Source organism: Nocardia sp. NPDC055165 (assembly GCF_053606985.1).
In genome coordinates this window covers 173,015-229,533 of sequence record NZ_JBSGSS010000013.1, presented here as the reverse complement: position 1 = coordinate 229,533, position 56,519 = coordinate 173,015, and the positions used below count along the sequence as shown (strand labels likewise).

Below are 56,519 nucleotides of genomic sequence, written 5' to 3'. Positions count from 1 at the left end.
GTGGTGATGGTGTCGGCCATCGACGTCAGAATGATGCTCATAGCCTGCTCCCCTATCGCGTGACGCGAACTGCGTTCCAGCCCTGCCGTATTCGATCGTGGTCCAGGATACGGGCGCGAACCCCCTGCACACCAACAAAACCGATCGGTTCGATCGAGATGGGCGCCGACACGGTGACACATGACCGGATACCATCAGTGCAGAGTTCATCGTCGTCCCGTTCCTCCGAGATACCGAGTGAGACCCCATGCTCCTGGCCGCCGTCACCGATACCTTGGCGCAGATCGGCAATCCGACCCCCGAAGCACCGCCACTGGCGGACAAGATCATGCAGCTGGTCAGGTACCTGACCTGGTTCATCTTGTTGTCCGGCATCATCGCCATCACTGTCGCGGGCGGAAAGTTCGCCTGGGAGAAGTGGACAGGCAGCTCTATGGAGTCGCCGAAGATGGTCGCGGGCGCGATGATCGGCGGCGTCGTCGCCACCAGCGCGGGCACCATCATGAACGCGATGCTCTAGGTTCCTGCTCCGCTCGGGACGGTCCGGGATCAGCCCGGGCCGACTCGACCGGCTAGGAACACACCGACCCGAGTTCTGTTGGGGTTCAACAGAACTCGGGCTTACCGGATTATCGAGTGTCGGCGCACGGCATCTACCTCCTGTCGTTCGGCGGGTCGGGTCGGCTACGTGTAGAGCCGGTCCACGAAGGCGTTCAGGTTTTCCACCACGCGGTGGGCCTTCTCCTCCGGCGTCAGATCCTCGCGATACCGGCTGCCCATCGAAGGCCGCTTCTTGTTGCGCGCATACAGCGAGCAGGCCAGATCGGTGCACATGTAGCTACCGACCGTGTTGCCTTTACGCCCCGACTCGCCCGTCTTGCTCGCGGTCATCAGCGAAACGCCGCCGCCGGAGTGCGTGGTGAGGCAGATCGTGCACATCTGCGTCTTGCCCGACCCGCCGGTCTCGTGCCGCAACGCGACGCTGACCAGCCCGTCCGCCCGCGGCACCGAGATATAACAGCGCCCCGCGTACGAGGGGTCGGTCCAGCCGAGGAAGTCGAGATCCTCCCAGGGGCGTTCACCCAGGTCACGCGGCACATTCAAGCGCTTGGCGTCGCCCTTCGAACAGTTGACGAACGACGACCTGATGTCGCGTTCGGTAATGGGTTCCATGCGTTGATCCTTCCAGTCTGCGAACTGCAAACGGTAGACACGCTAACGATCCCCACCTGCGGAGACAACCTGTTTTCCGGCCACCGATGACGAGCATCCCCGCCGATGGACGACTGTCAGCGAAGGATCCCCGCGGCCCGCGCGGCGCGCAGCCAGTCGGGGAACTCACCGAGCAGCCTGCCGTACAGCTCCGCGTCGCTGATCCGGTCGATGTCGTCGAGGGCGAAGAAGCCCGCGTTGTCCACGACGCGGCCGTCGAGTTCGTCGAGGGTGCGCAGGACACCGAAGTTGGCTGTGCCGAGGCCGATGAACTGCCAGAAGGCGGGCAGGTGGGCGGCCTCGCGCATCAGGGCCGCGATCTCGCGCTTCTTCGCGAAGCCACCGTCGGTGAAGAACAGGACGAGGGTGGGCTCGGTGAGGGTGTCGATGACCGCGCGCATGATCGGTAGTTCGTCGTTGCGGCCGCCGATGGCGTTGTAGTCGACGCCCTGGTGCGTGCCCTTGAGATGGAGATAGGTGTGCGCCCACTGCTCCCCGCCCTCGACGGTGATATCGGGCAGTTTCACGTAGCTGAGCGCGTAGAGGTAGGCCTCGAGCACGCCGTCGTCATCGAGTTGCGTGGCGACCGGGATCATGCGCTCGACGACCCGATGCACCGTGCCGGCGCGATACATCTTCTCCATGCTGCCGGTCTTGTCGATCACCAGCACCACCCTCGCCCTGGCTCCGAACGCGCTCTTGTCGATCAGCACCTTCGCGACTTCGCGCTTGCGCATGTCCAGCTTCTGGCGCTTGTCGAACGACAGCGCCGCCTCGCCGGGAACCGTCCGAACTTCCGCGACCACTTCCGGCTCGTCGTCGACGCTCACCCCGTGATCGGTGACCAGGTCGGCGAATCCGCCCGCGTAGCCCTGTCCGACGGCACGGACTTTCCACTGGCCACCCCGGCGATACAGCTCGAGCGCGATCACCACCGACTCACGATCGAGGCCGTCGATCACATACTCGTGCAGCACATTTCCCGCGCTGTCGGCGACCGAGGCCACCGGCGACGTGGCGCCGCCGAACGTATCCCCTTCTGCCGCGACAGTGATCACGGCGCGAATCTGCGCGATCTCGACCGGCACAGCGCCGAGTGACACCTCGAGCGCGGCACCCTGGAGCCGAACACCCGGCGCCTGCGGCTGATTGAAGAAGACGAAATCCGCGTCCGAACGCACCTTCCCCGCGTCGGTCACCAGCAGTGCCGAAAGGTCGGCGGCCACACCACCCCGCACCGACAGCACCACCTCCCCCGAAGCCAAGCCCGCGTTCTGTCCTTTGACCAGCGCAGCAGCCATCGCCATCCCTCTCATCGCACCGTAACGCCCCACACCCTAGGCGAATACGAGCTAGATCCAGCCCTTCTCGCGCGCTTTGAGGGCGGCTTCGTAGCGATTGGACACCCCGAGCTTGGTCATCGCCGAGGACAGATAGTTGCGGGTGGTACCCGGGGACAGGTGTGCGCGTTTGGCGATGTCCTCCACGGAGGCGCCGTCGGCGGCGAATTCGAGGACGTCGGCCTCGCGGGCGGTGAGGACGGTGTCGCCCGCGCTGATGGCTTCGGCCGCGAGCTCGGGATCGACGTATCGGCCACCGTTGTGCACCGACCGGATCACCTCGGCCAGCGTCGCCGCGGAGGTCGTCTTGGGCAGGAAGCCGCGCACACCGGCCGCGAGTGCGCGCTTGAGATACCCGGGCCTGCCATGGCTGGTGACGATCAAAGTGCCGGCACCAGGGGTGATCCGGAGCAGTTCGACGGCGGTGTCGATGCCATCGATGCCCGGCATCTGCAGATCGATGACCGCGACGGCGCCCGGCTCGCCGTCCTCGGCCCTGCGGCGCCACGCGGCGACGAGTTCCGCACCGGAGCCGACGTGGGCCACGACCTCGAGATCGGGCTCCAGGCCGAGCATCGTCGCCATGGCAGCGCGGATGAGGGTCTCGTCGTCGGCGAGGAATACGGGAATCACTGCTTCTCCCAATGGATTTCGAGGGCGAATTCGTCGCCGGAGGTGGCGATGTCGAGGGTCGCGCCGACAGCGGCGAGTCGTTCGCCGAGGCCGCGCAGCCCGGATCGTTCACCGATCGCGCCCTGCGGGCGGTCGTTGCGCAGTGACATGCCGGACCCGCCGAGTGCGAGGGTCGCGGTGGTCGCGGCCGAGTGTTCGACGATATTGGTTGTGCCTTCCCGGACCACCCAGGCCGCGACTTCATGAAATGCCGCGGGCACCTTGGCCGCGTCACCCTCCACGACGAGTGCGCATCCCGCCGCCGACAGCAGTGATCGCGCCCCGGCCACCTCCCCGCGCAGGTCGATATTGCGGTAGCCGCGCACCAGGGTGCGCATCTGCCCCATCGATTCGACCGCCAGTGTTCTGACCTCGTCCATTTCCGCGGTCGCTCGATCGAGGTCGCCTGCCCGCGACAGTGCCGCCGCCAGTTCGCTTTTCACCGCGATGGCCGAGAAGCCGCGTCCGACGACATCGTGGAGGTCGCGCGAGAAGCGCAACCGTTCCTCGGCGACCTGCAGTTGCGCCTCGACACCTTTGGTTCGCTCCAACTCGTCGATGATTCCCAGCCCCCACACGGTGAGCCGTGTCAATACGATCGCGAAGACCCCGGTGAACAGGAAAGCCGCCGCACCCTGCAGGCCCGCGCCCAGTGGCGTACCGAAGACCACCAGCGGAGTGGCCACGCTGAGAACGACCAGAATCCACCACTTGTGGCGAGTGAACGGGATGACGGAGAAGATCGCCATGAACACCGCGGACACGCCCACCGTGCGCGCGCTGAGGACCGTCGCCTCGTCGGTGGCCAGGCGGGCGACGATCCCGCTGATCGCCCACAGCGCGACCAGCATCACGATGGCGACGGGCAACATCCGCGGCCGCGCCACCACACCGGGAACGGTGGCGAACGCGGGTTGTGCCTCCAACGCGAACCCGGCCGCGATGCCACCGGCGACGATCCCGAGCACCGATGGCACCGACTCGGCACTGATCGCCAGCACGACGACGAGCACGGCGATCACCGCCTGGAACGAGAGCCGGGTGTAGAGCCGGAACTTGGCGGCTCCCGACAGCTCGTGCCACCAGGCGGTCGCGCGCATCACCCGCGGTCGTCCCAGCGGAAGCTCTTGCGGGTCAGCACGAGCGCCAGCACGGTCCATAACGCCAGTGTCGCAAACGGCCGGCCGGATTCGGTGACGGTATCGGCGAAGCCGAGCGCGGCGTCGGATTCGGCGAACGCCGACAGCGTGCCCGACGTGCCGAGGGAGAGGAGGTCGGAGACGGCGGCGAAGGGGGTCCAGTCGGCCAGTTGCGCCAGCCGATCGGGCAGTACGCCGCGGATCGAGGACATGCCGAGCATCGCGATGATCATCACCGGCAGCGAGGTGATCTGCGCGGCCTCGGCGTTCTTGGTGTACGCGCTGGTGGCCAGGGCGAGCAGCGAGAACAGCACTGTTCCGCCGACGAGTGCTACCACGATCGCCAGTGGGTTGACGGGCGCGGGGGCGCCGGTGGCGTAGACCACCACGGCGATGACGGCGGTGCACGCGAGCGTCATGATGGCGCCCGGGATGGCCGGAGCGAGCTGGATCTGCCAGTCGGCGGCCTCGCCCGTGCGCAATCGTTTCAGGACGCCTTCGCTACGGCGGGTGGTCACCATCGACAGCACCGAGTAGTACTGCACGAACAGCAGGGCGAGCAGTGCCAGCAATTCGAAGGTCACCGCCGCCATCGCCGCTGTGGGCTCGGTGTCTTTGCGGGCGATGAAGTAGGTGGCCAACGGAATTCCGATCGGGAAGACCGTCGCCATGTAGACGAGAGTCTTGTTGCGCCGGAACTGCAGCCACTCCGCTGTGGCGAGCGCGGCGAGTGGTCGACGGCGAAATCCGCCGGCGGGCAGGGTGGTGGTCATCATGCTCCGATCAGGGTGGGAGTGGTTGCCTCGGCGATATCGAGAAAGACCGATTCGAGGGATGCGGCGCGCGCTTCGAGTCCGGTCAGGCGCACACCTGCTTCACCGGCCCAGCCGAGCAGTTCGAACAGGTGGCCTTGTAAGTCGCTGGTGCTGATGGTGACTCGCGCTTGCGCGTCGACGCGGGCGCCGCGGAACTGCGGCACGGGCAGGCCGGGATGATCGAAGGCGATCCGCGCCGGATGGTCGTCGACGATGTCGCGCAGCGTGCCCCTGCGGGCGATCGCGCCCTTGTGCATGATCGCGATCTGATCGGCGAGCGCTTCGGCCTCGTCCAGGTAATGCGTGGTGAGGACCATCGTCACCCCCGACGCTTTGAGGTCGGCGAGCAATTGCCATGTCCCACGCCGGCTTTCCGGATCGAGGCCGGTGGTCGGTTCGTCGAGGAACAGCAGGCGCGGCTGCCCGAGCAGGGCGCAGGCCAGGTCGACGCGGCGCTGCTCACCACCCGACAGTGAGCCGACCCGCACCCCGGATCGGTCGGTCAGGCCCACCTGCGCCAAGACTGCCTCGGCGGTGGTCGGTGCGGTGCACGTTCCACGCCACATGTCGAGCGTCTCGCCGACGGTCAGCTCGGCGGGCAACCCGCCCGACTGCAACATGATGCCGACCCGCGGACGGACCTGGTCGCGGTGCCGGAGCGGGTCCAGGCCGAAGACTTCGACCTCGCCTGCCGAGGGAGCGATGAGCCCCTCCAGCATGTCGAGGGTGGAAGTCTTTCCCGCGCCGTTGGTTCCGAGCAGGGCGAACACCTGCCCTTCGTGCACCTCCAGGTCCACGCCTTTGACGGCTTCGAACGCGTCGTCGCCGCGGCCGTAGGTTCGGCGCAGCCCGCGCGCGGTGATGACGTCTGTGTTTCTCATGCCTTCTACGGTGGTCGACGCGGGGCGTCGCCAGTAGTAAGCGCAGTCACCGATCCCCGATGGGATTCACATGGTCAAGCCATGACATAAGTCATCGGACTGCGGCTGTGCGCAGGAGCGCTACGCCGTAGGCGATGAACCAGGCCGACCACAGCAGCCAGCCGGACAGACCGATGAGACCGAGCGGACCATCGTGGTCGATGATCAGGGGCGTGAGGGTCGCCGCGGTGAATTGCAGTGCGGCGGCGAGGAATCCGATGGTCGCATGCCATGGCTTGACGAGCCCGCCGAGCCGGCCCGCGACCGTCAGGCCGACCAGTGCCGTCGCGAGGAAGGTGCCGTTCAGCGCGAGCAGGGCATCGTGCAGCGCCCACAGTGCGCCGCCTTCCCCGCTCGAAGCGCCGAGGGCATAACGAATTCCGACGATCACTGTGAAAGTCGCGTTCTGCAACAGCAATCCGGCGAAGCCGACCAGCGACCACCCGGTCCCCGCCGTCCGCTCGGCCGGTCGCAGGGCCGCCAGTGCACCGGCACCGAACAGCACGGCACAGAACCAGCCCAGCGGTACCGGCGCCATCGCCAGCGCCACGAGGTCGCGGTGGTCGACGAAGAACGCGACGGCTGTGCGCGAGTCGGTACCGGGCTTCGGCAACCCGGCGGGTGCCAAGATCAGATTGGCCCCCAGGATGACCAGCGCGAACCCGATACCGGCGATCCCCGCGACCCGCTGAAACCGTGCGCCGCTCGACAGATTAGATTTATCGCTCATATTTTGAATATTGGCCACCGACTCACCTCGCCGCCGCTACGACTCCCTTCGCCGCACCCTGCAAGCCCAGGCGACCAGCATCGAGATCGCCCAGGCCGCCCGCAGGCTGTTCGTGGAGCAGGGCTGGGCCGCCACCACGGTCCGCGACGTGGCCCGCGAAGCCGGCGTCTCCGTTCCCACCGTCTATTCCGCCTACGGCAACAAAACCGGGCTCATCCAGGCAATAGTCGATGCCGCCGATCTCTCCGCCGACGCCCCGCAGATGCTCGACACCCTGGAAGCCGCGGCAGGCGACCCCCGAGCTCAGCTGGCCGCCATGGCCGGCTACGACCGCCGCCTCTATGAACGCGCCGCCGACGTCATCGCCCTGATCCGCGAAGCGGGCCGCACCGAACCGGCCCTGGCCACCACCTACATCGACGCCCGTCACCGCGCCGACCGAACCCGCATCGAGGTCTTCACCTCCTGGCCTCCCGGCACCCTTCGCGAAGACCTCCCCACCTCGGTCGACATCTACGCCGCCCTGTGCACCATCGACGTCTACACCACCCTCACCACCGAACGAGGCTGGTCGCCCGACCGAGTCGAAACCTGGTGGACCGCCACCCTCGCCCGCGAACTCCTCGCTTGACGATTCCCCCTCGGCCGACCGGGAATTTGTCTACTATCGGCCGTAGTAGAACGAACACTGGAGGGGCAGTGAGTGATCCGAACAAGACCGGTACCGGTCATCGCGCCACGAGGTCGTCGATGGCACGACTGGTGGAATCGTGCTCCCAATTCATGAACAAGCGCGGCATCTACCTGGGCCGCCGATCGACGAAACTCCATGTGGCCCTGTACCGCCGAACCAACGGCAGGCTCGGCGGCCACATGCCCGCCTGGCCCGACGCCCGAATCCTGCTGCTCGACCACGTCGGCGCCAGAACCGGCACCCAGCGAACCTCACCCTTGATGTTCCACGCCGACGGCGACATCATCGCCCTTGCCGCGTCCAAAGCCGGCCAACCAACCCACCCCGCCTGGTTCCACAACCTGAAAGCCAACCCGGACAGCACGATCCAGATCGGCGCCCGGTCGCACCACGTCCGGGCCCGCGTAGCCACCGACGCGGAACGAAAACTGCTGTGGCCGAAGTTCGTCGAGCTCTTCCCGAGCTACGACTTCTACCAACGTCATGCGGGCAGCCGCACGATCCCGATCGTGATCCTCACCCCGCGCACCTAGATGCCATCCGACCAGCATCGTCGATCGGCCCCTTCCGCTGCCGTATGCCGATCCGACCGTCGGGGACTTCGACTGGCGCACAAGTAATTTCCCAGCCATTTGCTGAATCCGCAACGCTGTCGACAGGCATCATCAAGGCATGAGTTTTACGGTGGCCTATCTGCAGTACGCCGGATCGGGTCCGATGCGGCACGAGGAGAAGCTCCTCACCGAGGGACTCGCAAGACTCGGCGTCCCCGTCCGCCACTACAGCCTGAAGCGTATTCAACGCAGGCAGTTGGCATTGGGACCCGGCATCTTCATCGCCGGGGATATGGCTGCGATGCACGGCGCGATGCGCCAATTGGGCATCCCGCTACCGCAACCCGACGACTATCCCGACGTGCTTCGCGGCTTCCTCGGGCGGAAGGTGTGGGCGTCGACCCTGGGCGAGATCGAGCGCTCGATGGATGGCGGCTCCTCCCCACCGGTTTTCGTCAAACCCGCGGACCGCCGCAAGGCCTTCACGGGCTCGGTCTGCTACTCGGAACACGATTTCGCCGCATGGGGGAATACCAGTCGGCGCCAGCGCGTCTGGTGCTCCGAGGTCGTCACCTGGGTGTCGGAATACCGCGTCTATGTCATCGGCAGGCAGATCGTGGCCGTGGACCACTACGAGGGTGACAACTCCGTGCCACTGAACAGGGAAACAGTCGAGTCAGCGGTCAGTGCCTACTACCGTTCCGGAACCGCCCCCGCTGCCTACGCCATCGATTTCGGCGTACTGGCCAACGGGGAAACGACGCTCGTCGAGACCAACGACGGCTACGCCCTCGGCGCCTACGACATCACCGCCGACCAATACACCGCGCTGCTGATGAACCGATGGCGCGATCTACTCACGTCCGAGCCGCGGCCGGCACGAGCCACGAGCTTCTGACGTCGACTCATCGACGACGCAGGGACGCGTCCAGCAGAGATGGTGGGGTGTCGTGTTTCTCGTGGGGGGCGAGGTCGGTGCCAGGGGCCACGATGGCATCGACGGCGTCGAGGATCTCGGGCGACAGGACGGTGTCGGCGGCGGCCAGCTGGGCGTGCAGGTGGTTCATGGTGCGGGGGCCGATGATGGCGCTGGTGACGGCGGGATGGGCCGTGACGAAACCCAGGGCGAGTTGGATCAGGGTCAGGCCCGCCTGGTCTGCCAGTGCCGCGAGTTGCTCGACGGCGGCCATCTTGGCGTGGTTGGCCGGGATGGTGGTGTCGAACCGGTCGGGCATGAATGCCGAACGGCTGGTGGATATCTCGCGGTCGGCGCGGATGGCGCCCGAGAGCCATCCCGAGGCCAACGGGCTCCAGGCGAGCACGCCGAGACCGTATTCCCCGGTGACCGGCAGGACGTGAGTTTCGATGCCGCGCTGCAGGATCGAATAGCTGGGCTGTTCGGTGACATAGCGGCTCAGGTGGCGTTCTTCGGCCGCCCACTGCGCCTGCACGATGCGGTACGCGGGGAATGTCGAGGATCCGAAGTAGCGGATCTTGCCCGCACGCTGTAGATCCGTGAGCGCCGAGAGGGTTTCCTCATCGCTGGTTTCGGGGTCCCAGCGGTGGATCTGATAGAGATCGACGTGGTCGACGCCGAGTCGGCGCAGGCTGTCGTCGAGCGCGGTCATGAGCCAGCGGCGTGAACCGCCGCGATGATTGCGCTCCTCGCCCATCGGCATCGTCGCCTTCGTGGCCAGCACGAGGTCGTCGCGGCGACCCGCGACGGCCTTGCCGACCAGCTCCTCCGATTCGCCCTGGCCGTACATGTCGGCGGTGTCGATGAGGTTGACGCCGCCGTCGATGGCGACATCGATCATGGCGGTGACCTCGTCCTGGGTGGAATTTCCCAGCTTGCCGAAGTTCATCGCGCCGAGCACGAGCGTGCTGACCTGAACGCCGGTACGGCCCAGAGTGCGGTACTGCATGGCGGTTCCTCCCAGATGGGCTTGGTTCGGCTCGCCGGTTCTGGCATCCTCGACCAAGCGGAACGATGTTCCGCTAATCAACATACGGAACACTGTTCCGTTTAACAAGAGGGAGGTCTCGTGGCCGACAACCCGACCGAGGCGCCGCGCCGACGCGCCGACGCCCGGCGCAACCAGCAGGCCCTGCTCGACGCAGCCGCGGCCGCCTTCATCGCCTCGGGCGTCGATGTCCCCGTCCGCGAGATCGCCGCCCGAGCAGGCGTCGGCGTGGGCACCATCTACCGCCACTTCCCCACCCGGGCCGACCTCATCGTCGCCGTCTACCGCCACCAGGTCGAAGCGTGCGCCGAAGCCGGCCCCACACTCCTGGCCGCCCTCGGTTCCCCCCACGCCGCACTCGGCGAATGGATGACCCTTTTCGTCGACTTCCTCACCACCAAACACGGCCTGGCAGAAGCACTTCACTCCGACGCGACCACCTTCGAAACCCTCCACACCTACTTCCTCGACCGCCTGGTCCCCACCTGCGAAGCCCTCCTCACCGCCGCCGTCACCGCAGGCGAAATCCCCGCCGGCACCGACCCCTACGAACTCCTGCGCGCCGTCGGCAACCTCTGCATCGGCGGCGACACCCCCCGCTATCACCCCCGCCGGATGGTCGCCGTCCTCATCACAGGGCTGAGCGTGAAGTAGCCGACCAGAGCGCAGGCCGAGGACACTCTCGCGCTGACATACCCGAGCGGCGGTGAGCAGGTGGTTGTCGTCGGCACCAATACGCAGAAGGGCCGAGCGATGCCGACAGCCGCCACCGAGATCGGGGCGGAGCAGCGTGTCGCGTTCATCCAGGCGGACCCGCGCCTGGTAGCCGAGAAGTGGCCGGCCATCCTCGACCCGTCCGGCCCTGGCGGCAACCCGTCCCGAATCCGCTGGGAGAAAACGCAGTTCAGGAGGGGAAGTGGGGCGGGTGGGGCTCGAACCCACGACCAGCGGATTATGAGTCCGCGGCTCTAACCGACTGAGCTACCGCCCCTCGCCGCGGGGGTCTCCGCAGGCGAGTCGCATGGTACCCGGCGAAGTGCGGGGTTGACCACTCGACGCGGCGGTCGTGTCGGACCGGCGGGTACGAGAACGGCGACCGGAGTCGCGGCTTCCGAGAAAGACGCGGCGACCGATCGCCGTGGTGGTGCTGCACCCGGGGGTAGGGTTTACGAGCGTTCAGCTCGCTGGCCTCCCCGCGCTCGTACATCGCGTTCGCGACGTTCGATGTTGCCCCCTGGGTTGCTGGCCAACTTGATGACTCCAACTACCAACAACAGAACCGCAGCTATCACTGCGATGATTATCAGTCCCTGCACGGAACATAACTTAACGTGTATTCCGTTGCAGCGCACAATAAGTTACAATGACGCGCCGACCGTCAACAAGGTACGGCCGAGGGCGGAACGGCTCTCGATCGCGGAGTGAGCCTGCCGCACCTGATCGATCGGGAAGGTTTGCCCGATCACGACTTCCAGCGCACCCTCGGCGACCGCTTCCTGAGCGCGGGCAGTGATGCCGACCCAGTCCACGTCCTGGCCGACGATATCGAACAGACCGAGCACCGTGACTCCGCGCGCACCAGCGGCATTGGTGTCGCCCGTCGCGAAATCACCTGCGGCGGAGCCATATCCGAGAAAGAGACCGGTGTCGGCGGCGGCGGTCAGGGCCGCGCCACCGATGTCGCCACCCGCACCGTCGAACACGACCGCCGCTCCCCCGCCGGTGATCTCCCGCGCTCGGTCCGCCCAGCCGTCGACGGAGTAGTCGACGACCGCAGTGGCGCCCAATCGCGTTGCGAGCGTGAGCTTTTCCGGTCCGCCCGCCGCGGCGACAACCCGCGCGCCCGCCGCGATCGACAGCTGGATGAGCAGCGTGCCGAGGCCGCCCGCGGCGGCGGTGATCAACACCCACGAATTCGGTTGCACGGCAGCCCTGTCGAAGACAGCGAGCGCGGTGCGACCGTCGTGGGCCAGGCCTACGGCCTGCTCGGTGGTGAGCCCGGCGGGGATCTCGGTCAGCGTGGCGGCCTTGGCGAGGGACTTCTCGGCGTAGCCGCCGGTGGGCAGGCCGCCACCGATGCCGCTGGCGGCGGTCTGGGTGACAACGCGCTTGCCGAGCCAGCGGGGGTCGACGTCGGTGCCGACGGCGCTCACCACGCCGCCGATCGCGCCACCGGGGACGTAGGGCAGGCTCAGCGGGAAGTAGTCCTGACCCCACCCGCTGCGCAGCCGGGTATCGAGGAACATCACGTCGGCGACCTCGACGTCGACGACCACTTCGACCGAATCCGGTTGCGGTGTGGGAACTTCCACCAGGTTCAGGACCTCGGGCCCACCGAATTCTTTGACCTGCACTGCGCGCATCGCGACTCCTTCGTGGTGTTGACCGAACGAGTCAAGGATGAAACCTGAAGTCGAGTTCAGGTCAAGCGCACTGGGACGTAGGTCACACGATCAGGACCCGCCGCCACAGCTGCTACTGCTGCCACCTCCACAGCTGCTGCTACTCCCACCGGAACAACTGCTGCTGCTTCCACCGCTACAGCTACTGCTGCTCCCGCCGCCGCAGCCGCTCCCCCCGCCGCAACCGCTGTTCGAGCCACCGCCACACCCGGACGGGCTGCCCGGATCCCACGGCTGCCCCGAGGTCCCGTCGACATACCCGGTGATCCCGGCCGACCCGGCCACCCATCGCCGATCCAGCGGGCGCGCGTTCTGCGGCTGACTCGACTTCTGGATCAGCCACACGACGGTCGTCACCACCGCGCCGAGACACACCACGACGAAACCGAGCACGATTACGAGCGTCAACACCATGTTCGCAGGCTAACGCCAGAACCCGGCCACAGCACCCCCACCGTCAGTGGCCTTACAGTGAATTGTGGCGTTCTCTTTCTCCCGGACCGGCAGACGGCAAGTCGACCTTCCCACCGTCGACCGCACCGTCGCCGCCCTGGTCTTCCCCGAAGCGATCTTCAAAACCTCGCCCTGGCAGCCTCGCGAACTCGTGGAAACCGGTCTGCGCCAATGGTTACGGTGCTGCGGTGCCGCCCTTCGCGACGACCAGGTGATCGGTATGCCCTCGCACGCGGTCGACGAGGCGTGGCACGGTTTCATCCTCTGCACCCAGCTCTACGCGACGTTCTGCGAGCAGGCTTACGGGCGTTTCCTGCATCATTTCCCCGAGGGCGCCGGGGAGAGCACGCAGAATCACGGCACCATGGTCGAACAGCTGGGCCGCACCGTGGTCGCCTGGTCGCTGGTCGCGCGACCCGAGGAAGAGTGCGTGCTGTGGGACCTGGACCGCACGGTCGGCGTCGAGAACGCGTGGGGCGTGGACGCCCGGCACGTTGCCGCCGTCGAGGAGCAACTGCGCCGGGCGTAGCCCCGATCTAGACCAGCTTCATCCGGCGCGCCGCGAACCGCACCGCGCCGGGTGCGATCCGGTTGATCCGGTACTGCACCCACGACTCCGGCGTCACCGGCACGATGTCGCGCCCGGTCCGCACGGCCTTCACGATCTGCGCGGCCACCCGGTCCGGGGTGTAGCCGCGTCGCTCGTACAGCTTGTCGAACTTCTGCTGCGCGGCGGCCTCCTCGGCGGCGGAGACGCCCGAGATGCGGGTGGTGGCAACGATATTCGTGTGCACGATGCCCGGACACACGGTCGACACCGAAATACCACGGTCGGCCAGTTCGGCACGCAGGCAATCGGAGAACATGAAGACCGCCGACTTGCTGGTGGCGTAGGCCGCCATGTCGCGCTGCGGACTGTAGGCGGCCATGCTGGACAGGTTCACGATGTGCCCGCCGAGCCCGCGATCGGCCATCGCCGCACCGAAGGCCCGGCAGCCGTTGACGACACCGCCGAGGTTGATCCGCAGCACGCGGTCGAACTCCTCCGACGGAGTATCGAGGAATCCGCCCGCCTGGCCGACACCGGCGTTGTTCACCAGCACATCGGGCACGCCGTGCGCGGCGATCACCGTGTCGGCGTGCGCGCGCACCGCGTCCTCGTTCGACACATCGAGTGGATAGGAGTGCGCCACCCCACCTTCCGATGCGACGAGCTCCGCGGTGGCCTTGGCGGCGAGCTCGTTGACATCGGAGACCACCACTTCGGCGCCGAGGCGCGCGAAAGCCAGCGCGGTCTCCCGGCCGATGCCGCTGCCCGCACCGGTGACGACCACCAGTTTGTGTTCGAATTCCCTTCGCGCAGTGCCTACTTCGGCCCTGGCGAGGCCGCGCGAGACGCCGGCGCCGTCGAGCGCGTCGATGAGCTCGGTGGTCGCGGTCGCGAGGAGTTCCGGATGCGAGAACGGCATCCAGTGCCCGGCGGGGACGTCGCGACGCCACAGCCGGTCGGTCCACTTGCCCGAATCGTCGTAGCCCGCGGGCCGCACGGCGACATCGCGTCCTGCCACGATCAACTGCACCGGCACCTCGGTGCGACGCTCACGCGGGGAGAGCATGCGCGCCACGATGTTCGCGCGATAGATGAGCAGCCCGTCGACCATGTCGCGGCGGAAGGTGGGCCCGAGCTTCACATTGGCGGCGGGGGTGTCGTTCATGATCGACACCGCACGCTGCCACAGCTTTTCGGTACCGATGGCGTTGAATGTGGCGCGCGGCAGACCGGGCGTCATGAAGAAGAAGGTGTAGGCCGAGGAGGCCAGCTGGGTCATCGGCTGCCACACATTGCGCAGGGTGGGCCGGGAGAGGCGGTCACGCACCCAGGCGGACAGGTGGTCGAGGTTGGGGCCCGAGACCGAGGTGAACGAGGCGACGCGCTCGGTGGCCCGCGGTTCGCACACCGCCTCCCACACCTGCACCGAACCCCAGTCGTGGGCGAGCACGTGCACGGGACGATCGGGGCTCACCACGTCGATCACGGCGTAGAAATCGCGTGCGAGTTCGTCGAGGCGGAAATCGTCGGTGCGCTGGGTGCGGGTGGACTCGCCGTGGCCACGGGTGTCGTAGGCGACCACGTGGAAGCGCTCGGTGAGCAGCGGAATCACCCTGTCCCACAGATGGTGGGTGTCGGGCCAGCCGTGCACGAGCACGACGGTGTCGGCGGCCGGGTCGCCGTATTCGAACACGGCGATGTCGAAATCACCGCTGCGGACGGTGCGCTGGTTCGCGGGCTGCGGGCTGTCGTTCGTCATGATCTTTCGGACTCCTTGTCCAGCGGAGAAATCACAGGTCGAGCACCAATCGCTCACCGCGAGAACGGGATACGCAGGCCAGCATGGCACCCTCGGCGTGGTCGGCAGCGGACAGCGTGGTCTCGCGATGGTCGGGTTCGCCCGAGCGAACCCGCACCACGCAGGTGCCACAGAAGCCTTGCCTGCACGAGTAGGGCTGGTCGGGACGGGAATCGAGGATCGTGTCCAGCACGGTGCGGTCGGCATCGACCGTCACCACCGCACCACTGGACGCGAATTCGATCTCGAACGGGGTGCCGTCGACGATCGGCGGCGGCGAGAACCGCTCGAAATGCAGTTCCACGTCGGCCATCTCGCGCACTGCGGCGACGATCGCCGAGGTCATCGGGGTCGGGCCACACGCGTAGACCGCGGTGCCCGGCGCGACGTCGGGCAGCAGGTCCACCGCGGCAGGTAGACCGTGCTCGTCATCGGTGCGCACCACGACGTTCGCGCCGAAGCCTTCGATCTCGTCCAGGAACGGGATGGTGTCGCGGCTGCGTCCGCTGTAGACCAGTGTCCACGGCACGCCGAGCCGGTGCGCGAGCCTGGCCATCGGCAGGATCGGGGTGATGCCGATCCCGCCGGCCACGAAATGCAGGCGCTGCGAAGGTGATCCGTGGCCCGGCACGGCGAACGGGAAGGCGTTGCGCGGGCCGCGCACCACCAACCCGGAGCCGACGGGCAATGCGTCGTGCACCTCGATCGAGCCGCCGCCGCCACCGGGGATGCGGCGCACGGCGATGCGGTACGCGCGCTCGTCGGCGGGATCGCCACACAGCGAATACTGGCGCAGCCGACCCGACGGTAGTTCCAGGTCCAGGTGCGCCCCTGGCCGCCAGCGCGGGAGCACGCGCCCGTCGGGTGCTTCGAGGCGAAGACTCACCACGTCCTGGTCGTGCGCTTCGATCCGGCGTTCGGTCACCACCACGGCCAGGCGGCGATCGTCGACGCGTGGGCGCAGATCACCGCGGTTGACCAGCGCGCTCCAGCGCAACCGGGTGGCCGCGATGGCGTCGATGACCTTCATCGCCGGATCGTGGCGGTACTTGCCGTAGAGATCGGCGGGGATGTCGCGCGTGGTCACGACGCTGCCGCGCGGGCGCCGGGCGAGGCGGCCAGATACGCGATCGCCTGCGCCGTCGAGCCGACCGATTGCGGGTTGTAGCCGGGCTGGAAGGTCGACAGCGCACTGGCCAGCAGCGACGGCACGCCGGGCAGCGCACCACGCCACATCGCGCCGAACACACCGGCGAGCAGCCGTGCGTAGCCCCGATCCGGCAGTTGCGGATCCTGCTGGACGAGGAACCGCGCACCGCGCACCAGCACGATGAGGAAGATCGGGAACACCAGCGTCATCGACGCGCAGCGCCGGACGTAGCCGACCCCGAAGTACTCGGCGACGTCGTGGGCGACATTGCGGTGTTCGACCTCTTCGGCACCGTGCCAGCGGAACAGGTCGGCCATCCGCGGGTCGGCGCCGAACTTCTCGAGGTCGGCGTTGAGCACCCAGTCCCCGAGCCAGGCGAAGAAATGCTCGAGACAGGCGATGAAGGCGAGCCGCTCGACCAGCATCTGGCGGCCGGCGCGATCGTCGCCGCCGCGCGGGCCGAGCGAGATGCGGAACAGGTATTCCATCTGCGCCAGATAGGGACTCGCGTCGACGCCGTGGGCGGTGAAGACGTCGTCGAGCACCTTTCCGTGGGTCTGCGCGTGCATGGCCTCCTGCCCGATGAAGCCGAGCATGTCCTCGCGCAGCTTCTCGTCCTTGACGTAGGGCAAAGCCTCGCGGTAGGTCTCGATGAACATGCGCTCGCCCTCGGGCAGCAGCATATTCAGCGCGCTGATCAGGTGACCGGCGATCGGTTCCGCCGACATCCACTGGAGGTCGACACCCGACCAGTCGAAGCTGACATTGCGCGCGTGCAATGCCACCACGCCCGGATCGATCTCCGGGCTTTCTCTTCCCCAAGGAAATAGCTTCATCGGTACTCCTCGATCAACCGCGCACGGACCTCCGTGCCCCAGGTCGCGACGTTGCGTCCTGCTCGGTAGTTCCGATGATACAACTATCCATAACTGTACGTAACACCTAAATGTGTCAGTTGTCCGCACCGAAGATCGCCAGCGCGACCGGCGCCGCCACCAGCAACCCGCACATCACGGCGTTGATCGCCTTGTGTTCGGCCAGAATCCCGACGTATTCGCGCAGGACAGCGCTGGGCAGGTAGTAGCGCGCGGTCGGCGCGCCGACCGCCTGGGCGTCGATCCCGACCGAACGGGCGAGCAACGCGGTCCGCAGCACATGGAAATTGCTCGTGACCAGCAGAATGCGGCTGTTTATCCCCTGTCTGGCGAGCAGTTCCCGACTGAACAGCAGGTTCTCGCGGGTCGTCGTCGAGCGATCCTCCCGCAGGATCTCGTCGTCGCGCACGCCGTGTTCGACGAGGTAGGCGGCCATCGCCGTGCTCTCGGCAACCTTCTGGTCGGAGCCCTTGCCGCCGCTGGTCACCAACAGCGGCGCGGGGCCGTGCGCGCGGTCGGTACGCCAGATCTGCAGCGCGCGGTCGAGCCTGCTCGCCAGCAGCGGCGGGACCCGGTCTCCGAGCAGGCCGGAGCCGTGCACCACGATCGCGACGGCGTCGTCGGTGCGGGTAACCCCGCCGTAGACGACCGAATAGAGCAGGAACGCGACCAGCACGAAGCCGAGGTAGGCGGCGACGAGCACCACCGCGAGCAGCAACACCCCGAGCACCACCCACTCGGCGATCACCGCCATCACCAGCAGCGCGTACGGAACCAGCAGCGCGACGCCGAGACCGAAGGAGAGCAGGTTCGCCGGACGCACGCCCTCGCGGCGCAGCATCACCACTCCGTTGAGCATCAGCAGTCCGGCCAGGACCAGCACGAGCAGCGGCGACAGCGCCAGGGCGAAGAAGACCAGTATTTCGGGCCCTGATCCTTCGGCGCCCGAACCGATCAGCGCGGCGCCGACACACAGGACTCCGAGCAGCAGCAACACCGCGTTGCCGAACCGGCGCCGCTCCTGACGGAAAGACAGCGCGAACACCCCGAGCAGAACCACACCTATCGCCAGCAAGATCACCGGGCCACCCTAACCGCAGTACCGGCGAATCAGATTGCCGATCTATTGCTCACACCTACTGGAAAACACCGATACATGCGGATGAAAACTTGTTCACCAGCATGTTTATCAGTCTTATGCCCCTCTACTCGCAACAGCTGATCGGTAACTGACAAGGGCGAAGGGAAGGCGGTGAGCGATCATGGTCATCGATTACTTCCAGTGGTGGGCCAGGATGATCGTCGAATTCTTCGTCTGATCCGAAGACACGATTCGCGCAGGCGCGGGCTCGGATCCCAGTCGCGGGCCCGCCCTCGCGTCAGCGGATAGCACGCGAAGCCGATCAACGCCGCACCCGCGTGGCCCACATCGGTGAACGTGCGGTCCAGGAATACCGGTGGCACACAGACCGCCAGCACACCGAGCACGTACAGCACCCGCCACGGCAGCAACACACGGTAGGCGAGGACAGCGGCGACTCCGGCCAGCCCGTAGCTGACTCCCACATCGAGCGCGAACGCCGCACGCTCCGGGGCTCTGTCGTGGCGAATCGCCCAGAGCAGCACGCCCTGGCTGAGATACGTGGCGCCGACATGGGCGAGGACGACCACCACCAGCCAGCGCAGCGTCCCGAGCCACCGTTCGGCGTTGGCGTGCACGAGGCTGAACAGCACCGCGTAGACCAGCCACCCGCCGCCGTCGGTCCAGAACGCGCTGCCGATCAGCACCCGGATCGGGTCGTCGCCGAGACGATCGAGATTGGTCGAGCGGTGCCCGAGCCAGACTCTGGCTTCCTCCGGCGTGAGCCGCTGCTGGATCGCGGTGGTCACACCCAGCGCCGCCAGCCACACATAGGTGCCGGGAGCGCTGCGAATCCACCGCCACGCCGAGGCGGCGGCCGCCCGCACGCTGCCCGAGGCGCTCACCACGCCAGTGTGCCAGTCCTCGATCACGGTTCCGGTCATCCTCGCCGGGCGGTTGTTTCCCCGGCCGATCCCCGGGTAGGCGGCAACCAGAGCCGTCCACCGACCGGAACGGAGCACGTGATGCCTCAACAAGCCTGGAGTGACAAGCGCGAACGGCAGTACGAAGACATCAAGAAGTCCGAGCGCGAGCGCGGCCGCAGCGAGGGCAGGGCCGAGGAGATCGCCGCGCGGACGGTCAACAAGACGCGCGCCCAGCACGGCGAGACCAAGGGCTCGAGCAAATCGTCGCGATCGCGCGGTTCTTCGCAACGCAGCGGCCAGCGGGCGCAGGGCGGCGGCAAGACCCGCGATCAGCTCTACGACGAGGCCCGCCGCCGCAATATCGACGGCCGTTCCAAGATGAACAAGCAGGAACTGGCCAACGCCCTCGGCCGTAGCTGACCCCCAGCGAAAGGTTCGCCATGCAGCTCGGATTCAAACTGGCGGCCGAGGCTTTCGGCCCGAAAGAGCTTGTTCGACAGGCAGTGCGGGCCGAATCGGCCGGTTTCGATTTCGTCGAGATGAGCGACCACTTCCACCCGTGGCTCGACGAGCAGGGCCACTCGCCCTTCGCCTGGACGGTCCTGGGCACGATCGCGGCGAGCACCACCGACATCGGGCTCGCCACCGGCGTGACCTGTCCGACCATCCGCTATCACCCCGCCGTAATCGCCCAGGCCGCCGCCACCACCGCCCTGGTCTCGGATGGGCGGTTCACCCTGGGCATCGGTTCGGGCGAGCGACTCAACGAGCACGTCATCGGCCACGAGTTCCCGCCGGTGCTGATCCGTCAGCGGATGTTGCGCGAGGCGCTCGAGATCATCCGATTGCTGTGGCGCGGCGGCTATCGCAACTATTACGGCGAGTTCCTGGAGCTGTCGGACGCGCGGGTGTTCGATCTGCCGCAGACACCGCCGGTGATCGCGGTGGCCGCGGGCGGGCCGAGCGCCGCGGCGATCGCCGCCGAACTCGGCGACGGACTGTTCGCCACCGAACCCGATCCCGAACTCGTGCAGACCTTTCACGACAAGGGCGGATCCGGTCCGCGCTACGTCGAAGTGGGGGTCGCCTTCGCCGAGGACGATCGCGCGGGCGCCGAAGCGGCACTGTCGACCAACCGGTGGTCGACCGGTGGCTGGAAGGTGATGAGCGAGCTGCCCAATCCGGCGAACTTCGCCGCCGCGTCGAGCACCGTGCGAGTGGACGACATGCTCGAATCCTTTGTCTGCGGCAATGATCCGAAGCGCTACGTCGAGGCGGTGCGCAAGGCCACCGACGCGGGTTTCGACCGTGTGGTGCTGATGAACGCGGGACCCGACATGGATGCGTTCCTCGACTTCTACAGCAGCGAACTCGCGCCCCTGCTCCGCTCGGAGATCTGACAGCGCTGCGGAGGGAGGCCGAAATGCCCATGTACGTCGGCACTTCCGGCTGGCAGTACCGCGACTGGCGGGGTGTGCTGTACCCGCCGGGGCTGCCCGTCCGGCAGTGGCTCGAGCACTATGCGCGGGCGTTCGCGACGGTGGAGTCGAACAACGCGTTCTATCGATTGCCGAGCAGGGAGAACTTCGCCGGTTGGCGGGAGCGCACGCCCGCGGGCTTCGTGATGGCGGTGAAGGCGAGTCGCTACCTGACCCATATCAAGCGATTGCGCGACCCCGCCGAACCTGTGCAGCGCCTGCTCGACCGGACCGAGGGACTGGGTGATCGGCTCGGACCGATCCTGCTCCAGCTGCCGCCGACCCTGCGCGCGGACCCCGATCTGCTCGACAACTGTCTGCGCTGCTTCCCCGACACGGTGCGAGTGGCGGTGGAACCGCGCCACGATTCGTGGTGGACAGACGAGATCGGTGACGTCCTGCGATCCCGTGGCGCGGCATTGACCTGGGCGGACCGTGATTCGCACCCGATCACGCCGCTGTGGCGCACCACCGACTGGGCCTATCTACGCCTGCACGCCGGCCGCGCCGCTCCCCGGCCGTCCTACGGCAAGCAGGCATTGCGCGGCTGGGCGCATCGGCTGCTCGGCACCTGGTCCCCCGACGCCGACAGCTACGTCTATTTCAACAACGATCACGGTGGTGCGGCGGTCCGCGACGCGGTCACCTTCGCCCACCTCGCGGCGGCCGCGGGCGCGGACGCGACGCGAGTACCCGATGTGCACGCGACCGCGGGCTGATCAGCGAGCCGATGGGGACAGGATCAGGCCGAACCCGGTCTCGACAAGACGGCGAACCCCGCCCCCGATGTCGCGCGATCGATGATCGGCGCGAGATCGGAGGCGGGGTGAACCAGTACTCACCAGCCGGGATCGGTGTCCAGGGGGACGTTGATCCAGCTCGGGCGGGACGGGTCGAGCTCGAGGTGCTGGGTGCGCAGGCCGCTTTCGTTCAGCAACGGCCGCAGCGGGATTCCGCTGGGGAAGTTGCCGGCGAAGACGTCGACACGCAGGCGGTGACCCGGCAGCAGGACACCGTCGGTGGCGCGGATGCCGATCTCGATCGTCGTCGGCTCGCCGGGCACGATCGGCTGACGGGTATCCAGGGTGAGGTACGGATACGGGTCGGTGTAGTCGCCGTTCGGCGAGCGGGTCGCCTTGCCCTCGTCGATCGTGCGCAGGGATGCCATCAGCTGCCCCTGGGACCAGACCGTCGACGTGCCGTCGGGGGCGACATCGTTCACCGTCACCGTCCAGTAGCCGTCGGTGGCGTCGAGCACGGTGTTCAGGTGGGCGGCGATCGGACCGGAGATCCGCGTCGGCGCGGCCACCGGAGCCGTGGTGAAGGTGAGCGCGGCGCCCTCGCTGATCCGGGCGTCCTTGGCACAGATATCGGGCAGCGGGACCAGGCCGGCCGTGCCCTGCGCGGCATCACGCGAGCAGATGGTGGTCAGGCTCGGATCCACCGAAACGCGTTGCGCGACACCGGGCGCAGTGCGCAGGCTGCCGTCGTGGCGGGCGCCCGGCGCGGTGCCGGAGGAGGCGGCGTCGAGATACATCCGCCGGTACTGCATGCCCGGCCGCGGGAAGGCGACGTCGGCGGTCCACTGCCCACTGCCCTGCTGCCACAACGTGACCGGGTCGTAGCGGTCGATACCGTTGTCGATTCCCTTGAGCCACTTGTCGAACCACGCGCGCTGCAACGAATCCGCCGGCGCGGGCGCACCCGGCTGGCCGAGTCCCGAACTCACCGTCACGTGGTAGACGTCGTCCATGACGAGCTTCTTCTGCTCGGCGGGCACGTTCACCGCGTTGTAGATGCGCGGGGTGGAGTAGGTGAAGATGTCGTGCCAGCCGCCGTAGAGGAAGGTCGGCACCCGCACCTGATCGGGCGAACCCACCCAGGCGGTCCGCAGCGCGCTCTCGTCGTCGAGGATCGACGCCATCTCCGGCGGGATCTGCTCCACGTTCGGAGTGGTCAGCGCGGCGATGAGCACGTTGAAGAAGGTGAACGGGTCGGTCACCCGGTCGCGCAGCCAGACCCAGTCGAATCTGCCGTTCAGCATCGACATCAGATCGGGCAGCAGCTTCGCGCCGTCGACGGCGAGCAGCCAGGCCGGGATGAACCCGATCCCGAGCGCGCCACCGGGGGCGGCGACATCGCGGATCAGGTCGCTACCGGGCACGATCGGGAAGATCGCCTTGAGCGCCTCGGGGTGCCGCTGCGCGGTCTGCAGCTGGTTGATCGCCGAGTAGGAGATGCCGCTCATCCCGATCTTGCCGTCGGACCAGCCCTGTTTCGCGGCCCAGTCGACGATTTCCACACCGTCGAGCTGCTCGCGTTCACCGAAGACCTGCCAGGTGCCCTGGGAGAAGCCGGTGCCGCGCACGTCGACGACCACCTGGGTGTACCCGCCGCGGATCAGATTCCGGTCGACGCCGAAGGTGCGGGCCGCGCCGCCGGGCAGCGCGTTCATCATGTCGCTGAGGCTGCTGAAACCGAACGGCGAGAAGTCCAGGTTCTGCAGCACCGGCATCAGCAGGTCCGACAGGCCGGGAACCGCGAGCGCCGAGTCGGCGACGTTGGTGACCAGCTTGGTGTAGGGCGTCATATTGACGATCGTGGGCGTCGGCTCGGCGACGGGCTGACCGTCCGCACCGGCCGGGTGATAGACGTTCGCTTTCAATACGGTGCCGTCACTCATGGTGATCGGCACATCCCACTCGATGAAGACGTTGGGGTACTGCTGCGGCCCGTTATGGGTGGCGACGAACTGCGTGTCGAGACCCTCGGCATTCGGCGATGCTTGTCCGACCGGTGCGGATGCGACGGCGCCTGCCATTACGACGACGGATGCGACCAGCGCAGCCAGCCGCCCACGATGTGTGATCATGCTTCGGTTCAGCCCTCCACCATCGGGAACTCCGACGTTCCCGTACCGGGAAGTAACGTAGCGTGGGTCACGTCCGATCGCAAGAACATGTTCTGGGCAATCCTCGTTCAGCGCCCGCGCGCGCCCCACCGCGGTCACCTGACAGAATTGGCGTTGTGACAGCGTCCGAACTCGATGACGGCCGCCGGTACCGCGGGGCCGCCCCTGGGCAACGTCAGCAGGACCGCCGCACCCGGTTGCTCGAGGCGGCCACGGACGCCTTCGGCATCGACGGCTACCGCAACACCACAGTCACCACGATCTGCGCGGCGGCCGGGGTCGGCAAACGCTACTTCTACGAGTCCTTCACCGACAGTGAGGATCTGCTGCTCGAGGTGTACCGCGAGACGGCCGCCAGGATGATCGAGGCGATCCATACCGGCCTGCGCGAGGCCGAGGCCGTCGACGCTCAGGTGCGGGTCGGCCTGACCGCGTACTTCCAGCTCATCCTCGACGACCCCCGGGTTCCCCGGATCGCTTTCTTCGAGATCCTCGGCGTGAGCCCCGCGGTCGACCGGGCCTATCACGACGTTCTCGACGCGTTGGTCGATATCTGCATGGCCCTGATCACCCCGCATGTCGACCTGGAAACCCACCCTGCCGTCAGCGTGCGCACGGTGCTGTTCGGCCTGGTCGGCGCCATCGTGATCATCGCCCAGAAGTGGGTGCTCGACGCCTACCGCCAGCCGATGGCCGATGTGGTGGACAGTGCGTGCCTGGTGGTCAACGCGGTGCTGGCGCGGATCGGACCGGACGGCGACCGACGGTGACGCCGGAACTGCGGCACCTGCGCTATCTGGCCGCTGTCGCCGAGCACGGGAACTTCACCCGGGCCGCGGAGCAGCTACACCTCTCGCAGCCGACGCTGTCGCACCAGATCAAGCAGCTCGAGCGCGCCGTCGGGGCGGTGTTGCTCGACCGGACCGGGCGCAGCGTGCGGCTCACCGACGCGGGGGCGGCCTATCTGGCGCATGCCCGCCGAGCTGTCGACGAGGTCGCCGCGGCGCAGCGGGCCGTGCACGACGTCACCGATCTCAGTCGCGGCCTGCTCCGCTTCGCCACCACTCCCACCTTCACGCCCTATCTGGTCGGCCCGCTGATCGCGGCGTTCCGAGCCCGGTATCCGGGGGTCACCGTCGAGTTCGGCGAGTTGTCCCAGGACGCCATGGAGTCCGAGCTGCTCGACGACCGCCTCGACCTCGGCATCGCGTTCGCTCCACCGCGGCTGCCCGGCATCACGGCCGAAGCGCTGTACGAGGAGACCCTGGCCGCCGTAGTCGGCATCGCCGCGCGCCCCGCGCTACCAGAGTCCGTGACACCCGACGATCTGACCGGCCGCGATCTCGCTCTGCTCAATTCGACGTTCGCGACCCGCCACCACATCGACAGCTACCTCCACGACCACGGCGTTTCGCCACGAATCGCGGTGGAGGTCAATTCGATTCAGGCACTGCTGGAGGTGGTATCCACCTCGGACCTGATGACGATCCTGCCCGAGTCGGTCACCGACACTCATCCCCCACTCGCCCGGATTCCACTGCGGCCCAGCATGTCTCGGCGAACCGTCACGCTGCTGTCCGCGGCCGAGGGGCACCGCAGCGCCGCCGCGACAGCTTTCGCCGAATCGGTCCGCGAACAGACGCGGTGAGCGCATCGGCGCGCCCGCTCAGCGCAGCAGTGCGACGATCGCGTCCTGGTGGAGGCGTTCGGCGTTCTGTAGCGCGGTGCGGCCTTCGGCATCGCGGATCTGCGGGTCGGCGCCCGCGGCGAGCAGCGCGGTGACGGTTTCCTGGTAGCGCTGCGAGCCGTCGCCGTAGACGACCGCCTCCTGCAGTGCCGTCCACCGCGGCTTGTTCACATGGTTGACGTCGACGCCCGCGGCGATCAGCATCCGCACGGTGCTCACATGCGCGTGCTCGCTCGCCGGGATGAGTGCCGTACCGCCGTAACGGTTCACACTGCGCAGGTCCGCGCCGTGGCGCAGGGTCGCCGCGAGGATCTCGTCGAGGCCCTCGGCTCCGGCGTACAGGTAGGCGGAGTCCTGGAGGTCGTCCGCGGCGTTCACGTCGGCGCCCGCCTCGATCAAGGCCGATGCGGCCGCGGTCGCCGTGCTCTTGGTGGCGGCGACCAGTGGTGTGCGCCCGTTGTCGCCACGCGTCTCCATATCGGCGCCGCGGGCGATCAGGTCGCGGACCCGGGCGGCATCGTCGGCGACGGCCGCGTCGTAGAGGTCGGCGTCCAGGGCGTGGTCGAGCTGCCTGGTCTGCGGGGTGGCAGCGGAAGTCGTGGCCGACGTCTCGGGCGTCGCCGAGGCGACGGCGGATTCCGGCGTGCCCGGGTCGGCGGAGCAGGCGCCGACGCCCACCGCGAGCACCGCGAGCGCGAGCACGGCCGCGCGGGGGCCACGAACTGCCGGGCGAGCCGGATTCATAGGTATCTCCTCTGGTCAGGTCATGCTCCACCGTGCCCACCCCGTCCCCCCACGTCCAGGACGCAGCGCCGATCGCCACCATCGACACCGTCTATGCGCAGCCGTCAGGACGCGATCCGGGGAACTGGGGCATCTCTGGTTTCGACGAAAAGTAGGCACCGCCCCGTTGATCGACGGTATCGCCGGGTACCCCCGAAATATGACTACTCACGAGAACCGCCAACTCGACGAGGTCATCGAGCGGTTGATCATCCGGTACCCGACCATCGCACCCGCTGAGCTCGCCGACATCGTGCACAACGTCTACGACGCGTTCGGGAAGGTGCACATCCGCAACTATGTTCCGTTGCTCGTCGAACACCATGTGCGAGAAGAACTCGGCAGTCCGACAGGTGAGATCCCACCCATCCCGCATTGACCGGGCGGGCGGCCCCGCTAGCGTTGACGTAGACCCACGCCAACCATGAGGAGGTCCGCATGCCAGACACCGTCCGCGGAGTCATCGCCCGCGCGAAGGATGCGCCGGTCGAAACCGTCGACATCGTGATTCCCGACCCGGGACCGCACGATGTCGTCGTCCGCGTCCAGGCCTGCGGGGTGTGCCACACCGACCTGCACTATCGCGACGGCGGCATCAACGACGAGTTCCCGTTCCTGCTCGGGCACGAAGCCGCCGGTGTGGTCGAGTCCGTCGGCGCGGCGGTGACCCATGTGGCCGCGGGCGATTTCGTCGTCCTCAACTGGCGCGCGGTGTGTGGCGAATGCCGAGCGTGTCGGCGCGGGCGCCCCTGGTACTGCTTCGACACCCACAACGCCAGCGTCCCGATGACGCTCACCGACGGCACCCCGCTCACCCCGGCCCTAGGCGTCGGCGCTTTCGCCGACAAGACCCTCGTGCACGAAAAGCAGTGCACCAAGGTCGATTCCGAGACCGATCCCGCCGTCGCCGGCCTGCTCGGCTGTGGCGTGATGGCCGGGATCGGCGCCGCCGTGAACACCGGCAACGTCTCGCGCGGGGACAGCGTCGCGGTGATCGGCTGCGGGGGCGTCGGTGACGCCGCCATCGCCGGTGCGCGCCTCGCCGGTGCGGGCACGATCATCGCGATCGATCGTGATCAGCAAAAACTGGACTGGGCCAAGGACTTCGGCGCCACCCACACCATCGACGCGACCAGCGAGGACGTGGTCGAGCGGATCAAGGAACTCACCGGCGGTTTCGGTGCCGATGTGGTGATCGACGCGGTCGGCCGCCCGGAGACCTGGCAGCAGGCGTTCTACGGGCGCGACCTGGCGGGCACGGTCGTTCTCGTCGGCGTCCCGACACCCGACATGACATTGGAGATGCCGCTGATCGACTTCTTCTCGCACGGCGGTGCGCTGAAATCCTCCTGGTACGGCGACTGCCTGCCCGAGCGCGACTTCCCGATGCTCATCGACCTCTACCGGCAGGGCCGACTGCCGCTGGACCGGTTCGTCACCGAGCGGATCGGCATCGACGGGGTCGAGCAGGCGTTCGCCGCGATGGCGCAGGGCCGGGTGCTGCGTTCGGTGGTGGTGTGGTGACTCGCATCGAAAGAGTCGTCACCTCGGGCACTTTCGCGCTCGACGGCGGCACCTGGGATGTCGACAACAATGTGTGGCTCATCGGTGACGACACCGAGGTGCTCGTCATCGACGCCGCCCACGACGCCGATGCCATCGCCGCCGCGGTCGGCGACCGGCACGTCACCGCGATCCTGTGCACACACGGCCACAACGACCACGTCACCGTCGCGCCAGAACTCGCGCAGCGCCTCGACGCCCCCGTCCTGCTGCATCCCGGCGACGAGCCCCTCTGGCGCATGACCCACCCGAGGGCCGACTACCACTCGCTGGCGGATACCACCCGGATCACGGTGGCGGGCACCGATATCGACATCCTGCACACCCCCGGCCACTCCCCCGGCTCGATCTCGCTGCACCTGCCCGACCTCGCGGCCCTGTTCACCGGTGACACCCTGTTCGCGGGAGGCCCGGGCGCCACCGGCCGCTCGTTCTCCGACTTCGACACGATCATCGACTCGATCCGAGACCGATTGCTCACGCTCCCCGAGGAGACCACGGTCCACACCGGTCACGGCGACACCACCACCATCGGCACGGAGCGTCCCGCGCTCGCGGACTGGATCGCCCGCGGCCACTGACCGCGTGCCCACCGCCGATCAGCGGTGGGCACGCAGGTAGGCGCGGTGCCGAGGGCGATGAACGATCCGTGAGCCTCAGTCGCGAAGATCGACGACGGACTCCTGGTAGGCCACTGCCGCCCGAGCGAAGTAGTCGAAGAGCACTTCGCGCTGCTCGGGGGTGTAGCTCGCGATGATCTCGCCGATCCGGCGCCGCGCCGGGGCGAGCACCTTGTCGAGCTCGGCGGGCTGGTCGATCGGCTCGACGATGACCTTGCGCCGGTCGCCGGGGTCGGCGCCGCGACGCACGTACCCCGCCTGTTCGAGGCGGTCGACCAGACGAGTGGTCGGACCGGTGGTGAGGCCGGTTCGAGTGCCGAGCTCACCCGGCGTCATCGCGCCGCTCAGCGCGAGGATGTTCAGCGCGTACAGGTCGGTCGCGTGCAGATCGACAGCCTTCGCACCTGCCTGGGCGTGCAGCACCACCGAACTCAGGTACCGGCGAAAGATCGCGCTCGGGTCGTCGTCAGGTACCGACATGCTCGCCACTCACTTCCTCCGCGCAGACACTTCGTCGCCAATGATAGATCGGAGTCCACTCCGTTGTGATCGCGCTGCGCGCAACCCGTGAATCCGGCATCTCCCTGCGCGATCGTGGAAGCATGACTTCCACCGCCGCGCCATCGACCACCGATTCCGAGCTGGACGCCATCTTCGCCCCGATCTTCGACCGGATAGCCGCGGGCGCGGTGGAACGGGAGGTCGATCGGCGGCTGCCGTTCGACGAGGTGGGCTGGTTGAAGGAGGCCAAGTTCGGGGCGTTGCGGGTGCCGGTCGAGTTCGGCGGGTACGGCGTGAGTGTGCGACAGCTGTTCCGGTTGCTCATCGACCTGGCGGCGGCCGAGTCGAATCTGCCGCAGGCACTGCGGGTGCACTGGTCGTTCGTCGAGGATCAGCTCCTGGCGCAGGCGGCGCCGGCGCGGGAGCGATGGTTGCGGGCGGTCGCGGCGGGGACCCTGGTCGGCAATGCGATCACCGAACCGGGGGTCGGCGCGGTCGACCGGTATCGCACCCGGCTGACCCGCGACGGTGACCGGCTGCTGCTCAACGGCGTGAAGTACTACAGCACCGGATCACTGTTCGCCGATCACATCCTCGTCGCGGCCGACAGTGACGGCGAGCGGCTCGGCGTGCTGGTCGACGCGGACGCCGAAGGTGTTGTGCAACACGATGACTGGGACGGCTTCGGGCAGCGGCTCACTGCGAGCGGCACCACCGAGTTCACCGATGTCGTGGTGGCCGAGGACCGCGTCCTCGGACCCGGCTACGGTGTCGCGGGGCCCACCTACGGCACCGCCTACCTGCAACTGGTGCAGCTGGCGGTGCTCGCGGGGATCGCCGCCCGCGCCGAACGCGACGCCAGGGAATGGGTGAGCGCGCGCACCCGCACCTACACCCATGCCGCCGCCGATCTGCCGCGCGAGGACCCCCTCGTCCAGCAGGTGATCGGCAAGCTGTCGGCGGCGGCGTTCACCGCGCGTGCGGCGGTACTCGCGGTGGCCGATGTGCTCGACCGGGTGCTCGACGCCGGGGCGACGGACGAGAAGGATCTCGTGGCCGCCGAATTGGCCGCCGCGCAAGCACAACTCGGGGTGATCGACATCGTGCTCGGCGCCACGACCCAATTGTTCGAGCTCGGCGGAGCCTCGATCGTGTCCGAACAGCTGCGCCTGGATCGCCATTGGCGCAACGCCCGCACCATCTCGGTGCACAATCCCGCCCTCTTCAAAGCTCGCGCGGTCGGCGACTACCTGCTCAACGGCACCGACCTGCCGTTCGGCTGGAGCGCGGGCGAGCGGAACACCGGCGCAACAGCTTCCGCGAGTCCGGAGCCCGAGGATGCGAGCACCGTGGCGGCACCGCGATGAGCAGGCCGATCCGGTTCAACGCCTTCGACATGAACTGCGTCGCCCACCAATCCCCGGGGCTGTGGCGTCATCCTGAGGACCAGTCGCACCGCTACACCGATATCGGCTACTGGACCGAGCTGGCGACACTGCTCGAACGCGGACGGTTCGACGGGATCTTCATCGCCGACGTCCTCGGCACCTACGACGTGTACGGCGGCAACGACATCGCCGCGCTGCGCCAGGGCGCGCAGACGCCGGTCGCCGATCCGCTGCTGCTGGTGTCGGCGATGGCGGCGGTGACCGAGCACCTCGGTTTCGGGATCACGACCGGCACCGGCTTCGAACACCCGTTTCCGTTCGCGCGCCGCCTGTCCACCCTCGACCACCTCACGAACGGGCGGCTCGGCTGGAACGTGGTGACCGGCTATCTGCCTTCCGCGGCAAGGAATTTCGGCGCCGAGGATCAACTCGACCACGACGAACGGTACAACCAGGCCGACGAATACCTCGAGGTGCTCTACAAGCTCTGGGAGGGTTCGTGGGAGGACGACGCGGTGGTGCGCGATGCCGAACGCGGCATCTACACCGATCCGTCGAAGGTGCACCACATCGGCCACCACGGCAAGCACTACACCGTGCCGGGGATCCACGTCTCCGAACCGTCGCCGCAGCGGACGCCGGTGATCTATCAGGCGGGCGCCTCCCCGCGCGGTGTGCGGTTCGCGGCCGAGAACGCCGAGGCGATCTTCATCGCCGGACCCTCCAAACGAATCCTGGCGCAAACAGTTTCGCGTGTCCGGGACGCGCTCGAGGCCGCAGGCCGTGACCGGTACGCGGCCAGGATCTACGCGCTGGCCACCATCATCACCGACGAGACCGACACCGCCGCACGGGCAAAGCGCGAGGAGTACCTGTCCTACGCGAGCATCGAAGGCGGACTGGTGTTCATGTCCGGCTGGATGGGAATCGACCTGTCGCAGTACGACCTCGACGACCCGATCGGCGATGTGCAGAGCAACGCCATCCAGTCCGCGGTCGCGGCGTTCCAGGAATTCGACGACGACGGCCGCGAATGGACGGTGCGCGATATCGGCCGCTGGGCGGGCATCGGCGGCATGGGCCCGGTGTTCACCGGCTCCGGCGAAACAGTCGCCGACCTGTTGCAGGAGTGGGTCGCCGACACCGACCTGGACGGATTCAACCTCGCCTACGCGATCACGCCGGGGACATTCGAAGACATTGTGCGCCACGTTGTTCCGGTCTTGACCGAGCGCGGCGTCTACCGGACCGACTACGAGCCGGGCACCTTGCGCAATGCCCTGTTCGGTGCCGGTGATCGGCTCCCGCCCGAGCATCGCGGCGCCGGGTATCGCGTCGGCGGTCCGCGGTCCACCGTGTTGCCACCCAAGCAGTCGCGTCCCGAACCGGTGGAGGCACTCGCCCGTCCGTAGCGTGGCGTGTATCGCCGATCGGCGCCAGGACGTACTCGGCCTGGCGCCGATCGGCGTGCCCACATAGCTATATCCGCTGGGGTGCAAGGTATTCGGATCGATTCCCGCTGATCGCAACACTCATCATCGGGCGAAGGTGAGCGCACCATTCCGGTATGACATCGCAGACACCCGTTTCCCGTTCCCCTCGTTCGGCCGCGGTAATCGGCGCCGGCCAAACCGGCGTCACTGCGGCGCTAGGTCTTCTCGACGCCGGTTTCACCGTGACCCTCTACAGCGACCGAGATCAACGCTCACTCCGTGACGACGTCCCCGCCACCGGCACCGCCCTCGAATTCGGCGAGACCCAGCAGGCCGAGGCGGCGCTCGGGCTCGACAGCTACACCGGGCGCGCGCCCCGCCACACCGGGCTCAGCGTGCGGATCGCCGGACCCGAGAACGCCGAACTGATCGCCTTCGACGGCACCTTCGACGGTTATGTCGGCGTCGCCGTCGACACCCGGCTCAAGGCCGATGAGCGCCTCACGGCCTTCCTCGAACGCGGCGGCGATTTCGTCGTCGAACCGGTCACCCCTGAATCCCTCGACGCCATCGCCGCCGCCAACGACCTCACCCTGGTCGCCACCGGCCGCGGCGGGCTGGCCGACCTGTTCCCGATCGACGAGGAACGCACTGTCTACGACAAGCCGCAGCGCTCGCTGCTCACGGTCACCGTGACCGGCCTGGACTTCGACCCTGGCGTCTTCGCGCACCGCAGCCCGGCAGGCGGGGCGCACAGCCTGTTCTCCATTCTCGCCGAGCAGGGCGAGGCGTGGTGGGGTCCGTACCTGCACAAGGACGCGGGTCCGAGCTGGGCGTTCCTGGGCTGGGCCCGACCCGGCAGCGACTGGGAAACCCGTTTCGCCGCAGCCGATTCCGCCGAATCGGCGTTGCAGATCGTGAAGGATCTCTACCGCGACTACATCGACTGGGACCTGCCGGAAGTGCAGGCCACCCAGGTGATTGCCGAGGACCCGCACTCCTGGCTCAAGGGCGCGGTCCGGCCGGTCGTGCGGGCCGGGGTGGGACACACCGCGGGCGGCCATCCGGTCGCCGCCCTCGGTGACACCGCGGTCGCCTACGACCCGGTCGCGGGCCAAGGCGCGCAGAGCGGGCTGATCCAGGCGCAGCGCCTGGTCGCGGCCGCCGCCGTACACGACGGACCGTTCGACGAACAGTGGATCACCGACCAGTACGCCACGTTCCTCGCTGCCCGCAGCGACGCCGCCGCCAAGGTGACCCGCCTGTTCCTCAGCGACCCCGAATTCGGCGACATCGGCGGCCAGTTCTTCGCCACGGCCGCCGTGAACCCGAAGTTCGCTTCGGCATTGGTCGGCCTGCTGCACCGTCCGCAGCCGTTCCTGCCGATCGACTCCCCCACCGACGCCGCCGCCTACATCACCGAGGTCACCGGCACGGACGCGGCCGAATTGCTGGCGGAGTTCGCCCCCGCGGGCCGCTTCGAACGCTCGACGTTCGCCCCGGCCGCCGTCGGGTAAGAGGTGGATCCGGGCGGCCGCAGACACCTGCGGCCGCCCGCTGCGGTTCGTCCCGCCGGCTATACCGAAGCCCCGGGGCCGGTGCACTCCCAGGCCGCCTCGATCATCCGGAAGATCTCGTCCACCGCGGCTTCCGGATCGGCGGCCTCCCGGCCCAGCGAGTAGGCGTCGATCACGAACCTCGCGATCGCCGCGCTCTCCGTCGTGGTCCGCGCCAACGCGGGATCGGCGGCGACGGCCGCTGCCAGCGCCTGCGCATGGCGCACCCGCATCGACTCCCCGTACCTGCGCAACGCGGGGGATTCGTCGATCATGTGCCAGATCGGGGCGGCGCCGTCCGCCGAGCAATGTCGCACCATGGCATGGATTTCGCGCCGCAGCGCGGGAATGAGCGGTTCGTTGGCCGCCCGGTCGGTGACCGCCCGCACGAGTCCCTGTTCGAAGTCCTCATCCCGCTCGAACACCAGGGCCTCTTTGGCGGCGAAGTGGGCGAACAGTGTCGTGACGGCAACGTCGGCCTCAGCGGCGACTTCGCGGATGCCCACCTCGTCGTACCCGCGTTCCAGGAAGAGCCGCAGGGCGGTATCGGCGATCTTCTGGCGGGTCGCGGCCTTCTTGCGCTCACGACGTCCGGTCGGCAGGGTCATGCCAGGAGGCTACCAGTTAGGAATCTGTATCAGTTATGAATTCATACCTGTTTCAAAACACTAACCGTTAGTGTTACGTTCGAGGCATGAGGAAAGTGAGCTTCGCCGAGTTCGGCGGTCCCGACGTCCTGCAACTCATCGATGCCGAGGAGCCCCACGCGGGCCCCGGCCGGATTCGCATCGCGGTGCGCGCGGCGGGCGTCAACCCTGTCGACTGGCGGCTGCGCGAAGGCCAGATCCTCGGGGCGCATCCGATCGCCTTGCCCGCCGGTGTCGGGCTGGACGCGGCCGGGGTGGTGGACGAGGTCGGCGCGGGCGTCGACGGAGTCGAGGTCGGCGACCCGGTGTTCGGCGAAGGCTCGAGCACCTATGCCGAGTTCGCCTTGCTGACGGCCTGGGCCCGCATGCCGGCGGGCCTGACGTTCGAGGAAGCCGCTGGGTATCCCTCCGTGGTGGAGACCGCGCTGCGCGTCATCGGCGAGGTCGGTGTGCGGGCCGGGCAGACACTGCTGGTCAGCGGCGCGTCGGGGGGTGTCGGATCGGCGGTGCTGCAGATCGCGCGCGAGCGTGGCATCACGGTGATCGGCACCGCGGGGGCCGCGAACCAGGACTATCTCCGGAGCCTCGGCGCCCTCCCCACGACGTACGGCGAGGGGTGGGTCGAGCGGGTGCGCCGGTTCGGGCCGGTCGACGCGGCCCTCGATCTGGCGGGCTCGGGGGTGATCGGCGAGCTCGTCGAGCTGACCGGGGATCCACAGCGGGTGCTCACCATCGCCGATCTCGGTGCACCCGCCCTCGGGGTCCGATTCTCCGGCGTGGCGGGGAGCGTGCCGGATGCGCTCGCCGAGGCCGCCGCCCTCATCTCGCAGGGCACACTGCGTATCCCGGTCGAGAAGTCGTACTCGCTGTCCGACGCCGCCGCGGCGCACGTCGACAGCCAGGCCGGTCACTCACGCGGACGCCGGGTCATCGTCATCTGAGTCGTGCGCGCGATCGCGGCGAGGCCACGGCGGCCCACACCCAGGGGTGGACAGCGGCCACCCCCGGGTTCGCCGGGTGATACCTGCGGGCACTATCCGGACCGGCACAGAGAGCGGATAGTCATAGTCAGTCCCTATGACTTTCTCCCCGGTGAAGGAAAGGCCACATGCAGCCCAGCTACGTGCACCACGTCAGGCAGCAGGTTCGCGTCTACGGCGAGACCCGCTCCTACATCTACCTGCGTGAGGCGGGGCGCGAGCTCGTCGAGGAGGTCGTCACCTACCGCGATCTCGATCACGATGCCAGGGCGCTCGCCGCGTGGCTGGCCGATCGCCCGGAATCGACCGAACCCGTCGTTCTGCTCTACCACGACGGCATGGCTTTCCTGCGGGCCTTCCTCGGCTGCCTCTACGCGGGCGTCATCGCGGTGCCCGCGCCCCTGCCGCACGACGAGCGCAGCACGCGGCGCGTAGCGGGCATCATCGCCGACTCCGGCGCCCGCCTGGTTCTGACCACCGCCAACTTCCAGCCGATGGTCGCCGCGGCCACCACCGCGGCCGTGGTGGCCACCGACGAACAGCTCGGTGACCCCGACGCGTGGCGCCTGCCCGACATCGACACCGGGACCATCGCGTTCCTGCAGTACACGTCCGGCTCGACCGGCACACCGAAGGGTGTCGTCGTCACCCACGGCAACCTCCTGCACAACGAAGCCGCGATCGCCGCCGCGATCGGGAGCGACGACACCTCGACCGGCGTCACCTGGATCCCGCAATTTCACGACATGGGCCTGATCGGCTCGCTGCTCGCCTCGATCTACGCCGGCGCGAACCTGGTGTTCATGTCGCCCACCACCTTCCTCAAACGCCCCGTGCGCTGGCTACAGGCGATCGACAAGTACCGCGCCACCTGCACCGCCGCCCCGAACTTCGCCTATGAACTGATCGCCAAGCGCGTCACCGACGAACAATTGGCCACCCTCGACCTGTCCTCCCTCGAGGTGGCGTTGTGCGGCGCCGAGCCGGTCCGCGAACGCACCATCACCGCGATGCGCGAACGGTTCGCACCCGCGGGGTGGCGACCGACCGCACTGCTGCCCGCCTACGGCCTGGCCGAGGCGACGCTGCTCGTCACCTCCGGGCCGGTCGATGCACAGCCCGTCGTCACCGAAGGGCCCGACAGCATGCTGGTCGGTTGCGGACAACCGGCGCGCGGTCTCACCGTCCGCATCGTCGACCCGCACACCGGGCAGCAGGTCACCGACGACACCGTCGGCGAGATCTGGGTTCGCGGCGACAGCGTGGCAGCCGGCTATTGGAATCGGCCCGAGGAGACCCGGCACACCTTCGACGCGCATCTCGGCGACGAAGGGCCCTTCCTGCGCACCGGCGACCTCGGAATGTTGCGCGACGGCGAACTGTTCGTCACCGGGCGGCTCAAGGACCTGCTGATCATCAACGGCCGAAACCTCTACCCGCAGGATGTCGAGGAACTGGTGGAGGCGTTGCATCCCGCGCTCACCACCGGCGTGGCCGTCTCCGTCGAAGCAGGCGCCCGGGAACGGCTCGTCGTCGTGCAGGGCATCAAGACAGCGCTGCTGCGCGGTACCACCCTCGCCGAGCTGACCTCGACGATCAAGATCGCGGTCGCCCGCGGTTTCGATGTCCCCGCACCGAGCGTCGTCCTCATCGAGAGCCGCTCCGTGCACCGCACCACCAGCGGCAAAGTCCAACGGGCCTCGATGCGCGAGGCCTTCGTCGACAACAGCATCTCGACCGTCCTGCACGAAGACCTCGAACCGGCCCTGAGCCGATCCTCGACCGCGACCCACTGAGGAGCCGAAACATGTTCGCCACCATCACCACTCACTCCACGACAACCCAGGACTGGCTCATCGAGCGCGTCGCCGACTACACCGAACGCGCACCGCACCAGGTGGACCCGACGATCCCGCTCGCCGAACTCGGCATGGACTCGGTGTCGGCAGTGGCCCTGTGCGGCGAGATCGAAGACCGGTGGATGCTCGACATCGACCCGACCCTGGTCTTCGAATACCCCACCATCGCGGCCATCGCCACCTACCTCACCGCCGAAATCGCCGTCGCGGCATGACCGATATCGCTGTCGTCGGCCTCGACTGCCGTTTCCCGCACGCCGCCGACCCGGCGCGGTTGTGGCAGTTGCTGATCGACGGCCGCGACGCGATCTCCGAAGTCCCGTCGAGCCGCTGGAACGCCGACGACTTCCACGACCCGGCCGGCGCACCCGGCACCATCAACACCCGCAGCGGCGGATTCATCGACGACGCCGACGCGTTCGACGCCGAATTCTTCGGCATCACCGCGCACGAGGCCGAATCGATGGACCCGCAACAACGACTGCTGTTGCAGGCCACCTGGCGAGCCTTCGAGGACGCCGCGCTCGACCCCCGGGCGCAGGCAGGCTCACGGACCGGGGTCTATGTCGGCGTGATGGCCAACGAGTGGGCCAATCTGCAGATGAGCGACTACGCCGCGATCACGCCGCAGCACGGATCCGGCAACGGATACTTCATGACCGCGAACCGTCTGTCCTACCAGTTCGACCTCGAAGGGCCGAGCATCGCGGTCGACACGGCATGCTCGTCGTCGCTGGTCGCGGTCCACCTCGCGTGCAATGCCTTGGCAGCAGGCGATTGCGACCAAGCCGTCGCGGGGGGCGTCAATCTCGTGCTGACCCCGGCCGTCGGCGTGTTCTACACCCAGGCGGGTCTGTCGGCGCCGGACGCGCGGTGTAAACCGTTCAGCGGCAACGCCGACGGGATCGTGCGCGGTGAAGGCGTGGCAGTGCTCGTCCTGCGCCGCCTGGCGGATGCCGAGGCCGCGGGGCTGCCGATCTACGCGGTGATCAAAGGCAGCGCCGTCAACTCCGACGGGCGCAGCAACGGCATCACCGCGCCGAACCGATGGGCGCAACAGAAGGTGATCGGCGAAGCCTACCGGCGAGCGGGCGTACGACCCGACGACATCGACTTCATCGAGGCACACGGCACCGGAACGGTTCTCGGCGACATGATCGAGGTCAAGGCGCTCGGCAAGCTGCACGGGAGCAACCGGGCGCGGCCCTGCGGGATCGGGTCGATCAAGGGCAACCTCGGCCACACCGAGGGGGCCGCGGGCGTGGCCGGGCTCATCAAAGCCGTCCTCAGCCTGCACCACGGGGTGGTCCCGCCGTCCAGGTTCGCCGACCAGGAGAATCCGCGCCTGCAGATGGCCCGGCACGGCCTGCGCCTGCTCGACGATCCGATGCCGCTCGACGGACCCGCGCACGGTGGGGTGAGCAGCTTCGGGCTCGGCGGTACGAATGTGCACATGGTGTTGGCGAGCGCCACCGCATCGCCCGTGACTTCCCAGGTTCCCGCCGCGTCGGCAGTATCCGGGGCACCTGGAACAGCCGGAGCGAGGGTGATCACCCTCTCGTCGGACAGCGAGGATGGACTGCGGCGCAACGCGATCCGGATGTCGGAGGCGTTGACATCGGTCACGGAGGACCACTTCGCCCAGTTCTGCTGGACGAGCAATCAGGTCAAGTCGTCGGGTCGGCACCGGCTCGCCGTCATCGCCCACCACCGCGACGAGGCAATCGCGCAGTTGCATCCCGTTGACGGCACAGGCGACGACGTGAGCCGGCGGCACGGTCTCGCGCAGCCGGTGCGCGCCGGCTGGATGTTCACCGGTCAGGGCTCGCAATTCCCCGGTATGGGGCGAGCTCTGCACGAGACGAGCCCGGGGTTCCGGCGAGCACTCGAACTCGTCGACACCGCCATGGCCGCCCACCTCCGCCGATCGATCCGAGACCTGCTGCTCGACGAACACGCCGACCTCGATCCCACCGCCCTCGCGCAACCGGCGATCTTCGCCATGGAATACGCCATCGCCAAGACGCTCGCCGACCTCGGCATCCGACCGGCCTGGCTGATCGGGCACAGCATCGGCGAATTCGCGGCCGCGGCGGTGGCGGGTGTCTTCGATCTCGACGACGCCTGCAAGCTGGTCACCGCGCGGGGACGGCTGATGCAACGACTGCCGGCCGGTGGCGCGATGCTGGCCGCACGCGCCGCCACCGAGCAGATCGCCGACCTGCTCACCGACGAACCCGCCGTGGTGGTCGCCGCCGTCAACGGCCCGGAGGATCTCGTCCTCTCCGGCGACGCCGAGGCGCTGCACCGTATCGCCTCGGCGCTGCGCACCCGGTCGGTGATCGCGAAACCGCTCACCGTGTCGCACGCGTTCCACAGTCCGCTGATGGCGCCGATGCTCGCCGAGTTCGACACCATCGCCAATACCTGCTCCTACCGCGCCGCCGCACTGCCTATCTACTCGACCGTGCACGGCAGGCTGCTCGATCCCGAGGAGGTGATGGACGCCGAATACTGGACCGAACACGTCCGCGCCACAGTCCGTTTCGGCGACGCCGTCCACGCCGCGCTCGGCACCGACCCGACGCACCTCGTCGAGGTCGGCCCCCGGCGCGTACTCACCGCGGCGGTGCGCAGGATCGATCCCGGGCTCGGTGCACGCTGCCTGTCCCCGAGTCCCGGCCCCGGCGCGACCGGCGACGACCTCGCCGCCACCGTCGCCGCGCTCTACCGTGACGGTCTCGACCCCGTGTGGAACGAACTCTACGAACCCGCGCAGCGCGTCCGTCACCGCCTGCCGGTGTACGAGTTCTCTGGCGCGCACCGGTTCTGGGTGGAGCCACCCACTGTCGGCGCATCGGCACCCACACCCCACTCCGCACCTACCGAGGAAACGACGATGGACTCACTGATCGCGCTCTTCCGTGAACAGAACGCGGTACTGGCGGGCCTGCTGGCGGCGCCCGGCCAGGCACCCGGCGCACCCCTCGACACCGGCTCCGGCTCCGTGCGAAACGATCACGCCCCGGACGCCGCCGCGATCGTCCGCGCGGAGGTGGCCAGGGTGAGCGGATTTCCCGCCGACCGGCTGGCGGACAGCCGAACACTCGGCGACAGCCTGGGCTTCGACTCGCTCATGCTCACCGACCTGTTCACCGGTCTGACCCGCAAGATCCCCGGCACGACCGTCGACCCGGCCCTGGTCACGGGGACAACGACGCTCGGCGATGTCATCGCCCACTTCACCGGTCGACGACCCGATTCCCCTGCCGCGCCGAACACGTCGGTCGAGACATCCGAAACCACCTCCACCGCAGCCGAAGCCAGGCAGGCAGACGTCGCCCCCGAGTACAGGGTCTCCGACTTCGCCGAGGTGCGAGCCATCACCGATCGGCTCGCGGGCGGCGAAGCAATGGGCCTGGCCAACCCCTACTTCCTGATCAACGACGGCGTCACCCGAGACACCTCGTTCATCGGTGGCACCCAGGTGGTCAACTTCTCCAGCTACAACTATCTGGGGATGTCGGGTCACCCCGCCGTCGTCGCCGCCGTGCAAGACGCCGTGGCCCGCTACGGCAGTTCGGTCTCGGCCAGCCGACTGCTCTCCGGCGAGAAGCCGATCCATCGCGAACTCGAGGCCGAACTGGCCGCCCTGCTCGGTACCGAGGACGCGATCGCACTGGTGGGCGGTCATTCGACGAACGTGACGATCATCGGCCATCTGGTCGGCCCCGAGGATCTGGTGATCCACGACAGCCTGGCGCACGACTCCATCCTGCAGGGCTGCCGACTGTCCGGCGCCACCCGCAGACCGTTCCCGCACAACGACCACGCCGCCCTCGACGCGTTGCTGACCGAGATCCGGCACCAATACCGCCGGGTCCTCATCCTCATCGAAGGCGTCTACAGCCAGGACGGTGACATCCCCGATCTGCCCGCGATCATCGAGATCAAGAAGAAGCACCGGGCCCTGCTGATGATCGACGAGGCGCACAGCGTCGGCGTACTCGGCGAGAACGGCGGCGGCATCGGCGAATACTTCGATGTCGACCGCCGTGATGTCGAGCTGTGGTCCGGCACGATGTCGAAGGCGCTCGCGGGCTGCGGTGGCTATGTGGCAGGCAGCGCGGAGCTGGTCCAATTCCTGAAATACACCACTCCGGGCTTCGTCTACAGCGTCGGCATGACACCGATGAACGCGGCCGCGTCCTTGGCCGCGATGCGGTTGTTGCGGACCGACCACACGCCGCTCGACCGCCTTCGACACAATGCCGAACTGTTCCTTCGCCTCGCCCGCGAGGCGGGTATCAACACCGGCGACAGCCACAACACTCCGATCATCCCGTGCATCGTCGGCGACTCGATGAAGACGCTGAAACTGTCCACCGCGCTGCTGCATCGCGCGATCAACGTCAACCCGATCATCTATCCCGCCGTGCCGGAAGACCTGGCCCGGCTCCGCTTCTTCGTCACCTCCTGCCACACCGAAGACCAGATCCGCGACACCGTCGCCGCCCTCGCCGAAGAACTCGCCCGGATTTCCGCCGACGACCTCGTCGACCACTAGCCCTGGCGGTCAGCCGGCCCAGTCGACCCCCTCTCGCCCCGCCACCGACGCACCGGGCCACTGTCGCGAGGAGTCATCCTTTTCGGGTGAGCCGAGCTCACGGCCGATGTGTGACCATCGGCGAATGCCCGCCCGGACAGCACGCCCACGCCGCCTGCGAGCCGGTCTGGCCCAGCTCGCCTTCATGCTCGCCGGGCTCGGCGCGGGCCTGGCCGCCCCGAAGATCGCCTGGGGACCACGCGCGCCGAGCGCCCCGGTGACCGACGCGCTGCTCTCGATCGGAATCGGCCTGCTCGGTGCGGTGGCCTTGATCTTCTCGCTGCTTTTCCTGGTGGTGCAATGGGTGATGTCCACGTTCACGCCACGGTTGATGCTGTTCCGCGACGACCCCTTCATCTGGCGGACCTTCGGGTTCGCCCTCGGGTTGGTCGTGTTCTGTGTGACCGCGGCCCTCGCCATCGGCAGAAGTCCCGAGGTTTCGGCGGTCGTGCCGGTCCTCGCGATGCTGGCGCTGTTCGTGCTGCTCGTGCTGTTGCGGGCATTGCTGTTGCGGGCCTTCGCCGCCATTCAGTTGGTGCCCGCGCTCAGTACGATCGCCGATCACGGGCGGACGGTGCTCACCGCCCTGTACGCCGCACCCCGCCTCGACTCGCCACAGCTGCCGCCCGTGCGGACGACGGTTGTCTGGAAGCAGCCGCCCGCAGTGCTGCAACGGGTCGAGACGGCCGACCTGATCGACGCCGCGACGGCCGCGAACGTGACCATCGTCTTACGTGAGAATCCTGGCGCCACACTGCATCACGGCTGTCACGTGGCAGATGTGCACGGCGGCGAACTGCCGGAAGACGCTGTGCTGGGCGGTCTCGTCGTCGGCACCGAACGAACCTTCGAGCAGGACCCGCTGCTCGCGCTTCGGCTGCTGGCCGATATCGCGCTGCGCGCGTTGTCCAGCGCGGTGAACGATCCGGCGACAGCCGTACAGGCCATCGACGAGTTGGAGGATCTTCTCGGATGGGTGGCCGAGACACGTCTCGAACCGCTGCGGGTCACCGACAACGCCGGTGTCGACAGGCTGGTCGTTCATCTGCCGGGATGGGAGGAATTCGTCCGGACCGGGGTCGACGACATCGCCTTCGCCGCCCGCTCACCGATGGTCGTCACAGGTCTGCGAGACTCCCTGCGTCGAGTACGCGACCGGGCGACCCCCGAGCATGTCGAACTGCTCGACAGGTGGCTGGCCCGGCTCGACGACCAGCTGGCCCAGCTATGAGCTCGGACGAGCCCAGCGCGCCGTCTGCCACAGTCGTACCCAGTCGAAGGCCGCGGCGGCGGGACGAACCCCCGGTCTGGTTCTGGGTACCAGCACGCGCAGCGCCCCCGGCTGGATGGTGCACCGGACGGGTGTAGCGAGCAACAGGGATTCGCCGTCTATGCCTGCCGGGATCTCGGGGGCGTCGGCGTCGACGATCAACTCGATCGCTGTCTCCTGCGACAGGCCGCGAAGACGGGTTCGGCGCAGCAGACCGACCGCTTCCCTGGTGCTGGTGACCGACAGCGTGACCGCGCCGAGAACACCGCGATCGAGGCGAATACGACGGCTCAGGCCCGCTAGATCATTGCTGCCGTACGGGTTGTTGCTCACCAGGATCGCCTGTGGTCCCGCCACCGCCATCGCACCGATCCGGGCGACCAGTTTCGGGCCGCTGTGTCCAGTGAGCAGGTCGGGAAGCAGCGCCAGCACCGTCGCGGTCTTGTCGTCGCGATATTCCGGACTGCGCACGATCTCCGCGTAGACCCCGAACGAGGCGTTGTTGACGAAGGGCCGTCCGTTCACGGTGCCCAGATCGACGCGCAACTCCACACCGTCGCGCAGGGCGTCGAGTGACCGGGTGGGATCCGCGCGATCGAGCCCGAGATCCATGGCGAAGTGATTGCGGGTGCCGGCGCTGATCACCAGGAACGGCAGATCGTGTTCGACCGCCACAGCCGCGACGAGGGCCTGGGTCCCGTCGCCGCCGGCGACCCCGAGCAGATCGGCGCCCTCCGCGACTGCCTGGTGAGCCAGTGCGGTGACGTCGATTTCCTCGGGTCCTTCGAGCAACGCCACGCGGGCACCGAGTTCTTCGGCTTTGCGCACCAGGTCGAACTTCGTCACCTTCCCGCCACCGGAGCGCGGATTCATGATCAGGAAGGGGCGCTGCGGAGGTGGGACCGGAAATTCGGGCATCTTCGCGTCCGAACCGCTGCCGCGCAGGGCGGCGCGGGCGGCGCCGAGGGTCACCAGCGCGAGCGCACCCCACACCAGGACCACCCACAGCAGATTCGCCCGCACGAATGACACCACCACGACGACCGGCGCGAGCAGCGCCACCCCCAGTGCGATCCACCGCAGGATGCCGAACCGGGTGATGAACGAGTAGAGCGCCGCCACAGCGACCACGACGCCGCCGGTGCCGACGATCAGCAACGCCAACGCGCCGAACACCCCGGCGGCGAGCACGGGCACCACCACAGCCGCGGCAGCGGCGACGAACGCCAGTCGCGCCCACCAGCGTCGAGCGCGGCTACCGGCGGTGTCCGGCGAGTTCATGGAGGCGGTTCACTTGGCGGTGGTCTTGCGCGACCGGGGACGGCGCACCGCCTTGGCCGGTGCCGGTTTCGACGCCGATTTCGTGGCCGGTCTCGGTTTCGGCGCCGGTTTCGGAGCCGGGGCCGGGGCCGGTTTCGCGTCGGACCTCGTCTCGGCGGCGGGATCGTCGTGCCACTTGATCTCGATTTCGATTTCGGTCTCGTCGCCGTCGACTTCGATCTCGAATTCCCACTGGAGGCGGTCGGCGACGACGATCTCGATCGAGTCGTCACCGGTCTTCAGTTCCACTTCGGAGCCGTGGGCGAGGGCCCGTCCGATCATGATGAGCCGCTCGCCTACCTCTGTGCGGGAGAGCTCTGTTTTCCTCTTGATCTCCAACTTCGGCACGGCAACTCCTGACTGGATTCAGCGTGGACGTTCCTCCACCGTAGCCACGGCGGCGAGCTGGACGGATCACCCTTTTCGGATGAGCTGCACCTGCCGCCGGGCTTTCGAAACCCCAGCTCAGCCTGCACGGTCCAGGCGGGAGATGCAGTAGCCGTTCGCGGCGTGCTCGAGGGTGAGCTCGACCGCTGATGTCGCACCGTCCGCACTGCTCACCGGCGCGTTGATGGTGACGACGGTGCCTGTCGAGCTACGGACCGTGAGTGCCTTGTCCTCGAATCGCCGCACCCCGGACAGGGCGGTGCCCGGCTGGGTGCCGTTGCACAGCAGTGGGTAGTCCGGTTCCACGTCGGCCGGGTTCACGGGGTCGCCGACCACCCGGCTCAGATAGCGCTCGACGGTGTAGCGAGCCTGCTCCTCGGTGAGCCCGGTCGACGATCGGTCACTGACGATCGGGCAGCCGTACACGGACCGTAACTCGCTGGGGCGCAGGCTGACCTGTAGCGCGTTGTTCTGCCAATACGGTCCGAACTGGCCCAGGCTGCCGGGTCGGCGCACCGCATCGGCGATCTGCTCGACATCGCCGTACATCCCGGGGATCTCGGCGGGCGACTGGGTCCAGCACTTGCGGATCAGGGCGCTCATGTCACCGGCGAGGACATCGTCGAGCCAGGGGCGCAGGACCGCCGCCGCCTTCGGGCTGTTCGGGACGGCGCCGATCCGCGCGGTCTGCGTCGTGGCAGGCGCGTCCGAAGCACCCCTGTTCGCGGCGGTCAGCACGGCGAACGCGGTCACCGCGGCCACCACCGCCGCGCCACCGACACCGAGCAGGACTTTCCTGGTCAGCGACCTGCCAGGAGCCTGCGGCGTATCCCGCTGCAGCACAGCGGTCTCCCCCACCACCGGCGCGCCGGTGAGAGCCGAAATCGCCGCGTCGGCGAGCTCACCGCAGCTGGCGTATCGGTCGTCCGGATTCTTCGCCATCGCCCGCGCGATCACCCCGTCCAGGGCAGGCGGCAGCCCCGGATGTCCGGCCGACGGACGCGGCGGCGGCTCGATCAGATGCGCGCTGATCAACGCCGCCGGACTCTCCCGCTGGAACGGCACGAACCCGGTGAGCAGCTCGTAGAGGGTGCCGCCGAGGGCGTACACGTCGGTGCGCACATCCAGCGGTTGCCCCTCGAGCTGTTCGGGCGCCGCGTACGCGAGCGTGCCGAGCACCGATCCCGCGGAGGTGAGACTCGTCGTCTCCCCCATGCTCCGAGCGATCCCGAAGTCGGTGACCATCACCTCGTCGGTGCCGTCGTCGGCACGGGCGATCAGCAGGTTCGCCGGTTTGATGTCGCGATGCAGCAAGCCTTGCCGATGCGCGTAGTCCAGTCCCTTCGCCGCCTCGGCGACAATGCGTACCGCCCGCTGGGGCGTGAGCACCGACAGCCCCTGGCGCAGCAGCTGTGCCGCGTCGAGCCCGTCCACGAACTGCATCGCGATCCACAACCGATCGCCGTCGACGCCCCGATCGAAGATCTGCACGACATTCGGATGACGCAGCCGCGCGGCCAGATCGGCCTCACGCTCGAATCGGGCCCGAAACGTCGGCTCCACCGCGAGCCGCCCATCGAGCACCTTCACGGCGTCGCGGCGCGGCAGCCGAGGATGCTGGGCCAGATACACCGTCCCCATTCCCCCGCCACCGAGCCTGCGCTCGATGCGGTATCCCGCAAGGATCGCCTCCGGCCCGAACTCCATCACCACTCCTTCGCACGACCACCCACGTGACTGCGCTCAGGTTATCCGGCACGGGCCACCCCTGCCGCAACTCGGATTCGGCTGCACGGGTTCAGGTCTCCGCGCGCTCGCCCCATTTCGCCATCCAGCTCGCGTTCTCAAGCGAGATGGTGTTCTCGCAGTCCGTGACGAATTCCGCCCACGGCACCCGATCGGTGGGTGATCCGTCGGCGCGCCACCGATCGAGCCGCCGTCGCAGGCGATCCGCGGTGGCGAGATAGGTCATCACCAGGAAGTCGTACCGCTTGCCCGCGAGGTAGGCCAGCAACGATCCGCTCAGCGTGGTCATGACCGCGACCCACGGAGCGATCCGGCCCGACGATTCCGCGCCGACGCCGGTGTTGATCGCGGCGACGATCGTGGCCGCGAGGCCGAGTCCGACGGCCGCGCGGCGCAACCTGGTCGCGCGGGCGCCGTAGCAGCGGGCCGTCGGCAGGTAGTAGTCATCGATCTGGGCCCGTACCCGATCGCGGACGTACTCGTCGGGCCGCATCGATCGCGGCGCCTGGACGGCGTCGTCGCCGGGCGCGAGCAGCGGCAGCAGGTCCTCGGCGGCGTGCTCGATGCCCTCGATCTCGGTCAGCAATCGCTCGGTCTGTTGCGCGTCGCCGATGGCGCGGAAGGTGAGAATTCTCTGCTTGATGCCTTCGGAGACGGCCCGTGCCCGGGTCCAGCGGCGGGTCGATTCCGCGGTGAGGTACTGGGCGGTGAGGAACGTCGCCACCGCCAGCGCCACCGCACCCGACAGCGCCACGACGCGGGTCGTGGTGCCGGCCGAGCGCAGGATCGTCGTGGTCGAGGCCGTGGCGATCGCACCCCAGCTGCCGAGGAACAGGACGGTGAGCCGCACTCGATCCAACCGGCGCTTCATCCGGGTAGCGGTGGCCGACCAGCGAGTTCGGCGCTGCCAGAGAGTGTTCAGGAGATCGTCGTCGGACATCGGCTACTCCTCCTCGCCGGCGATCGGAAGTCCCGGGCACAGCTCGATGTAGCCGATCTCCGAGGAGACCCGGCCCCGCCACATCTCCCGGCTCATGTTGTGCGTCATCTTGGCGCACAGTTGCTCGGGCGAGGCGGTCGGCACGGGCCACATCCGGATGGTCTCGTCGATGCTCGCCGAGATGATCCCCGAACCGTCGGGCAGGAAATCGACAGCGGTGACGAGAGCGCCGTGACCGACCAGGGCCGGTCCGATCTGGCGGTGCGTTCCCACATCCCACAGCCGCAACACGTTGTCGGTACCGACGGTGACCAGTGTGCGGCCGTCCCGAGAGAATTGGACTCTGGTGGCGGGGCCGTCCTGCACCATGGGTTCGCCGATTTCCCGGCCGGTATCGGTGTTCCAGATGCGAATCGTCTTGTCTTCGTAACCGACGGCGAGCAGTCGGCCGTCCGGGCTGAAGCTGGTGCTCTTGACCCACCCGTCCCCGACCATCGGGTCGCCGACCGGATTGCCGGTGTCGGCGTCCCACAACCGGACCGCGTAGTCGGTGGCGCCGGTGGCGACGCGCCGTCCGGCGTCGTCGATCGACACCATCTGCACGAAACCGTCGTCGTGGCGCAGTTCCGGTCCGACCGGCCGCATACTCGCCATGTCTCGAATCTGTGCCTTTCCGTCGCCGGCGATCACGATCCTGCGCCGACCAGGGTCGTGTACGAAAACAGCCGTTTCGGGCGGCAGCGGGATCGGCGGCCCGACCGCAGCGCCCGATGCGGCATCCCAGAACCGAATTTCGGTCCAGGTGAGGGATTCGGGGCTGAACCCGGCGGCCTCCAGCTGCGTGCCTTCTGCTGTGTACTCCGCGAGCTGGAAAAGGCCGTCGTCGCCGCGGATCAAGGGACCGACCTGCGCACCGGTGCCGGTATCCCACTGCCGAATGGTGCCGTCCGCACCGCCGGAGACGATATGCCTGCCGTCCGGGCTCACGTCCGCGCCCAGCACTCTCGCGCCGTGGTGGATGGTTCGCCCGCCACCCACATCCCACTCACGGACGGTGGAATCCATACTGCCGGAGAGGATTCGACCGGAGTCGGGATGGAAGGCGACACTGGACACCACCAGCTCGTGTCCCTCCAGTGGCTCTCCGATGGGCCTGCCCGTCGCGGCATCCCACAGCCGGATCGTCTTGTCATCGCCTGCCGAAGCGATCTGCGTGCTGTCGCCGCTGTAGACGACTTGTTCTACCGCGGCGGTGTGCCCGCGAAGCGGCTCCCCGATCGGGCGGCGGGTCCTGGTATCCCATTGCTGGAGATCGAATCCCGCGACCACCAGCCGGTCGCCATTGCGGTCGAAGGCAAGGCTGTTCACCGCGCTGCCGGTGTGCGCGGTCAGCGGATCCCCCGAGGGCCGTTGGGACCGAGCGTCCCACAGTTGGACGGTGCCGCCGACGTCACCCGAGGCGATCAACCCGTTCTCGCCGAACGCCACCGAGGTCACCGGCGTGGTGTGCCCGGTCATCTCGCCGATCTGCTGATGCGTCCCGGCATCCCAGAGCCGGACGGATTCATCCAAGCTCGCCGACACGATGTGGTGGCCGTCCGGGCTGAACGCGACGCCGACGACCACACCGGTGTGGCCGCGCATTTCGGCCCCGATCTGCTTCTGGGACTCGACATCCCAGAGCCGAACAGTTCGATCTCGACCTGCGGACACCAGCCGGGCACCGTCCGGACTGAACGCGATGCGAGTGACTTCGGACGCGTGACCTGACAGCAGAGCGCCGATCGGGGTCCAGGTTGCGGCATCGAGGAGCTGGATCGCGTTCCCACGCGTGGCAGCGATCTGTTTCCCATTCGGGCTATAGGTGACGCTGGAGACGTCGGCCTCGTCCATGTCGGCGATCTTGCGGATTTTGCCCTGCTGGTGGATCGCGTTGAGCAGGGCGAACTCCCGCCCGGTCCCCTCGCCGAGACGGTACGCGGCGATAGCCATCTGCATACCCAGGATGTCGTCGCTCTTTCCCGGCCACCGGCCCGAGAGCATGAGCTGCGAGTTCGCCGACAATGCCAGTGCTGTCGCGCGACGGCTCTCGGCGACGGCACGTTCTTGCGCCCGATCCGCGCGCACCCACAGCAAACCCGCGACCAGCGCGGCCACCATGGTCACCGCCAGCGCCGCCCGCAGAATCCGCGACCGCCGGTGCAACGCCCTGGCGCTGCGCTGCGCGTCCTCCTTCGCCCGGCTCTCCGTGGCCGCCAACGTTTCCGCCGCCTGCTGGCGTTCCCTGGCGGCCCGCAGCTCGTCCTCCCGGTGCCGACGTTCCTCGGCGATGCGCTCGTCCTCGGCCTGCCGTGAGGCCAGCAGCAATCCCCGGGCAGGGTTGAGCCGCTCGCGGAATCCTGGTGCGGTGGCCAGTGATTCGGCATCGGTGAGCCGTGACCCCGACAGCAGCCATTCCTCGCGCCGCCCGTTCTGCTCCCACGCCTGCGCGGCCCGCTCGAGGTTGTCGGCGGCTTCCAGCTCGCCGGCCTGCACCCGCAGCCAGTCGGCGAGGGTATCCCATTGGCGCAGCAGGCTTTCCAACGCGACCTCGACGACAACGGCGCCGTCTCGCTCGTCTTTGACCAACAGCCTGCGTGCGACGAACTCCTCGAGCAGCGGATGGCTCTCCGGCGGCAGATCGAACCAGCGGGCCGGGCGGCGCATCGGCTGGTCGTTGCCGGAATTGATCGTCGCCAGCCACGGCACGAAGGCCCGCCGCAGGATCGCCAACTGCCCGGCCCGGACCTCGGGATCGGCGTCGAGGAGCTCGTCGACCTCCCGCTGTACCACCCGCCGCAATCCACCGAGGGATTCGTAGTGCGCGAGGGTGATCTCCCCGTCCCCGTAGTCCCGGTACAGCCGGGCGAGGGTGAGCGAGAGCAGCGGCAGGGTGTCGGCGCCGCGGGACCAGTCGTCGAGCAGACGTTCCACCAGGTCCGGGGCGAACGACAACTCCGCGCCGGCTTCTCTCGCCCGCCGCGCGGGCCCGACGATCACCTCCTTGAACTGGGCCTGCGGCATCGGTTTCAGATCGTCGAACGGGCGCACCGCGACCGACGCCAGCATGGGTGCGGTCTGGAGCGGTTCGTAGCGGTCCGAGCGGATAGTGGCGACCGCGATCATCGCGATCCCACGCTCGCGGTCGAGCAGCCCGCCGAGGAGAGTGAGCAGCACGCCTGCCTGCTCCCCCGCCTCGGGGCCGAACAGCTCCTCGGCCTGGTCGATCGGCAGAATCAGCGTCGGCGCCGGGTCGTCGCCGGAGTCCACAACGCGATCGCGCGCGGCCTGCTGTGCTTCGATCAGCCAGGCCCGCACCTGTTCGATGTCGCGGACACCGTCCTCGATCTCGGTGAGGCAGGGCCGGCGCAGCCCGACGCCGACGCGCAACGCGTGAATCGACCGCGCGAATCCGGCATCGCCGGTGAGCGCCCTGCGGTGCGGCCGCACGATGTCCATGGTGCGGAAGTGGCGGTCGTCGCGGGCCAGCCGAGGCAGCAACCCGGCGCGCACGAACGACGACTTGCCGACGCCGGAGGGACCGAGGACGACGAACAGGTGGCCACCACCGAGGCCACGCAGGCCGCGCACGGTGTCCATCGCTCGCCCGATCTGCGCGTCGCGACCGAAATATACTGCGGCATCGACAGATTCGAGCGGTTCCCACCCGCGGTACGGTGCGCGTCCCGGGTCGCCGGGCGGTGGCCAGCCGAAGGTGTCGGCGCCGATACCGGCCGCCCGCAGACCGTGACGTAGTCGCTGCAACCCTTCGGTCAGGAACTCGACCTTCTCCCCGTCCACCAGGATCGTGGTCTTCGGTCCGTCCCCGAACAGGTCGCAGCGCTGCCACTCGCTGGTCATGTCGCGCCCGGTCAGCGGTTCGAGCCGGACCGTGAAGATCGGCTTGTTCAGGGACTCGGCATGGCGGTATTCGACCTTGCACTCATGAGAACTGTCCCAGTTGTCCGACAGCAGACAGATGACCGCCTCGCAGCGGTCGCCTGCCCGGCGCAACGCGTCCTTCCAGCGCACGCCTGCCGGAATCCCGGTGTCCGGGTCGAGATCGAGGAAGATCTCGCCCGCCAGACCGGGTTCCGCCTCGATCAGCCAGACCCGCAGTGCGACCGCTTCGCGGCTGTCCCGGCTCGAATGGCTGAGGAACAGCCTGGCCTTCATGGCAGTTACACCCGCGAACGGTCGATACCCGCTTCGACCAGCGCCGAGCGCGCCACGTCCTTCGCGCAGGCGGTGAGCGCGCCGAACGCGCTGATCCGGCTGAACGTCTGTCCGGTGTGGACGACGTTGTCGTTTTCGTCGTCGCCGTCCACGATCGGCACAGCACCCGCCAGCAGCCATGTGCGAACATCGGCGACCGACGGCATCGTCCCGGCCACCCGCAGATGGAATTGCTGAATCAGCAGCACGATGCCGGCGACCACGGGCGTGGCCTGACTGGTGCCGTGCTGGATCGACTCGCCGCTGTCGTTGCGGATCCCCGACGAGGTCGTCGGGGCGCCGGGCGCGAAGATGTCGGTCGCGCAGGCGCCACCCACACTCGAGTGCAAGCGCTGCGAGAACGGTGTGATCCGATCCGGAGCCGTCGAGAGGGCGGTCGCCCCGGAGCCGTAGCTGAACGAGCCCTCGTCGGCGTCGTAGACCGCGCCGACACTGATCGTCTGGCGGAAGATCGCCGGGTAGCTCATGCCTTGGCCACTGTTGTGGGCGAAGTAGTCGTTACCCGCCGCGACACAGCAGGCGACGCCGGCGTCGGTGAGTTTCCGCATCACCTCGCCGATGCCGTCGCCCGCGAAATCCGCGTCCGAGGTGTTGTTGTCCGATGCGCCGAGCGACATACACACGGCGGAGATACCCAGCGATGCCCGATTGGCCAGCACCCAGTGCAGTGCGTCACGGATCGCCTCGAAGCTCCCGCCGCCGGAGTTGCCGAGGACCTTGACGGGCACGATATTCGCGCGCGGCGCCATCCCGGTGTGCACCCCGCCGGCACAGATGATCCCCGCGACGTTGGTGCCGTGACCCTGTCCGTCGCTCGGATCGGTGGGCGAACCATTGTTGTCGGCCGTGAAGTTGCGGCCTGCCCGAACCCGGCCCGCGAAATCGACGTGGGTGGTGCGGAGCCCGGTATCGAGGACGGCGACCGTCATGCCGGATCCGTCGACGTTGAACTTGGCGCGCGCCTCCGCCGCGCGCACCAGCAGATCCACCTCGAGCAGTTCGGGCATCACCGTCAGGTCGGTCTGCAACGGCTTCTCCACGGGGACAACGAACTCGTAGGCGACGTCGGCTACCGATTCGGCAGAGATGGTGTCGGACATGATGATTCCTTTCCTACAGAGCCGAGTACGCGACGATGAAGTCGCAGACGTCGCGGGTCATCCGCCGTCCGAAGCTGGGCTTGCTGTTGTCGCCGATCGCGCCGGCGGCACCGCGCAGCACGCCCACGACATAGGGCCATCCGTCGGTGCCGTACACGTAGAGACAGCGCGGTGTAAGACGATGTGCGCCGTTCACCTCCGCCCGGAGCAGCTCGACGAACGAAGTGGTCGGCGCGGGGTACACCGAGTTCGGTGAGACCTTCGCGTCGCCGATCAGAGTCAGTGGGCGGCCTTTGGGCGATGTCAGCGTGGTGATTGCGGTAGACATCCGTACTCCTCGACACTCGCGCGGCGCAGATGTCCCAAACGCCGACGTCAGCCGCAGATTTTCAGGCTGATCTGAACGTACGAGGATGTGTCCGAACCCACACGAGTACCCGGCTACCCCAATTTCCACGCAGGTACTACCCGCACCGAACTACCGGGGAGCGAGAGCGAGCACTGCTAGCTCTGGTCCGGGTCTTCGACCGCGGCCAGGAAGGTCGGCAGATGGTTGCCGGGGACCGGCTCGGCGGCCTCCGCACTCGCGTCGCCGAGATGCTGGGCGCTGAACAACGACACCGGTGCGGCGCCGGCGGCGTTCAGATGCGGATCGGTCATGGGGTCCCCCGTATATCGGTGTGACTGAGGTGGAATTTCGCGGAGCCTGCGCGTCAGGAGGATTCGACGGTTGGACGCTCGTCCGCGCGCGCCGACAGAACTCGGTTCAGCGACGCAGCTGGTTGTGTGGAATCAAGACCGTGGTGCGCTCGTCGATCGGCTCCATCGGCTCGAGCTTCGGCTGCGTGCTCAACTTGTCCGACAGCTTCTGCCGGCTCACTGACACCAGCTTCCTCGTCACCGGACTACCCGCGACCGCTCGCGAGGCCGCAGTGATCTGTTCGTAGCGTGCCCGACCGGCCTTCGTGCCCAGCACATAACCGGCCGCCACGCCGATGATCAACCGCAGCATCTCCTGGAGCTCCTCCCACGTCTGTGTGCGGGCTCCATCCTGCCCCAGCCGCCCCACCCCTGTCGATCCGGCCACCGTTCGACAGCACATCGTTATACGCCGCATGTCCGCAGGTAGCGCCCCGATTTGGGTTCCCGCGACACGATGCGCTAAAGTTTCATCTCGGTCAGCCCGCCAAGGCAGACCACCTGAGTCTAACCACCCAGGACAATCCCCTATAGCTCAATTGGCAGAGCAGCCGACTGTTAATCGGCAGGTTTCTGGTTCGAGTCCAGATGGGGGAGCATCTACCAGGGCAAACGTCATCGTTTGACCCTGGTTTTTGACTATTCTGACCCCTCACTACACGAAAACAACATCTTTTCACCCTTTCAGTCGCTCCAAAGTGGCGGTGAAGTCGGGTGCCTGCGTCGGTTGATCGATGTAGTGGCGGCGGGTCACACTATCGCCCGAGTGGCCGAGTTGGCGGGCCGCGTCCTCCGGACTGTGCACGGTCGCGATCATCGTGGCGACAGTCTTGCGGAAGGTCTTGGCGGTGATCCAGGCGAACTTGTCTCCCCTCGCCTGCTTCCAGAGCCGGTTGAAATTGTTCGGGTCCCAGATACCGCCGTCGCGGTTCGGGAAGACCAAATCCAGCTCGCTGGGACTGGCTTCCGCTTGCACGCGGCGCAAGGTCTCGACGACGAACGGCGGGATCAATACGGTCCGATAGCCCGAGTCGGATTTCGTTCGTGGCTGACGGATCAGACCTTTGCCCTTGATACGAACGATGGTGCCGGAGAAGGCGATCCGCGGTGGCGTGGCCTTGAGATCGACATCGGACCAAATCAACGCCAACGCTTCTCCTGGACGTGGGCCGGTCCCGAGTTCGACGTCGACAACATCGAGCACTCGTTGGTTGCGTTTGGGTCCGTAGGTGTATCCGGGCGACCCGTCGAGTGGGGCGCCGTTAACCCACTCGTCGAGGTGCTGACGCAACTCGTAGAGAACCTCGATATCGGCGGCGCGCGGTTTGGTGCGCTTGCGGGGCAGGTCCGCCACCTCACGGACAGGGTTTCGGTCTATCGCGTCGTGACGAACCGCCATGCCCATCATTTCGGACAGGATGACGCGCTGGCGCCGCGCCTTCTCCCGATGACCGTCGAGCGCGATGCGCTTGATGTGGGCATCAAGTCGCGATGTCGAGGCTTCCCAGACACGTAGCCCGCCCAACGCGGATTTAATCTTGATCGCGTCGGGTTTGGCCCGTTTGTCGGTCGAGACGTCGATCTCGCGACGGTAGAGGTCGAGCGACTGGGGCGTGATGCCGTCCTGGACGGCCTTCTCGGCGAGCCACAGGTCAGCAAGTTCGGTCAGCGTTGTGTCGCGGGTGATGAGCTTGCCGCGCGAGTTCGTACGTTCAGCCAGTGCGCGGCGGAGTGCGTTCTCCGCTTGGCCCTTGGTGGCACCGAAGCGGTCGACGGGTCGGCTGATGCCGTCCTCATCGCGGTGGCGCGTCGTTGCTCGCCAGCTGCCATTGCGCTGCCGGGTGGATTTGACCTTGCCGTAGGTGCCGATGGGAAGTGCTTGGCGCGGCATCGAGTTGTCCCCCTTTCAACGAAAGTTCGGACACGGCAGAGGACAAGCCGAATGGGGCACCCCCGTCTGGAGAGGTGTGCTCGTGGGCGCGGTAGATGGCCGTCAGGCAGAAGTGTTCGGTGGCTGCTCGCACCGAGCGGCCTCGAGTTGCGCCTGCTCCCACCGCTGGACATCACGAAGCAAGTAGCGGCGGTACCGGCCGATCTTGGCGAATCGTGGTCCGCGATTGGCAGATGCCCACGTGGCCAGTGTTTTGGGCGGGATCTTGAGCCTCGCAGCGACCTCGTCGGTGGTCAGCCAGATCTCTTCGCTGGTCATTGGACCGCACCTCGTGCCTGTCCGTTCGGACTGGCGCGGCGCGGCCGGGATCGGCACGGCATCCCAGGTGGGTAGCCCGCAGAGTACAGACAGTGGGCAGGCTTGCGCGAGCCTTGCTGTTGATCGTTGTTCATCGGGCAACTTTCAGTTAGGCCCGATCAGCGGCTCTTCCACCTCAATGGAACCTCAAAAGATGAGATTTCGCCACAGTGATTCGTGGCGACGGCTCACATCCCGATGTTCGCCGTGATCGAAGGTGCCACCGCGACATACTCTCAGCGCCTCTGGCGATGCGGCTTCATCCACCGACGCTCACGATCGTCAGCCATACGGAATGGCTACACAGACGTCCGTCCGGAACTGCCTTGCCGATAATCTGGGCTCCGCGAATCTTGTTCCCCCGTACAAAGGGCGGCACCTGGGAGACCTGCTGCCATCCTCCTGCCGTCTCGTGTCCACCGACTGACGACACCCGCCTCTCCGCCCACGAGATCCGAATCCACCTCGACGATCTCGACCAGCACGAGGTCCTCTAAGGAATCGCCTGTTGAAAACGCCTACGAATCCGAGCAATGCTGCTCGAGGGCGAGTCCCGCTCGTCGAATTATGACGGTCTCACCACGCGGATGCTCTCCGCAACAACATGTTCGGCGGGTAGTCGCCGCCTAGCACGCATTGATCATCCGACTATCGGCATCGCTACACTGCTACCGTTGCGCCGAGGGGGAACGTATGAACGACTTCACCGTGCAGGTGGCCAGTCTCGATGGATTCGGGTTGGACCTGCAAGACCTGGGAACCAACTTCTCGTCCAACGCATCGCGCTTGCTGTCGGAAGTATCGCTGCCCAGCGGAACGTCCGGGCTGCTCGCCTCACTGACATCGTCGTTCGAGAACCTTCAGAGCACGTTGACCACGTCATACCAACAGGATCTGACCAACATCTCTTCGTATGGCACCAGCCTTTCCAGTGCTTCACGCCAGTTCGAAGGAACCGACGACGCATCCGCACAAGCGATCTCGACTATCTCCACGAGCACGACGAACGATCTAGCGATCAGCGGGTCGTCCGGCGGAGCGGGCGGAGTCACCCGATTCGCGGGTCTGCAGTTGCCGACGCTTCCTGCGATCGAGGACGGCCAGTTCACTGTCCGCAAGGTGGTCGATTCAGCGATCGAGCTGATCACCCACTTCGACGATCCGCTGAGCCGGGCGATCGGCATCAAGCCCGCAGCCGAGTACCTCGTACCGCTGGCCTCGGACTGGGAAACGTTGGAGACACTGGG

General features: G+C 67.7%; 53 protein-coding genes and 2 tRNA genes (2 of these 55 running past the window's edge). 24 read left to right on the top strand and 31 right to left on the bottom strand.

Annotated elements, in window-relative coordinates; all coding sequences use genetic code 11:
• A protein-coding gene (locus ACWFRF_RS25510; protein WP_378994033.1) for a hypothetical protein crosses the window boundary here: on the bottom strand, positions 1-41 show its 5' end (the start). The gene continues 250 nt to the left of window position 1, outside the view; only the first 41 of its 291 coding nucleotides appear in the window; it begins with the start codon at positions 39-41; its stop codon lies off the left edge, out of view.
• A gap of 206 nt (positions 42-247) precedes the next feature.
• On the opposite strand from ACWFRF_RS25510, the gene ACWFRF_RS25505 reads away from it, so the two are divergent.
• Positions 248-520 carry a hypothetical protein gene (locus tag ACWFRF_RS25505; protein ID WP_101469239.1) on the top strand — a complete coding sequence of 91 codons (273 nt, stop codon included), beginning with the start codon at positions 248-250 and terminating at the stop codon, positions 518-520.
• Between the two features lie 164 nt (positions 521-684).
• Here ACWFRF_RS25505 and ACWFRF_RS25500 read toward each other — a convergent pair whose 3' ends face one another.
• The 7 genes from ACWFRF_RS25500 to ACWFRF_RS25470 all read right to left on the bottom strand — a co-directional run bounded on the left by ACWFRF_RS25500 (position 685) and on the right by ACWFRF_RS25470 (position 6,828).
• Complete coding sequence (locus tag ACWFRF_RS25500; protein WP_387447926.1) at positions 685-1,173, bottom strand: FBP domain-containing protein; 489 nt, start codon at positions 1,171-1,173, stop codon at positions 685-687.
• Positions 1,174-1,289: 116 nt separating this feature from the next.
• Complete coding sequence (locus ACWFRF_RS25495; protein WP_452452616.1) at positions 1,290-2,513, bottom strand: vWA domain-containing protein; 1,224 nt, start codon at positions 2,511-2,513, stop codon at positions 1,290-1,292.
• A gap of 51 nt (positions 2,514-2,564) precedes the next feature.
• A complete protein-coding gene (locus tag ACWFRF_RS25490) occupies positions 2,565-3,185 on the bottom strand; it encodes a response regulator (RefSeq protein ID WP_378637725.1) in 621 nt (206 codons plus the stop codon).
• The gene (locus tag ACWFRF_RS25485; protein ID WP_452452602.1) at positions 3,182-4,324 is read right to left on the bottom strand and encodes a sensor histidine kinase; all 1,143 of its coding nucleotides are present in this window, start codon (positions 4,322-4,324) and stop codon (positions 3,182-3,184) included. The genes ACWFRF_RS25490 and ACWFRF_RS25485 overlap by 4 nt, the downstream gene beginning before the upstream one ends.
• The gene (locus tag ACWFRF_RS25480) at positions 4,324-5,136 is read right to left on the bottom strand and encodes an ABC transporter permease (protein ID WP_452452614.1); all 813 of its coding nucleotides are present in this window, start codon (positions 5,134-5,136) and stop codon (positions 4,324-4,326) included. The genes ACWFRF_RS25485 and ACWFRF_RS25480 overlap by 1 nt, the downstream gene beginning before the upstream one ends.
• Entirely contained in the window at positions 5,136-6,059 is a 924-nt protein-coding gene (locus ACWFRF_RS25475) for an ABC transporter ATP-binding protein (RefSeq protein ID WP_452452600.1), read from the bottom strand. Before ACWFRF_RS25475 ends, ACWFRF_RS25480 begins: the two co-directional genes overlap by 1 nt.
• A gap of 91 nt (positions 6,060-6,150) precedes the next feature.
• Positions 6,151-6,828, bottom strand: coding sequence for a hypothetical protein (locus ACWFRF_RS25470; RefSeq protein ID WP_379313073.1), 678 nt, complete (start codon positions 6,826-6,828; stop codon positions 6,151-6,153).
• A gap of 10 nt (positions 6,829-6,838) precedes the next feature.
• On the opposite strand from ACWFRF_RS25470, the gene ACWFRF_RS25465 reads away from it, so the two are divergent.
• The 3 genes from ACWFRF_RS25465 (at position 6,839) to ACWFRF_RS25455 (ending at position 8,974) form a co-directional block, all read left to right on the top strand.
• On the top strand, positions 6,839-7,459 hold the full coding sequence (locus tag ACWFRF_RS25465; protein WP_452452598.1) for a TetR/AcrR family transcriptional regulator: 621 nt from the start codon (positions 6,839-6,841) through the stop codon (positions 7,457-7,459).
• 68 nt (positions 7,460-7,527) lie between these two features.
• Positions 7,528-8,055 carry a nitroreductase family deazaflavin-dependent oxidoreductase gene (locus tag ACWFRF_RS25460; RefSeq protein ID WP_379313070.1) on the top strand — a complete coding sequence of 176 codons (528 nt, stop codon included), beginning with the start codon at positions 7,528-7,530 and terminating at the stop codon, positions 8,053-8,055.
• A gap of 139 nt (positions 8,056-8,194) precedes the next feature.
• A complete protein-coding gene (locus tag ACWFRF_RS25455; protein ID WP_379313068.1) occupies positions 8,195-8,974 on the top strand; it encodes an ATP-grasp domain-containing protein in 780 nt (259 codons plus the stop codon).
• Positions 8,975-8,981: 7 nt separating this feature from the next.
• Here ACWFRF_RS25455 and ACWFRF_RS25450 read toward each other — a convergent pair whose 3' ends face one another.
• A complete protein-coding gene (locus ACWFRF_RS25450) occupies positions 8,982-10,001 on the bottom strand; it encodes an aldo/keto reductase (RefSeq protein WP_452452597.1) in 1,020 nt (339 codons plus the stop codon).
• Between the two features lie 120 nt (positions 10,002-10,121).
• Here ACWFRF_RS25450 and ACWFRF_RS25445 point away from each other — a divergent pair, with 120 nt between their 5' ends.
• A complete protein-coding gene (locus ACWFRF_RS25445) occupies positions 10,122-10,694 on the top strand; it encodes a TetR/AcrR family transcriptional regulator (protein WP_452452595.1) in 573 nt (190 codons plus the stop codon).
• 263 nt (positions 10,695-10,957) lie between these two features.
• Here the strand turns inward: ACWFRF_RS25445 and ACWFRF_RS25440 are convergent.
• Together ACWFRF_RS25440 and ACWFRF_RS25435 are read right to left on the bottom strand one after the other, a co-directional pair.
• Positions 10,958-11,031, bottom strand: a tRNA-Ile gene (locus tag ACWFRF_RS25440).
• Positions 11,032-11,398: 367 nt separating this feature from the next.
• A complete protein-coding gene (locus tag ACWFRF_RS25435; RefSeq protein ID WP_452452593.1) occupies positions 11,399-12,403 on the bottom strand; it encodes a zinc-binding dehydrogenase in 1,005 nt (334 codons plus the stop codon).
• 517 nt (positions 12,404-12,920) lie between these two features.
• Between ACWFRF_RS25435 and ACWFRF_RS25430 the strand changes: the two genes are divergently transcribed.
• On the top strand, positions 12,921-13,424 hold the full coding sequence (locus ACWFRF_RS25430) for a glycine-rich domain-containing protein (RefSeq protein WP_379315058.1): 504 nt from the start codon (positions 12,921-12,923) through the stop codon (positions 13,422-13,424).
• A gap of 7 nt (positions 13,425-13,431) precedes the next feature.
• On the opposite strand, the gene ACWFRF_RS25425 is transcribed toward ACWFRF_RS25430, so the two are convergent.
• The 5 genes from ACWFRF_RS25425 to ACWFRF_RS25405 form a co-directional block, all read right to left on the bottom strand.
• Positions 13,432-15,204, bottom strand: coding sequence for an SDR family oxidoreductase (locus tag ACWFRF_RS25425; protein ID WP_379315057.1), 1,773 nt, complete (start codon positions 15,202-15,204; stop codon positions 13,432-13,434).
• Positions 15,205-15,235: 31 nt separating this feature from the next.
• Positions 15,236-16,330: a PDR/VanB family oxidoreductase gene (locus tag ACWFRF_RS25420; RefSeq protein WP_379315056.1), complete on the bottom strand. Its 1,095-nt coding sequence runs from the start codon at positions 16,328-16,330 to the stop codon at positions 15,236-15,238.
• Positions 16,327-17,229 (bottom strand): metal-dependent hydrolase, encoded by a 903-nt coding sequence (locus ACWFRF_RS25415; protein ID WP_387447899.1) that lies wholly within the window; start codon positions 17,227-17,229, stop codon positions 16,327-16,329. The genes ACWFRF_RS25420 and ACWFRF_RS25415 overlap by 4 nt, the downstream gene beginning before the upstream one ends.
• Before the next feature lie 115 nt (positions 17,230-17,344).
• Positions 17,345-18,349, bottom strand: a complete 1,005-nt coding sequence (locus tag ACWFRF_RS25410; RefSeq protein WP_379315828.1) for a YdcF family protein — start codon at positions 18,347-18,349, stop codon at positions 17,345-17,347.
• A 185-nt stretch (positions 18,350-18,534) separates the two neighbouring features.
• On the bottom strand, positions 18,535-19,293 hold the full coding sequence (locus ACWFRF_RS25405; protein WP_379315829.1) for a rhomboid-like protein: 759 nt from the start codon (positions 19,291-19,293) through the stop codon (positions 18,535-18,537).
• A gap of 81 nt (positions 19,294-19,374) precedes the next feature.
• Here ACWFRF_RS25405 and ACWFRF_RS25400 point away from each other — a divergent pair, with 81 nt between their 5' ends.
• Genes ACWFRF_RS25400 through ACWFRF_RS25390 form a run of 3 tightly spaced genes read left to right on the top strand, consistent with a single transcriptional unit; the run spans position 19,375 to position 21,472 of the window.
• Positions 19,375-19,695: a plasmid stabilization protein gene (locus ACWFRF_RS25400; protein WP_379315831.1), complete on the top strand. Its 321-nt coding sequence runs from the start codon at positions 19,375-19,377 to the stop codon at positions 19,693-19,695.
• Positions 19,696-19,715: 20 nt separating this feature from the next.
• Complete coding sequence (locus tag ACWFRF_RS25395; protein ID WP_379315833.1) at positions 19,716-20,675, top strand: TIGR03557 family F420-dependent LLM class oxidoreductase; 960 nt, start codon at positions 19,716-19,718, stop codon at positions 20,673-20,675.
• A gap of 23 nt (positions 20,676-20,698) precedes the next feature.
• A complete protein-coding gene (locus tag ACWFRF_RS25390) occupies positions 20,699-21,472 on the top strand; it encodes a DUF72 domain-containing protein (protein WP_379315835.1) in 774 nt (257 codons plus the stop codon).
• Positions 21,473-21,591: 119 nt separating this feature from the next.
• Here the strand turns inward: ACWFRF_RS25390 and ACWFRF_RS25385 are convergent, their stop codons facing one another.
• Complete coding sequence (locus ACWFRF_RS25385; protein WP_452452590.1) at positions 21,592-23,625, bottom strand: CocE/NonD family hydrolase; 2,034 nt, start codon at positions 23,623-23,625, stop codon at positions 21,592-21,594.
• Positions 23,626-23,780: 155 nt separating this feature from the next.
• Here ACWFRF_RS25385 and ACWFRF_RS25380 point away from each other — a divergent pair, with 155 nt between their 5' ends.
• Both ACWFRF_RS25380 and cynR read left to right on the top strand, forming a co-directional pair.
• Positions 23,781-24,434 (top strand): TetR/AcrR family transcriptional regulator, encoded by a 654-nt coding sequence (locus tag ACWFRF_RS25380; RefSeq protein WP_378993988.1) that lies wholly within the window; start codon positions 23,781-23,783, stop codon positions 24,432-24,434.
• A complete protein-coding gene (gene cynR / locus ACWFRF_RS25375; RefSeq protein WP_452452588.1) occupies positions 24,431-25,312 on the top strand; it encodes a transcriptional regulator CynR in 882 nt (293 codons plus the stop codon). Before ACWFRF_RS25380 ends, cynR begins: the two co-directional genes overlap by 4 nt.
• Positions 25,313-25,330: 18 nt before the next feature.
• Here cynR and ACWFRF_RS25370 read toward each other — a convergent pair whose 3' ends face one another.
• A complete protein-coding gene (locus ACWFRF_RS25370; RefSeq protein ID WP_452452586.1) occupies positions 25,331-26,095 on the bottom strand; it encodes an ankyrin repeat domain-containing protein in 765 nt (254 codons plus the stop codon).
• A gap of 199 nt (positions 26,096-26,294) precedes the next feature.
• Between ACWFRF_RS25370 and ACWFRF_RS25365 the strand changes: the two genes are divergently transcribed.
• From ACWFRF_RS25365 to ACWFRF_RS25355, 3 genes are read left to right on the top strand one after another with little or no spacing between them, the layout of a single operon-like run.
• Entirely contained in the window at positions 26,295-26,513 is a 219-nt protein-coding gene (locus ACWFRF_RS25365; protein WP_358067951.1) for a three-helix bundle dimerization domain-containing protein, read from the top strand.
• 59 nt (positions 26,514-26,572) lie between these two features.
• Positions 26,573-27,658, top strand: a complete 1,086-nt coding sequence (locus ACWFRF_RS25360) for an S-(hydroxymethyl)mycothiol dehydrogenase (RefSeq protein WP_387447883.1) — start codon at positions 26,573-26,575, stop codon at positions 27,656-27,658.
• Complete coding sequence (locus ACWFRF_RS25355; RefSeq protein ID WP_452452584.1) at positions 27,652-28,278, top strand: MBL fold metallo-hydrolase; 627 nt, start codon at positions 27,652-27,654, stop codon at positions 28,276-28,278. Before ACWFRF_RS25360 ends, ACWFRF_RS25355 begins: the two co-directional genes overlap by 7 nt.
• A 75-nt stretch (positions 28,279-28,353) precedes the next feature.
• On the opposite strand, the gene ACWFRF_RS25350 is transcribed toward ACWFRF_RS25355, so the two are convergent.
• Entirely contained in the window at positions 28,354-28,797 is a 444-nt protein-coding gene (locus tag ACWFRF_RS25350) for a MarR family winged helix-turn-helix transcriptional regulator (RefSeq protein ID WP_452452583.1), read from the bottom strand.
• 122 nt (positions 28,798-28,919) lie between these two features.
• On the opposite strand from ACWFRF_RS25350, the gene ACWFRF_RS25345 reads away from it, so the two are divergent.
• From ACWFRF_RS25345 to ACWFRF_RS25335, 3 genes are all read left to right on the top strand, one after another.
• A complete protein-coding gene (locus tag ACWFRF_RS25345) occupies positions 28,920-30,185 on the top strand; it encodes an acyl-CoA dehydrogenase family protein (RefSeq protein ID WP_452452581.1) in 1,266 nt (421 codons plus the stop codon).
• Complete coding sequence (locus ACWFRF_RS25340) at positions 30,182-31,618, top strand: LLM class flavin-dependent oxidoreductase (RefSeq protein ID WP_452452579.1); 1,437 nt, start codon at positions 30,182-30,184, stop codon at positions 31,616-31,618. The genes ACWFRF_RS25345 and ACWFRF_RS25340 overlap by 4 nt, the downstream gene beginning before the upstream one ends.
• Positions 31,619-31,773: 155 nt before the next feature.
• The gene (locus tag ACWFRF_RS25335) at positions 31,774-33,156 is read left to right on the top strand and encodes a styrene monooxygenase/indole monooxygenase family protein (RefSeq protein WP_449968855.1); all 1,383 of its coding nucleotides are present in this window, start codon (positions 31,774-31,776) and stop codon (positions 33,154-33,156) included.
• 59 nt (positions 33,157-33,215) lie between these two features.
• Here ACWFRF_RS25335 and ACWFRF_RS25330 read toward each other — a convergent pair whose 3' ends face one another.
• Positions 33,216-33,803 carry a TetR/AcrR family transcriptional regulator gene (locus ACWFRF_RS25330; protein ID WP_452452576.1) on the bottom strand — a complete coding sequence of 196 codons (588 nt, stop codon included), beginning with the start codon at positions 33,801-33,803 and terminating at the stop codon, positions 33,216-33,218.
• An 86-nt stretch (positions 33,804-33,889) separates the two neighbouring features.
• Between ACWFRF_RS25330 and ACWFRF_RS25325 the strand changes: the two genes are divergently transcribed.
• From ACWFRF_RS25325 to ACWFRF_RS25305, 5 genes are all read left to right on the top strand, one after another.
• Positions 33,890-34,783 (top strand): NADP-dependent oxidoreductase, encoded by an 894-nt coding sequence (locus tag ACWFRF_RS25325; RefSeq protein ID WP_452452575.1) that lies wholly within the window; start codon positions 33,890-33,892, stop codon positions 34,781-34,783.
• A gap of 167 nt (positions 34,784-34,950) precedes the next feature.
• A complete protein-coding gene (locus tag ACWFRF_RS25320; RefSeq protein WP_452452573.1) occupies positions 34,951-36,618 on the top strand; it encodes a fatty acyl-AMP ligase in 1,668 nt (555 codons plus the stop codon).
• An 11-nt stretch (positions 36,619-36,629) separates the two neighbouring features.
• Positions 36,630-36,896, top strand: coding sequence for an acyl carrier protein (locus ACWFRF_RS25315; protein ID WP_378993964.1), 267 nt, complete (start codon positions 36,630-36,632; stop codon positions 36,894-36,896).
• Positions 36,893-41,248, top strand: a complete 4,356-nt coding sequence (locus tag ACWFRF_RS25310) for a type I polyketide synthase (protein WP_452452571.1) — start codon at positions 36,893-36,895, stop codon at positions 41,246-41,248. Before ACWFRF_RS25315 ends, ACWFRF_RS25310 begins: the two co-directional genes overlap by 4 nt.
• A gap of 124 nt (positions 41,249-41,372) precedes the next feature.
• Entirely contained in the window at positions 41,373-42,518 is a 1,146-nt protein-coding gene (locus ACWFRF_RS25305; protein ID WP_452452569.1) for a DUF2254 family protein, read from the top strand.
• Here ACWFRF_RS25305 and ACWFRF_RS25300 read toward each other — a convergent pair.
• The 9 genes from ACWFRF_RS25300 to ACWFRF_RS25260 form a co-directional block, all read right to left on the bottom strand.
• Complete coding sequence (locus tag ACWFRF_RS25300) at positions 42,513-43,838, bottom strand: diacylglycerol/lipid kinase family protein (protein WP_452452567.1); 1,326 nt, start codon at positions 43,836-43,838, stop codon at positions 42,513-42,515. The two genes, ACWFRF_RS25305 and ACWFRF_RS25300, sit on opposite strands and share 6 nt — an antisense overlap.
• A 9-nt stretch (positions 43,839-43,847) precedes the next feature.
• The gene (locus ACWFRF_RS25295; RefSeq protein ID WP_378993956.1) at positions 43,848-44,225 is read right to left on the bottom strand and encodes an amphi-Trp domain-containing protein; all 378 of its coding nucleotides are present in this window, start codon (positions 44,223-44,225) and stop codon (positions 43,848-43,850) included.
• A 117-nt stretch (positions 44,226-44,342) separates the two neighbouring features.
• Positions 44,343-45,971 carry a serine/threonine-protein kinase gene (locus tag ACWFRF_RS25290; RefSeq protein WP_452452565.1) on the bottom strand — a complete coding sequence of 543 codons (1,629 nt, stop codon included), beginning with the start codon at positions 45,969-45,971 and terminating at the stop codon, positions 44,343-44,345.
• Positions 45,972-46,062: 91 nt separating this feature from the next.
• Entirely contained in the window at positions 46,063-46,950 is an 888-nt protein-coding gene (locus tag ACWFRF_RS25285; RefSeq protein ID WP_452452564.1) for a DUF4231 domain-containing protein, read from the bottom strand.
• A gap of 3 nt (positions 46,951-46,953) precedes the next feature.
• A complete protein-coding gene (locus tag ACWFRF_RS25280) occupies positions 46,954-51,165 on the bottom strand; it encodes an nSTAND1 domain-containing NTPase (RefSeq protein ID WP_452452562.1) in 4,212 nt (1,403 codons plus the stop codon).
• Between the two features lie 5 nt (positions 51,166-51,170).
• On the bottom strand, positions 51,171-52,325 hold the full coding sequence (locus ACWFRF_RS25275) for a S8 family peptidase (RefSeq protein ID WP_378993948.1): 1,155 nt from the start codon (positions 52,323-52,325) through the stop codon (positions 51,171-51,173).
• A 13-nt stretch (positions 52,326-52,338) separates the two neighbouring features.
• Positions 52,339-52,653: a hypothetical protein gene (locus ACWFRF_RS25270; RefSeq protein ID WP_379313464.1), complete on the bottom strand. Its 315-nt coding sequence runs from the start codon at positions 52,651-52,653 to the stop codon at positions 52,339-52,341.
• Positions 52,654-52,829: 176 nt separating this feature from the next.
• Positions 52,830-52,985 (bottom strand): hypothetical protein, encoded by a 156-nt coding sequence (locus ACWFRF_RS25265; protein WP_379313463.1) that lies wholly within the window; start codon positions 52,983-52,985, stop codon positions 52,830-52,832.
• Between the two features lie 106 nt (positions 52,986-53,091).
• Positions 53,092-53,337 (bottom strand): hypothetical protein, encoded by a 246-nt coding sequence (locus ACWFRF_RS25260; protein ID WP_056821808.1) that lies wholly within the window; start codon positions 53,335-53,337, stop codon positions 53,092-53,094.
• A 211-nt stretch (positions 53,338-53,548) separates the two neighbouring features.
• Here ACWFRF_RS25260 and ACWFRF_RS25255 point away from each other — a divergent pair.
• Positions 53,549-53,621: transfer RNA gene (locus ACWFRF_RS25255), tRNA-Asn, on the top strand.
• Between the two features lie 79 nt (positions 53,622-53,700).
• Here ACWFRF_RS25255 and ACWFRF_RS25250 read toward each other — a convergent pair.
• The gene (locus ACWFRF_RS25250) at positions 53,701-54,915 is read right to left on the bottom strand and encodes a tyrosine-type recombinase/integrase (protein ID WP_379318231.1); all 1,215 of its coding nucleotides are present in this window, start codon (positions 54,913-54,915) and stop codon (positions 53,701-53,703) included.
• Positions 54,916-55,017: 102 nt separating this feature from the next.
• Positions 55,018-55,233 carry a helix-turn-helix domain-containing protein gene (locus ACWFRF_RS25245; protein WP_452452559.1) on the bottom strand — a complete coding sequence of 72 codons (216 nt, stop codon included), beginning with the start codon at positions 55,231-55,233 and terminating at the stop codon, positions 55,018-55,020.
• Positions 55,234-55,965: 732 nt separating this feature from the next.
• Here ACWFRF_RS25245 and ACWFRF_RS25240 point away from each other — a divergent pair.
• On the top strand, positions 55,966-56,519 hold the 5' end (the start) of the coding sequence (locus ACWFRF_RS25240) for a hypothetical protein (protein ID WP_379315513.1). The gene runs 577 nt beyond the window's last position; only the first 554 of its 1,131 coding nucleotides appear in the window; it begins with the start codon at positions 55,966-55,968; its stop codon lies off the right edge, out of view.

What these genes read in the sequence shown, in the direction of transcription:
- ACWFRF_RS25385 (WP_452452590.1), bottom strand. Translation starts at nt 23,625, where the DNA reads ATGATCACACATCGTGGGCGGCTGGCTGCGCTGGTCGCATCCGTCGTC.
- ACWFRF_RS25505 (WP_101469239.1), top strand. Translation starts at nt 248, where the DNA reads ATGCTCCTGGCCGCCGTCACCGATACCTTGGCGCAGATCGGCAATCCG.
- ACWFRF_RS25425 (WP_379315057.1), bottom strand. Translation starts at nt 15,204, where the DNA reads ATGACGAACGACAGCCCGCAGCCCGCGAACCAGCGCACCGTCCGCAGC.
- ACWFRF_RS25250 (WP_379318231.1), bottom strand. Translation starts at nt 54,915, where the DNA reads ATGCCGCGCCAAGCACTTCCCATCGGCACCTACGGCAAGGTCAAATCC.
- ACWFRF_RS25305 (WP_452452569.1), top strand. Translation starts at nt 41,373, where the DNA reads ATGCCCGCCCGGACAGCACGCCCACGCCGCCTGCGAGCCGGTCTGGCC.
- ACWFRF_RS25275 (WP_378993948.1), bottom strand. Translation starts at nt 52,325, where the DNA reads ATGTCCGACACCATCTCTGCCGAATCGGTAGCCGACGTCGCCTACGAG.
- ACWFRF_RS25330 (WP_452452576.1), bottom strand. Translation starts at nt 33,803, where the DNA reads ATGACCCTGCCGACCGGACGTCGTGAGCGCAAGAAGGCCGCGACCCGC.
- ACWFRF_RS25265 (WP_379313463.1), bottom strand. Translation starts at nt 52,985, where the DNA reads ATGACCGATCCGCATCTGAACGCCGCCGGCGCCGCACCGGTGTCGTTG.
- ACWFRF_RS25360 (WP_387447883.1), top strand. Translation starts at nt 26,573, where the DNA reads ATGCCAGACACCGTCCGCGGAGTCATCGCCCGCGCGAAGGATGCGCCG.
- ACWFRF_RS25495 (WP_452452616.1), bottom strand. Translation starts at nt 2,513, where the DNA reads ATGGCTGCTGCGCTGGTCAAAGGACAGAACGCGGGCTTGGCTTCGGGG.
- ACWFRF_RS25310 (WP_452452571.1), top strand. Translation starts at nt 36,893, where the DNA reads ATGACCGATATCGCTGTCGTCGGCCTCGACTGCCGTTTCCCGCACGCC.
- ACWFRF_RS25320 (WP_452452573.1), top strand. Translation starts at nt 34,951, where the DNA reads ATGCAGCCCAGCTACGTGCACCACGTCAGGCAGCAGGTTCGCGTCTAC.
- ACWFRF_RS25400 (WP_379315831.1), top strand. Translation starts at nt 19,375, where the DNA reads ATGCCTCAACAAGCCTGGAGTGACAAGCGCGAACGGCAGTACGAAGAC.
- ACWFRF_RS25370 (WP_452452586.1), bottom strand. Translation starts at nt 26,095, where the DNA reads ATGAATCCGGCTCGCCCGGCAGTTCGTGGCCCCCGCGCGGCCGTGCTC.
- ACWFRF_RS25260 (WP_056821808.1), bottom strand. Translation starts at nt 53,337, where the DNA reads ATGCTGCGGTTGATCATCGGCGTGGCGGCCGGTTATGTGCTGGGCACG.
- ACWFRF_RS25365 (WP_358067951.1), top strand. Translation starts at nt 26,295, where the DNA reads ATGACTACTCACGAGAACCGCCAACTCGACGAGGTCATCGAGCGGTTG.
- ACWFRF_RS25350 (WP_452452583.1), bottom strand. Translation starts at nt 28,797, where the DNA reads ATGTCGGTACCTGACGACGACCCGAGCGCGATCTTTCGCCGGTACCTG.
- ACWFRF_RS25475 (WP_452452600.1), bottom strand. Translation starts at nt 6,059, where the DNA reads ATGAGAAACACAGACGTCATCACCGCGCGCGGGCTGCGCCGAACCTAC.
- ACWFRF_RS25415 (WP_387447899.1), bottom strand. Translation starts at nt 17,229, where the DNA reads ATGAAGCTATTTCCTTGGGGAAGAGAAAGCCCGGAGATCGATCCGGGC.
- ACWFRF_RS25485 (WP_452452602.1), bottom strand. Translation starts at nt 4,324, where the DNA reads ATGCGCGCGACCGCCTGGTGGCACGAGCTGTCGGGAGCCGCCAAGTTC.
- ACWFRF_RS25340 (WP_452452579.1), top strand. Translation starts at nt 30,182, where the DNA reads ATGAGCAGGCCGATCCGGTTCAACGCCTTCGACATGAACTGCGTCGCC.
- ACWFRF_RS25470 (WP_379313073.1), bottom strand. Translation starts at nt 6,828, where the DNA reads ATGAGCGATAAATCTAATCTGTCGAGCGGCGCACGGTTTCAGCGGGTC.
- ACWFRF_RS25390 (WP_379315835.1), top strand. Translation starts at nt 20,699, where the DNA reads ATGCCCATGTACGTCGGCACTTCCGGCTGGCAGTACCGCGACTGGCGG.
- ACWFRF_RS25270 (WP_379313464.1), bottom strand. Translation starts at nt 52,653, where the DNA reads ATGTCTACCGCAATCACCACGCTGACATCGCCCAAAGGCCGCCCACTG.
- ACWFRF_RS25395 (WP_379315833.1), top strand. Translation starts at nt 19,716, where the DNA reads ATGCAGCTCGGATTCAAACTGGCGGCCGAGGCTTTCGGCCCGAAAGAG.
- ACWFRF_RS25345 (WP_452452581.1), top strand. Translation starts at nt 28,920, where the DNA reads ATGACTTCCACCGCCGCGCCATCGACCACCGATTCCGAGCTGGACGCC.
- ACWFRF_RS25285 (WP_452452564.1), bottom strand. Translation starts at nt 46,950, where the DNA reads ATGTCCGACGACGATCTCCTGAACACTCTCTGGCAGCGCCGAACTCGC.
- ACWFRF_RS25280 (WP_452452562.1), bottom strand. Translation starts at nt 51,165, where the DNA reads ATGAAGGCCAGGCTGTTCCTCAGCCATTCGAGCCGGGACAGCCGCGAA.
- ACWFRF_RS25405 (WP_379315829.1), bottom strand. Translation starts at nt 19,293, where the DNA reads ATGACCGGAACCGTGATCGAGGACTGGCACACTGGCGTGGTGAGCGCC.
- ACWFRF_RS25300 (WP_452452567.1), bottom strand. Translation starts at nt 43,838, where the DNA reads ATGAACTCGCCGGACACCGCCGGTAGCCGCGCTCGACGCTGGTGGGCG.
- ACWFRF_RS25480 (WP_452452614.1), bottom strand. Translation starts at nt 5,136, where the DNA reads ATGACCACCACCCTGCCCGCCGGCGGATTTCGCCGTCGACCACTCGCC.
- ACWFRF_RS25245 (WP_452452559.1), bottom strand. Translation starts at nt 55,233, where the DNA reads ATGACCAGCGAAGAGATCTGGCTGACCACCGACGAGGTCGCTGCGAGG.
- ACWFRF_RS25500 (WP_387447926.1), bottom strand. Translation starts at nt 1,173, where the DNA reads ATGGAACCCATTACCGAACGCGACATCAGGTCGTCGTTCGTCAACTGT.
- ACWFRF_RS25450 (WP_452452597.1), bottom strand. Translation starts at nt 10,001, where the DNA reads ATGCAGTACCGCACTCTGGGCCGTACCGGCGTTCAGGTCAGCACGCTC.
- ACWFRF_RS25435 (WP_452452593.1), bottom strand. Translation starts at nt 12,403, where the DNA reads ATGCGCGCAGTGCAGGTCAAAGAATTCGGTGGGCCCGAGGTCCTGAAC.
- ACWFRF_RS25315 (WP_378993964.1), top strand. Translation starts at nt 36,630, where the DNA reads ATGTTCGCCACCATCACCACTCACTCCACGACAACCCAGGACTGGCTC.
- ACWFRF_RS25325 (WP_452452575.1), top strand. Translation starts at nt 33,890, where the DNA reads ATGAGGAAAGTGAGCTTCGCCGAGTTCGGCGGTCCCGACGTCCTGCAA.
- ACWFRF_RS25455 (WP_379313068.1), top strand. Translation starts at nt 8,195, where the DNA reads ATGAGTTTTACGGTGGCCTATCTGCAGTACGCCGGATCGGGTCCGATG.
- ACWFRF_RS25290 (WP_452452565.1), bottom strand. Translation starts at nt 45,971, where the DNA reads ATGGAGTTCGGGCCGGAGGCGATCCTTGCGGGATACCGCATCGAGCGC.
- ACWFRF_RS25335 (WP_449968855.1), top strand. Translation starts at nt 31,774, where the DNA reads ATGACATCGCAGACACCCGTTTCCCGTTCCCCTCGTTCGGCCGCGGTA.